We start from the raw sequence: 57,671 nt of genomic DNA on the forward strand, positions 1-57,671 counted from the left end.
GTGTCTGCACCAGGTTCGGCTTGATCGCATCCTTCAGCAGAGCGCACATCGCGCCCTCTGCCTTGAGCTGAGCAGCGGTGACAGGCTCTTCGTTGTAAGTATAGCCGATGATCATTTTGCCAAGGCGCTCTTTCATATCGCTGATGGAAGAGGACAGGCACAGAACCGCCATGATCTCGGAAGCGACGGTGATGTCGTAGCTGTCTTCACGGGTGACGCCGTTGGTGCGTGGGCCAAGGCCGTCCACAATGCTGCGCAGCTGACGGTCGTTCATATCGACAACGCGCTTCCAGGTGATGCGCTTGGGATCGATGCGCAGCTCGTTGCCCTGATAAATGTGGTTATCCAGCAGAGCGGCCAGCAGGTTGTTCGCCGCGCCGATCGCGTGGAAGTCGCCGGTAAAGTGCAGGTTGATGTCTTCCATCGGGACGACCTGAGCATATCCGCCGCCGGCCGCGCCGCCCTTTACGCCGAATACCGGGCCGAGGGAGGGTTCACGCAGGGCAACAATCGCCTTTTTGCCGATGTGGCGCAGGCCGTCGGTCAGGCCGACGCTGGTGGTGGTCTTTCCCTCACCCGCGGGGGTCGGATTGATCGCCGTGACCAGAATCAGTTTGCCATTCGGTTTGTCCGCCAAATCGCCCAGAAGCTTATAGTCTACCTTTGCTTTGTTGCGTCCGTACATCTCCAGGTATTTCTCGTCGATACCCGCGGTCTTTGCAATGTCTCGAATGTCTTTTGCTTCGTACTGCTGTGCAATTTCAATATCACTTTTCAATGACATACTGTTCACCTCTCGGAATGTTTTATTATCTCTTACGATCAGTGCCCTGTGGGTCATCGGTTGTAATACATTGCCTCAAATTCCTCACGAATGCCGGGAGAAACCCACTCGCTGGAGAACATGGGATGAGAGGTAGCAATTTTGTAGATTTCCTCTTTGATTTCCGCCAGCACCGCAGGGTTATTTTTGTTGTTTAAGGTGCGCCCGAGCAGATGGCCGATATGTTTCATCTCCTCTTCCTTGGCTCCCCGGGTCGTCATGGTGGGGCTGCCGATGCGCAGGCCGCTGCCAAGGCTCGGGGGAAGCGTATCGTAAGGGATCATGTTCTTGTTGGCGACGATTCCCACGCTGCTCAGCAAATCTTCCGCTTCCTGACCGTTGGCGATCACCGGGGTGACATCCAGCATCACCATGTGGGTATCGGTTCCGCCGGTGATGATGCGCATGCCTTCCTCCTGGCAGCCCTGTGCCAGAGCCTTGGCGTTCGCACAGACCTGATGGGCGTATGTCTTGAATTCGGGCTGAAGCAGCTCGAGGAACAGAACGCCGCGTGCAGCCAGCATATCGCCTTTGGGGCCGCCCTGCAGTCTGGGGAACACACCGCGGTCAAGTTTGGCTGCGAGTTCCTCCCTGCAAAGAATCACGCCGCATCCGCGCGGGCCGCGCAGTGTTTTCTGGGTGGACATCGTGACAACATCGGCATACGGCACCGGGCTGGGGATCGCGCCGCCTGCGATCAGACCACAGTCATGCGCGCAGTCGACCCAGAAATAGGCGCCGACCTCATCGCAAATCTCACGGAATGCTTTGTAATCGATCGCACGGGGATAAGAGGAAGCGCCGGTCACGATCAGCTTGGGTTTGTTTTCGAGGGCCATCTGGCGCACCTGATCCATATCGATCATTCCGGTTTCCTTATCCACACCATAGTGCAGAGCGTTGAAATTGCGGCCGCTGTAATGGAATTTCGCGCCATGGCTCAAATGTCCGCCGTTGTCCAGCGTCAGACCCAGGAAGGTATCGCCGGGATTCAGCAGGCCAGTTAAAACCGCCATGTTCGCAATGGTTGCGTTGCCGGACTGGATATTGGCATGTTCCGCGCCAAAGGCCTTTTTCACGCGTTCAATGGCCAGAATCTCTGCCTGATCGGAAAGCTGGCATCCGCCGACAAAGCGTTTGCCAGGGTAGCCTTCGGTATTCTTGTTTGTAAAGACGGAACCTTCCAGACAAGAGGCCAAGGGAGAAACCACATTTTCAGAGGCAATCAGACTGAGTGTTTCGAATTGACGCTTTTCCTCGCGATGGAGTAAGTCGGCCATTTCGGGGTCAAAAATGTCGAGAAGCTTCATTGCGTCCTGTTTGGTGGGAATAGACATAGAGAAAAACTCCTTTCAAAATAAAAAATATTGGATATTGGGAAATGATCGGTGAAAAAACAAAAAGGAAGATCACATCTGAATAAAAATTCAAATCTGATCTTCCTTAAATCGAGTACCCAAGGTTTTTGGTCACCCTTTAAAAAAGAGGCTATTCAATTTTTATATTTCCTAAAACAAAATTAAAGCTCTTTCATTGACATCTGGTAACGATTCTGCGCGTCACGCAAAGCAACAATTAACGCTTTTTGAGAAAGCGCCAAAAAGCGTTTCTGAATGGTCTCAATCATTTCATCCATATCTGTAATGATATTTTTGCCAATCAGAAGCTGACGGACAAACTCAATGGTTTCAGCCATCACCATATTACAGCTAAGACTGATGATAGTATCGCTATGCATGTCTATAATCAGACTCAAAGAAAACGTTCCGTACATCGCGTTGATCGCATCCGTTTTACCGATTTGCGCAACGCCGGTTACAAAGACGGAAGACTTCGGATAATACATCTGCTTTGTTTTCTCCTCATCTGTTTTGAAGGGCTTGCGAAAAGAGCACTTGTTCCTAAAATTCTAAGCAAGAATGAATCAGCGGCAAATTTTATTGTGCGCTTCACTTATCACAGTTCCAAGAGGATATCTTAGAACCAATAAGCTTAATTCGCGCTTATTCTAGCATGGCGAACTAAAAATGTCAATATGAATCAAAACCACAGCAAGAATTGTCAGTAATTAGATATTTAGCGAAGACATGTCAAAGCCTGCGCCCTGATTGAGCTATGAGGATACCGACTTCTTGCTGGGCTTATACCCTTTTCTTCGCATCAGGACAAATAAGTCAAGCTTGCGGTATGGACAAACTGAGTTAATATTTTTTCGGCAAAAGCGTAGATTGAAAGACGTACGTATTTGTCGTGAGTCGAATTTCTACGTGTATTCTATTTTTACCTGTTTCTCTATAATTTTCTGGATTTTCCAAAATAAAAAAACGCATTAAATAACCCCAAATGGCTATCTAATGCGTTTTTTCAATGGTCGAGGTGACAGGATTTGAACCTGCGACTTCTACGTCCCGAACGTAGCGCTCTACCAAGCTGAGCCACACCTCGAAAAAGCTAGCCTCGGTTTCCCGAGGCTATATGGCTGCGGAACTAGGATTTGAACCCAGACAAACAGAGTCAGAGTCTGTCGTGCTACCATTACACAATTCCGCATCAATATTTAATTGCCAGAAGCAACGTCATTTATTATAGCAAAATTCCAACGAATGTCAATAGGTTTCTAAAAAAATCTATTGAAAATTTGAATGTTTTTGAATTTTATCCAACAGAAAAAAGGAATTCTGTCGTTTCCGCGGCAAAGCGATACACCCCCAGATAAAACAAAACTGATTGCTGCCATATCCCGCCGGGTACGCTGTTAGCATACCCGGCAAAACCCGTGCTCATTCGGCGGAAGTTCCAATTTTACCGGGTGCGGACTTCCGGGTTTTACAGGATCAAAATCTGATTATCCTTCTTTGGGCGAGGTCAGCACGGCCTCCGCGCTCCGGATTCCGTCCACTGCCGCGGATACGATGCCGCCCGCGTAACCGGCGCCCTCCCCGCAGGGATACAGCCCGCCGAGAGTGACCGACTGGCCGTCGGCCCCGCGCGTCAGCCGCACCGGGGAAGAGCTGCGGGTTTCCACACCCGTCAGAACCGCGTCCGGATGGGCAAATCCACGCAGCCTGCGATCCATCAGCAAAATCCCCTGCCGCATCGATTCTACGGCGTAAGACGGCAGACAACCCGACAAATCCGCCGGGACCACGCCGGGCTGGTAGCTGGGGGCCGTACCGAACGAATCCGACGCTTTGCCTTTCAGAAAATCGCCGACGCGCTGGGCAGGGGCACGGTAATCCCCGCCGCCCAGATGAAACGCCGCCTCTTCCCACCTTCTCTGGAACCACATGCCCGCGAGCGGATGCGTGGTTTCAAAATCTGCGGAGGACACGCCGACGAGCAGGGCGGAGTTTGCATTCTTTTCGTCACGCGCCCAACGGCTCATTCCGTTCGTCACCAACCGCCCGGGCTCCGAGGCAGCTGCGACGACCTGACCGCCGGGGCACATGCAGAAGGTGTACACGCCCCGGCCGTTTTCCAGATGCACCGCAAGCTTGTAATCCGCCGCTCCCAGCGCGGGATGCTCCGCAAATGCGCCATACTGCGCACGGTTGATGGCCGCCTGCGGATGCTCAATGCGTGCGCCGATGGAAAAGGGTTTCTGCTCCATCGCCACGCCCTGCTCCAGCAGACCTTCAAAGGTATCGCGCGCGCTGTGGCCGATCGCCAGGATCACATGGTGTGTATCCAGCTGCTGGCGTTCCCCGTCGTGCTCTACGATGACGCCCGTCGCCCTGCCTTGCACCGATACGATCTCGACCAGCTTTGTTTCAAACCGGATTTCTCCGCCCAGCTCTATGATCTGTCCGCGGATCTTCTTTACGATCCCCGGCAGCAAATCGGTACCGACATGCGGTTTCGCGTCATACAGAATCTCTTCCGGCGCGCCGGCCTTGACCAGCTCCTCGAACACTTTGCCTGCACGGCCGTCTTTGGTGCCGGTGTTCAGCTTGCCGTCCGAAAAGGTTCCGGCGCCGCCCTCACCGAACTGCACATTCGTTTCGGGATTCAGAGCGCCGCCTTTCCAGAAAGCATCCACCTGCTGTGTGCGCTTGTCCGCATCCGCTCCGCGCTCGATCACAATGGGGCGCTGCCCTGCCTGCGCCAGAATCAGCGCGGCAAACATCCCTGCAGGCCCAAAGCCCACAACGACCGGCCGCTTCCCCAGCCTGCGGCAGGGCGGCAGTTCATAGCTGTACGGCTGAAAGCGGGAAATCTTCGCGCCGCCGCACCGGGACAAAACTGTTTCTTCCCCGCTTTCCAGCGTTACGCCGACGGTATATTGGAAGTGAACATCCTGCTTTTTTCGGGCGTCCACCGATTTTTTCAAAATGGTCAGGGAATCGATCTGCTGCTCCGGCAGGGAAAGCCGGGCCGCCGCCTGCCGCAAAAGTTCTCCCTCCCCCGCGGAAAGGGGCAGGGCGATCTCTGAAATTCGAATCATGCGTTTTCCTCCTTTGCCGCCATAGCGGCGCTTCTGCCGGCTGCCATGCCGCTGATCCACGCCCAGTGCAGATTAAAGCCGCCGCAGTCTCCATCCACATTCAGCTGCTCCCCAGCCAGATAAACGCCGGAGCTGATGCGTGATTCCATGGACGGAAGAAACAGTTCCGCAAGCGGTACTCCGCCCGCCGTCACCTGTGCATACTGCCAGGGCAGCGTGCCTGTGACTGGGAAGGCCCAGCCCTTAAGCACACCGGCCACCGTTTTCAACCACGGGCCGCCGAGACTGCCTGCCGGTTCTCCGGTTTTTTCGGAAAGGGCGGACGCCATCACCTGCTGGCCCACGCGCTTGGGCAGCACGCCAAACAGCAAGTCTCTTGCCGCAAGCTGCGGATAAATGGACGCCAGACAGCGCAGCAGCTCGCAGACCTCCTGAAAAGAGGATTCCGGCAAAAGGTCCACTGCAAGCTGCACATTTTTACAGGGTTTGCCCTGAACGGTTTTGGACGCGGCATACTCCGCCGCCAGCCGCGACAACTGGAATACACAGACACCGGATAAGCCGCGCTCCGTGAACTGGATTTCTCCTTCTTCCTGCCGCACTGCATGTCCGTCCGCCAGAAAGCGGACGGCGCCTGAACAGCGCACGCCCTTGAGCGCCCGGACCCTCGCCTGCGGCACTGTCACCTGCACCAGCGCGGGGAGCAGCGCAGTCTGACTGTGGCCGAGCTGGCGGGCCAGAGAAATTCCCTGATCCGAACTGATCTGCGGTGAGGCCTTGCCGCCCTGCGCCAGAATCAGCCGGCTCGCCAAAAGGGTTCTGCCATCCTCAAGGCTCAGCAAATATCCGCTTTTTTGCCGTTTTACCTGAACCACCGCAGCACCGCACAGCTCTTCCCCGCCCTGCTTTTGAAAGAACAGACGCAGCGCGTCCAACACAGCGGAGGCCTGCCCGTTTTGCGGGTATACCCGGCCCTGCTCCTCTTCCCGGCAGAAAAGGCCCATCGCTTCAAATTGCTGCAATACCTCTGCCGGTGAAATGGATTCAAACACCTCTCTGGCCAGCGGTGCATCGCCGTGATACACTGGCCAGGCCGCCGACAGATTGGTGATATTGCACCTGCCGTTCCCGGTAGCCAGCAGTTTTTTCCCCACACGCGGAGCTGCTTCCAACAGGGCTACCTTTCCGCCGCCAAGCAGCTTTGCCGCCTCACCGGCGGCCATCAGCCCTGCCGCGCCGCCGCCGACAACCGCAATCTCATATTTTGCTGTAATGTCCATACTGCCTCCCCATGTTATGGCCTGACAGCCCGCAGTCTATCCAATTCTGATAAAACGAGCTGTTCTCGATTTGCATTTTTTGCTTTTTCATTGCTTGTGTCGAAGTAAGGGACATGTTATAATAATTTCAATAACCTTACGCCGCATCCCAAAGCACAGCTTTGGGCGGCTGAGAGAGCATTGAAGCATGATCACATTGTACGGGAAATTGCTTTCATGGCCAAAAATGGCCTTGACTGCCATCATGCTATCAAATAAAAACAGATCCCATATACCGGAATCGCGCAGAGGTGAAAGCAGAATGTCGGAAATGGAGAATCCCCAGCAACTGATGCAATTTCTTCAGCAATTTGAAAAGATGTACAATCTGGTCCGTGTTGTTGACCCATTGGCAAAGCGGGTGATTTCCATCACCGGCTGCAGTGCAGAAATGATTGAGGATTCCATCTGCTACGAGTTCTGGGAAAAAAACAGCCACTGCGCCAACTGCGTTTCAATGCGTGCCGCCAACGAAAACGATACGTTCGTCAAGATTGAATACAACCAGGATAAAATTTTCATGGTGATGGCCACCCCGGTGATTCTGAGCGGCCGCACTTATATTGTGGAGATGCTGAAGGATGTTTCCGAAACCGGCATTGTGCCCGACCTGAAGGGCAAAAGCGTTGAAGAAATCAACCAGATTATTGAGAGTCTGAACCAGGCCGCCATTACCGACGAGCTTACCCAGGTGTATAACCGGCGCTTTATCAATGAAAAGCTGCCGATCGATTTATATGCCGTTGTTCTGAACGGCGGCGTTCTTTCCGCGATCCTGATCGACATTGATGATTTTAAACAGATCAACGATACCTACGGCCACAGCATGGGCGACAGCGTGCTGCAAAAGGTAGCGGGGATTTTGAAAAGCAATATCCAACGCAAAGGCGACTGGGTCGCGCGGTACGGCGGCGACGAATTTCTGGTGGTACTGCCGGATGCCGACCTGAAAAACGCCAGGAAAATCGCAGAGCGGATTCGGCAGCAGGTTGAGCAGGAAACATTTGAGCTTCGCGGCGGCACCGTTTCTACGACGATCAGCTGCGGCGTCTCCAGCGCCAACCCGGAGGACGGTTCCTCCGCCGTTGATTTTTTCGACCGCCTGGATCAAAAGCTGTACCAAGGCAAACACAACGGCAAAAATTTCATCTCGAGCTAAAGGTTCCTTTTATCATACTTTGCGGATTCTCCGGCCTTATTCATCGTACCGTTCGCTTCTTCCGCCGCCAAAGGCGAAAATGAAACCTCTATATTACAAATTTGGAAAAGGGCAGAAAGCTTTCCGGCTTTCTGCCCTTTCGGCATTACGGAATCATTCGCCGCGCATCCGCCGCAGCAAAGCGCCGGGTTTAACGGGATGCTTGGTTTTTGCCAGAACCCGCATGGTCGCATGGGGAGCCGCGTCGATTGGCGTCATTTCCGCGTCGTACAGCTCGTCGAGCGTAAGCAGATACGGCTGTGCGCCGGGTTCCAGCACATCCACCGTATCTCCCCGGAAGAAGCGGTTGCGCTGCGACAGAGTCGCCATGCCGTTCTCCCATCCCTCGCAGACCGCCGCGACCTCGTAATCGCGCACATAGCCGCCGTTCTGGTATACCTGCCCCGGCGTGCCGAAATAAAAGCCGGTGCTGTATTCGCGGTGGCTGATTTTGTTCAGTTCCTCGGGAATCCATTCCGGCAGCGGCTCGCCGGGATGCTGCTCGCAGAAATCGATCGCGCTGCGGTACGCGTTGACCGTGACCGCGACGTAATAGGCCGATTTGGCCCGGCCCTCGATTTTCAGGCTGCTGATCCCCGCCTTTTGAAGCTCTGGAATATGGCGGATCATACACATGTCGCGGGAATTGAGGATATAAGTCCCCCGGTCGTCCTCTTCAATGGGGAAATACTCGCCGGGTCGTTTTTCTTCCACAAGGTGGTACGACCAGCGACACGGCTGTGCGCAGTCGCCGCGGTTGGCATCCCGGCCGGTCAGGTAGTTCGACAGCAGACATCGGCCCGAAAAGGACACGCACATCGAGCCGTGCACAAATGCTTCCAGCTCCAGCTCAGGCGGCGTTTTTGCGCGGATCTGCGCGATCTCGTCCATGCTCAGCTCTCTGGCCAGCACCACGCGCGACGCGCCCATTTCATAAAAGACGCGCGCGGTCTCGTGGTTGACGACTCCCGCCTGGGTAGAAACGTGAAGCTCCACGTCCGGCGCGTATTTCTGCGCCAGCTTCATCACGCCGAGATCGGCGACGATCAATGCGTCCACCCCTACCTGCTGGGCATAGCGCAGCAAATCGGGCAGGCGGTCGAGCTCATCCACACGGGGCAGCGTGTTGCAGGTCATGTGAACCCGGGTACCCTTCCGGTGGGCGGCCTGAACGGCCGCCGCCAGCTCTTCCGGTGAGAAATTGGCCGGGCCGGCTCTCATTCCGAACTCCTTTGCTGCCAGATAAACCGCATCCGCCCCAAAGGCCAGAGCGGCCTCCAGCCGTTCAAAATCCCCCGCCGGAGCCAATAGTTCCATATTCACTGAGTCAGACCCGCCTTTTTCAAGTTTTTCTGATGCTGCTCCGCCGTCTTGGCATAATAGGCCTTGCCGTCCGCAGAGTGGCAGAAGTAATAATAATCTGTTTTCGCCGGATTCAGCGCCGCGTCAATCGCCGCACTGCCGGGATTTGCGATCGGCCCCGGGGGCAGCCCGACAATGTTATAGGTGTTGTACCGGCTGCTGTACGTATCCCGCTGCGCCTCGGGCACCTGCGCCTTCGTGCGGTAGGGATAGTAGATGGTGGAGTCGCACCCGAGCTGCTGCGTGCCGGTCGCCACGCCGTTTTTCAGGCGGTTGTGCAGAACGGAGGACACCTGATACATATCCTCTTCGTCTGCGGATTCCTCCTGAATGATGGAGGCAAGGTTCAGCACCTGATCGAGCGTCATTCCCTGCTCCTCCGCCTTCTCACGCACATCGGCGGTCAGCTTTTTACTCGTGTTGTTGATCATCTTGCCCAGGGCCTGCTTCGGGTCCTCGTCCTTATAGAATTCATAGGTGTCGGGGAACAGGTAGCCCTCCAGCAGATAATAGCGATCTTTGTCGTTGCCGATTGTCTTGATCAGGTCGTAGTTATTAAAGTCCTGAGAATTGGCATATTTTAAAATGTCTTGTGCGGAACAGACGCCGTTTTTCTCCATCAGAGCGGCGACCTCCTGCACGTTCAGGCCCTCCTGGAACAAGACCTTCACAATATCGGTACGGTTATTGTTCGTTTGAAGGTAATTGATGATCGCCTCGTAGTCCATATCTGTTGTCAGCTCGTATGTGCCGTGCAGATAGGAACCGTTTGCGCGCGTGATGGTGGAATACAGCTGGAAAAAGCCCGGCTGTTCGATCACGCCGCCGCGGTACAGCACCTTGGCGATTTCACCGACGCTTGCGCCTTTCGGAATCTCGACGGTCACTGAGGATTCCGGTTTCTGGTACGCGAGCATATCCGCCATTCCGGTTACCAGATACTGGCCGGTTCCAATCCCGAGGATAAGGATCATCGACATCCAGATCATGCGGAAAAAACGCCGGTTTCTGCGGCCCTTTTCGCGGCTTCTTTCCCGCAGGGCTTTCTCTTCGGCTTTTTGGGCGCGGCGCTCCGATTCCGCCATCGCCTTGCGCGTCTGGGGGCTGCTGTAGCTGTGCAGCACATCCGGCTCACCGGCAGCCGGCCTTGGCTCCTGCGAAACGGACTGATCCATATCGTCGTTGTCATTGATTTCGACCCTGAAATGCTGGGCCCGGTTCTGCCGCTGATCCTCCTGGCCGCGGTTTCGCCGCTGATTGTCGTCGTCGCGCATGACAGACCCCCTATCTTGCTTTCTTCGATGTCCTGCGGACATATTTTTCCGTTACCAACAGATCGACCGATCTGTCGTAATAGCCGTGCGGCAGATTCCACTGAACACAGAAGGAATAGCACACGCCCACCGTAAACCCGCCAAAGCGGGACAAAAAGCGGTCGTAATAGCCGCCGCCATATCCGAGCCGAAAACCCTGTACGTCAAAGCTGAAGCCGGGCACCAGGCAAAAGCCGCGGGACTCGTCTTCCACCCTTTCACAACGCTGCACAATCGGCTCCATCACGCCAAACGACGCGCGCTCCAGGTCCTGCCAGGAGCGAATGTAATAGAATTCCATGTCGCGGGTTCCCGGAATGCACCGGGGAACAGCCACCCGCTTCTGATTTGCCCAGGCCGCCTGCACAATGGCAAGGGTATCTACCTCCAGCTCTTTGCTGATATAGGTAAATACCGTATCGGCCTGACTGTATTCCCGCAAAGATAGCAGCCGGGACTGGATTTCAGAATCCAGCCTCAGCTTTTCTTCCTCCGACAGATCTTCTCTGAGCCTGCGATATTTGCCCCGCAGACCTGTCTTTACCTCTTTGATGTTCTTTACTGGCATTGCATCAAATTCCTCAGCTTTTCCGCGGCTTCTTTGTCCGCCAAAAGATCAGTGAGCTGCAGCGCAAACGCCATCGCAGCCATCGGGCCGCGGCCCGTAATGATTTTTCCGTCCACAGTGACAAGCTCACCGGTATATTCTGCGCCGGTAATTTCAGAAACAAATCCGTCGCTGACCGTGGCGCGCCGGCCCTTTAACAGCCCCATGTGCCCCAGAATCGACGGAGCCGCGCAGATGGCCGCCACATAAGCGCCGCGCTCATAGCAGTGCATCACCGTATCCTTTACCACCTGTGACTGCTCCAGATTTGGTGTTCCCGGCAGTCCGCCCGGCAGAACCACCATCTGAAGGCCATCCAGAGAGATTTCGCTTTCTTCCAGATCAGCGATGACAGGGATTTGATGGGCACCCATGATTTGCTTGCCGCCGACCCCCACTGTCTGAATCGGCACATTGGCACGCCGAAGCAGATCGACCGCCGTTAAAGCCTCAATCTCTTCAAATCCATTCGCCAAAAATACGTACGTCATTCCAGTCACATCCCCTTTTTCAGTTAATCCAGCGTCAGCCCCAAATAGGCCTTGCCGTTATGTTCCACCGGCCTGAGCGGCCGGAGCATACCAAACCGCCGAACCTCGCCCCTGTTCGGGAACAGCGCTCCGTTTTCCGGCAGGCGCAGGTGATAGCTTTGCGCCGGCATTTCGGCAAGCAACTGCCCGAGAAGCGCCGGGAACGCCGCTTCATTTGCCATCAGCTCGGTCACCTCGCAGGAGCCGTCCTCCAGCAGGCGGCTGAACGCATAGGCTGCATCCTCGCCCGACTGCACGGCAATCAGCTTGCCGCCGTACTGGTGGTTAAAGCCCTGCGCAAAGCAGAGCGCGCGCTCATCCCACAAAACGGAACCCCAAAGGGAAGAAAGCTGTTCTTCCCGGATTTGTTTCATCCTGGAATAGCCCAAAACCACCCGGCCGCACTGCGCCCCCGCGGAAAGCTGCGAAAGCTCTTCCGCCGAAACTGTGACAAAGCGGGTAAAAAAGGCCTCTTCGTAGCCATAATTCGCGTAGTAATCATACAGCACATCGCTCGACGGCAGCAGACACGAAAAGTGCTCGCCGCGTTTGACACCCAAATGCGCCGCGGCCCGCAGCAGCGCGCCCATGCAGCCCTGCTTACGGTATTCCGGCAGAGTGGCGGCGGCGTAAATATAGTGGCCGCGCACCTCGCCGCCCGGCTGCACCATGCGTGCCGGCAGCATATGCACCATTGCAGCCGCCCTGCCGTCTATTTCGTAGACCAAACAGGTACGCGGCTGAAAGGCATTATTGAAAAAATAGGCAACGGGCCGCTTGGGGTCCCCAAAGCAGATCTGCCATATCGTTTCGAGCTCCGGCTGCATGCCCCAGCGGGCCAGCCTGATGATTCTGCCGCTCATTATTCCGTTCCCTTCAGTACCGCACGGTACTTCTCCAGTATGATTACGGGGTGGTAAGACAGCTTTGCTTTGCGCAGTCCCTCCAGCCCCAGATCCTCTTCCCTGTTGATATATTGGTAGCCCGAGAGATTGCGGCGGGCAAACTCGTTGTTGATCGCTGCGTACAGACCGTCGTAACCGGCCAGCGCTTTTTCAAAATGGAGCAGGAATACCTGCGGATTGATTTCCTCGCCGATCGTGTAGGCCACCGGCTTACCATCAATGCGGATCAGACCGCCGGAAAGCTTCAGCTCTTCAAAGTTGGCAAACGCTTTTCGAAGCGCGCGCACCTCTTTATCCAGCCCGTTTTCCGGGTCGCATCCGTTCTGGCGGCACCACTCCCAGCTGACCTCGCGGCACGCATCGAGCGTATCGACCGTAACGTCCTCATATTCCCACTGATACTGGCGGTTGAATTTGGAAACGTGATTGCGCTTGCCGTGGTATTTTCTGCCCGCTAGCTCAATCAGATCGCTGCTGTTATAAATATAGTCCGCGCCGTCTCTGTCGATGCTGAATTCAAAACGGCCCGGCATCGCCTCTTCCATGCGGGCGACCTCTTTTTCAGTCATGCCCCACATCTGAAAGCGAAAGCCCTTTTCCGCCGCGTCGTCAATCAGCAGCTGCAGAGCGTCCCTGAGGCTCCCGGCGCTTGCAGGGTCTGCCACATAAGGGAAATTATAGGTGTGAAAATGCTCGCCCGAGGACAAAAGCACATACCCATCCTGACGGCAAATACGGGAATGATACGATTCATTCCAGATAAGCAGGGTGCCGAACGCGTTCTCGCTCCCCATTTTACCGCTGGCCGCCAAAATCGGCTGAAGCCATTTCCGATCCTCGATCGTTGCATATTCAAATTTTAACATAAATCGCTACATTCCTTTATGATTTCACTTTCCATGATTTCCGCATGGATTTGCTGTGCCGGTTTGATCTGCCCGTTTTCGGCGCATGGGATGACAAGCCATCCCAGCTTTTCCGCGCAGTATAATGCGCTTTGCCGGCAGGCAGCCAGAAAGGTGGTGTCCTGCTCGTGCAGATCCTTCTTCGCTTCGTCGCCCTCATACCGTTCCCGGAGCAGACGCTGAGAGATTTCCAGCGGCATGTCCAGATAAATCACGGCGTCCGGTGCGGGAAGCTCCAGTTTATTATACTCAAAATCGCAGACCCAATCCAGATAGGAATCCCACTCCGAATGGGGCAGCTTCGTCATTTGGTATACCATGTTAGAGGTGGTATACCGGTCGGCAACGATCAGGCTGCCGTTTTCGTAGTCACTGCGCCAGTGGCGCACATAGCTCGCAAAGCGGTCCACCGCGTAAAAGGAGCTGGCCGCAAAGGCGTTGACCTCCTGCGGGTGCGCGCCGAGCTCGCCGCCGAGATACATTTTCACCAGCGCGGAGGATTTCTCCTGATAATCCGGAAAAGAAACCCGCCGCAGCCGCACGCCGCTCTTTGTGAGCGCCTCACACAAAAGCGCCGTCTGCGTGGCCTTCCCGCTACCGTCAAGGCCCTCGATCACGACCAGCCGGCCGCTCACGGCTGCTCCTCCAGATTTTTGTAATACGCGCGTACCTCTGTCATCTTGCCGCAGCTCATCTTCCCTTCGGGACAGCCGCCGCGCACACACGGCGGGCCGCAGTGAGAGAACAGGTTCGGCGCGACGCCGCGCACCAGACGCAGCATCTGAATCGCGACCTCCTGAATTTCCCATTGGGCGCGGTTGCAGCAGCGGTGCGAAAAGAAATTGTACAGCGACCGGGCGTTCATGGTACAGATCATTTTGGTTTCACAGGCGTTCGGCAGCACAAAGCGCGCGTCCTCAATCGCCTTTTTCTGCGCCGCGCGGGCAGCTTCTTCCGGCTTTTTGCCCTCCGCGATCATTTGGGCCTGATGTTTTTCCTGCAGCAGGCGGGTCAGAGTTTCATACCGGCGCTGGGCTTCCTCCATCGATTCGATGAATTCCTGCCGTGCCTCGGGGATTGCCTCAATCTCGGGCGGGATCACGTAGCCGAACTGATGCTCCGCTACATATCTTTGGCTCTGCACGCTGTAAGAAGCAATGCGATGACGGGTCATCTGCGCCAGAAACGCGCGCGACACTCCTTCGATCGCAAATGTAAACGATGCGTGCTCAATCGGGCTTTCATGCCCGATCTCAGAGAGCATCTCGACAAAACGGGCGGTTTTTTCCTCTGTGAGGCCGTCCATAATATGTTCCACATCCGCAGCGGAATAGCAGAGCTTTGCGGCGGCTGCCACCGTCTGCTCCGGCTGCGGCGTATAAGCGATCAACGCTACCTTTGCCATTGTATTATGTTCCTCCGCTTCCGGCCGGACCGCCCAGAACGGACGGATCCGGCCCCTTGCTCAATAAAATCACCACATGGGCGCCGTACTCCAGCGAATCGCCCGCCTTGTGGTCCTGGTAACCGACGGCCTGCCCGGCCGGTACGGTATCGTCGAACACATCCCGCTTTGCAGGGGTCAGCCCTGCGGACGTAACCGCCAGAGAGGCGTCCTCCAGACTCATGCCCCGAATCTCGGGCAGGGAACGCATTTGAGCGCCCTGACTGACGACAACGACGATTTTTACGCCCTTCTGTGCCAGCTCGCCCGCCGTGGGGGACTGCCGGATGATCTTGCCCTCGGCCACTGTATCGCTGAACTCCTTATCAGAGACCAGAATGTCGTAGTCCTCGGTTCCGGCGCTTTCCGCTGCCAGAACATCATCAAGCTTCTGCCCCACCAGATCGGGAACCTGAACGCGCTCCGTGCCGGAAAGCTCCGCCGCGTCAAGGCCGTTCATCAGCATCCCGGAATCGGCAGATTCCACAGTCGCCTTCATGGCGGTGGAATCCGCAGCGCCGGCCGTGCCGCCAAAGCTTGGCGGGAACAGCCAGAAGATCCCGATACAAACAAAAACAGCCAAAGAAACCACACCGGAACCGATTGCCCAGGCAATGCCCGGGATGCCGCGTCGGGCGGGCTCCGGTTCCGGAGCAGACTCCGGCGGCAGGGGTTCCTCTATTTTTGCCGTAACAGTGGGCGCTGCCGAAAGCTCAGCCCGCAGGCGCTCAAAATGAGGGGTTCGTTTGGACGGCATCACCTGCAGAGCGTTGGCCAGGCCGGTGATCACATACGGGGGCAGACTTTTGAGCGTACTGGTCGGGATCATCAGCCGCGAATCCCCCTTGCGGCGCAAAGCATCCTGCGGCAGAGCGCCGGTCAGCGCAAAAAACAGACATGCGGCAAAGCCGTACACGTCCGTCGACTCATCCGGCACATAATTCATCACATATTGCTCGAGCGCGGCGCAGCCCGCCACCAAGTCCGGCGGCAGGTCGGTATCCATACGGCGCACGGCGTCCAGCTCAAAATCGGTCAGCTTCATGCGGCCATCCTGCAGAATCACCAGCGTGTCAGGCGAAATGCCAAGGTGATTTACGCCCTTGGAATGCAGTGTGGAAAGCGCGGACAGCACCGGCATGAACAGCGGGCGGGCGGCATTCCAGTCCAGGCTGCCGCCGCGGCGCTCCACAAAATAGCGCAGTGTGATGCATTCTTCCCACTCCGCTACCGTATAGGCCGTTCCGTTTTCTTCAAAAATATCGTAAATCTGTTCGATCGCAGAAAGCTGCCGCATATGTGCCAGCTCACGTGCATCATTTAAAAAGGAGGTTTTATATTCCTGAAACGTGACCTCGCTGCCGTCTACCACACGCACCATCTGGCCGTCCGGCAGGCGCTCGCTCATCGTCTGGGGAAAAAACTCACGAATCAACGTTTTGATATTCAGCACACTGTCGTAGCCGATATAAGAGATTCCCTCTCCGTTACTCTTGCGGGCCAAGCCGATCATATATCGATTTTGCAGCATGGTTTTGAACGGCAGCGCGTCCGGCCGCTGCGGCTCATCCGTCGGACACCCGCAATGAGGGCATGGCTCGCCCACGGGCCGCTCCGACATACAGTTCATGCATAGCTCAAAGTCAGTCATACTGGTTCCTCCATAATGCTATTATGGACACACAAAGCAGGCGTTATCCCGCCGGTTGGCGCCACAGCCCTCTCCGGCGGATAACGCCGGGCATTCCGGATCAGCCCGGCTGTTTTTCGGGCGGAACGCACACCACCCGATTCTTTATATTTAAGAAGTATACCACAGTCTACCGGCAAAACGCAATACCTCGCGTCTGACTCTCATTTTGGGGCTCCGGTTTTGCGACATTTTTCGCAGAATTTTAAAGGGAAGCGAATTGATATTCTATGCCCTGTTTGCTATAATAACCTCACGGCGTAAGCCGAAGCAAAGCTTCGGGCGCCTGAGAGAACATTGAAGCATGATAACACCGCTCAAGGTACCGCTTTTGAGGAAAGAAAATACCCTTACCGTTGTTATCATGCTATAATCATACAATCATAAAAAGTGCGGATTTCTTTCCCGTCTTCAGCGGAGAAGAAATCCATCCTATTATTTGAGTATACTATTTCATATTGCAGAGGAGGGACTGTGGGATGAACCGTAAAAAGGGAGGCAAAGTGGCCGCTGTCATTGACATCAGCTCGAGCATGCTGAAAATGAAAATTGCTCAGCTGCAAAAGGACAAAATCGTCACGCTGGATCGTCTGGAATACCCCGTCAAAATTGGCTCTGAGGTGTTTCACGGCGGGAAAATCAGCTTTGAAAGCCTTTGGAATATTTCCTCCACCCTGCACGGATACAGCGACGTGATGAAGGAATACGGCGCCGAGCAGCAGCGCGTGGTGGCCACCACGGCCCTGCGCGAGGCGAAGAACCGGGATTACATCACCGACCAGCTGAAAATTCAGAACGGGATCACCGTACAGGTTTTGGAGGACGACCAGGAAAAAACGCTGATCTACTCCGAGGTTTTGAACTCGATACAGGCCATGCCGAACTTTCCGGCCGGCAACACCCTGATTTCGTTCATCGGCACCGGCAGCATCGGGCTTTCCATTTTCGACGGAACGAATATGATCTTCTCGCAGAACATCTCCATCGGGCCGATGAAGCTGTACAACATGCTTGGCAGCATTCAGGAAAACAGCGGCGATTTCGATACGGTGGTAGAGGAATACCTGAATCTGATCGTGAAGCACATCCCCATTCCCGGACGCCTGAAGAGCATCCGCAACCTGGTGCTGGCAGGCAGCGAGATCGAGCTGATTGCGCGCATTTGCAGCGTTACACCCGAGCAGGGACATTACATCATTCAGTCGGAGCTGATCGGCCGCCTGCTGCAGGAGGTTCGCGTCATGACGCCGGACTCTCTCGCCGCCAAGTACGACATCACCGACGCCAGCGCACAGGTGCTGTACCCGGTGCTGGTAATTTACATGCAGCTTTTGCAGCTGACACACGCCGACCGGGTGATCTGCCCGAAGGTAGAGCTGTGGGACGCTCTTTTGCGCCAGATGCTGGTACCGAAAAGCAAAAAAGATTACGAAACCCACGTCGTAAACAGCGCGATTTCGTGCGCGCAGTGGATCGCCGACCGCTACCGCTGCAACCGCTCGCATTCGGACGCGGTGCGCCGTTTTTCGTGCCGGATTTTTGACAAGACAAAGAAAATCCACGGCATGGATTACAAGAGCAGGCTGATTCTGGAGCTGGCCTGCATCCTGCACGACGCGGGGTATTACATCAATTCCAAAGAGCACCTGAACAGCACGTTCGATCTCGTCAAGAACATCGACATTTATGGCCTGACCGACCGCGAGGTGCTGATGATCGCGTTTTTGTCCAGCTACGACGAATACTGCGTGCCCAGCGACGACGACCCGGAATTCAACCGCCTTGACAAACAGACCCGCCTAATGATTTCAAAGCTCGTGGCGATTTTCCGCCTTTCGAACGCGCTGGATAAATCGCAGACGCAGAAGCTGGAGGATATTACGATCAAGCTGGAAAAAGACCGGCTTGTGATTACGGGCAGCAGCGACGGGAACCTGACGCTGGAAAAATGGGCGTTCGATCTGTGCGCGCCGTTTTTCCAGGAGGTATTCGGGATTCATCCCGTACTGAAAATCAAAACGCTGATGCTTTGAGAGAGGGGGAAACACTATGGGTGAGAACAAACAGCTCCCCTTTATCAACCGGGAACTGAGCTGGATGGATTTTAACTGGCGCGTTTTGGAGGAGGCCTTTGAAAAGGAAAATCCCGTCATGGAGCGACTGCGGTTTTTAGGGATCACCTCTTCCAATCTGGATGAGTTTTTTATGGTGCGCGTAGCGGGCGTCAAGGCCCAGGTGCACTCGGGCTATAAAATCCCCGATCTTTCCGGCCTGACGCCGGATGAGCTGATGGTTCGCCTGACGCGCAAAATCCGTTCGTTTACTGAGCAGCAGTATACGTCTTTGCACCGCTCGATTCTGCCGGCCCTGCGGAAGGAGAACGTCTTTTTCTGCGCGCCGAGCGACCTGAGTGAGGAACAACAGAATTTTCTTTCGGATTATTTTGACAAGATCCTGTACCCGGTACTGACGCCGCTCGCGGTAGACCGCAGCCGCCCGTTCCCCATGCTCACAAACAAGAGCCTGAATCTGGCGGTTCGCCTGAAGGGCGAGGAGGAATCCCTGTTTGCGGTGGTACAGGTGCCGTCGATCCTCTCCCGTTTTTTGCTGGTACCCGACCCGGAACGAAAGATTTATGTGCTGCTCGAGAATATTATCTCCTATAAAATCAACAATCTGTTCGGCATGCACCACATCGAAGCCTGCTCGCCCTTTCGATTGACGAGAAACTCTGACCTGGAAATCGACGAGGACGCCGAGGACCTTCTGACCGAGGTGCAGAAATCCATTAAAAAGCGCAAGCGCGGGCGGCCCGTGCGGCTGGAGCTTCTGCAGAACTGCGACGCCGAAATCAAGGATTTTCTTGTGGAGATGCTCGACCTGAAGCCGAACGACCTGTTCGAGGTGCCCGGGCCCATCGACCTGACATACCTGACGAAATTTGCGTCCCTGCCGGGGTACGACGCTTTGTGCTTTGACCCGATCAAGCCCGTTTATCCCCCCGCAGCTTTCTGGGGCTATGACGATATTTTTGAGGCCATCCGGGAAAAAGACCGGATGGTGCACCACCCGTACGAAAGCTTTCAGTGCGTGGTCGATTTTGTCAGCCGCGCGGCCGATGACGCGGATGTGCTGGCCATCAAGCAGACCCTGTACCGCGTCAGCGGCCATTCCCCTATCATCGCGGCGCTGATCCGCGCGGCGGAGAACGGCAAGCAGGTAACGGTGCTGGTAGAGCTGAAAGCCCGCTTTGACGAGGAAAACAACATCAACTGGGCCAAAAAGCTGGAACAGGCCGGCTGCCACGTCATCTATGGCCTTGCGGGCCTGAAAACCCACTGCAAAATTCTGTTGGTGGTGCGGCGCGAGGAGGATGGCATCCGCCGGTACGTACACATGGGAACCGGAAATTACAACGACTCCACCGCCAAAATCTATACTGACATCGGCGTGTTCACCTGCCGCGAGCCGTACGGCATCGACGCTTCGTCGCTGTTCAACGTGCTCACCGGCTATTCCCGCCCGCCGGAATACCGCAAATTTGTGGTGGCGCCGCAGGGAATGCGCAGCGTTTTTGAGCGCATGATCCGCCGCGAAACAGAAAATGCCAAAAAGGGCCTTCCCAGCGGCATCACCGTAAAGGTAAATGCTCTGATTGACCCGCAGATGATCGAACTGCTGTACGAAGCATCGCAGGCCGGCGTGCCGATCCACCTGATCGTGCGCGGCATGTGCAGTCTCATTCCCCGGCTGCCGGGGCTGAGCGAAACCATCACCGTGCAGAGTATTGTGGGCCAGCTTTTAGAGCACAGCCGCATTTACGCCTTTCAAAACGGGGGCGACCCCAAAATCTATATGGGCAGCGCCGACTGGATGCCCCGTAACCTGGACCGCCGGGTAGAGCTCGTGTTCCCCATTGAAGGCGAAGAGCTGAAGCGCCGCGCGTTTGAAATTCTGGAAATTCTGCGCAGCGACAATGTCAACACACGCATGATGCAGCCGGATACGACTTACCTGCACGTCAGCCGGCGCGGCAAGGCCGCCGTCAATTGCCAGTCTTTGTTCTCCACCATGGCGAGAAAGAGCCTGACGGAACTGAAAAAATCGGAGGAAAGCAAGCTGATGGAGCCGATCCGCGATGCGGATAAGGCGAAGCGGCTCAAATAACGGAAAGGGGCCCACAACGATGAGAGTTGGAATTCTGACCAGCGGAGGCGACTGCCAGGGGCTAAACGCCGCGATTCGCGCCGTAGGAAAAGCACTTTACGAAAAATTTGAGGACGACGTTGCCATATTTGGAATCCGCGACGGATACCGCGGCCTGATGGAGGGCGATTACTGGGAGATGTCCCCCCGCGACTTTTCCGGTATTTTAACGCTGGGGGGCACGATTCTGGGCACCTCGCGCCAGCCGTTTAAAGAGATTCGCGGCCCCGAGGGCAGCCAGAGCGAAAAGGTTGAGCAGATGAAGAAAAACTATAAGAAGCTCAGGCTCGACTGCATTGTGATTCTGGGCGGCAACGGCACCCACAAAACCGCGAACCTGCTCAGCGGGGAGGGGCTAAATGTCATCACACTGCCCAAAACCATCGACAACGACCTGTGGAACACCGAAATGACCTTCGGCTTTTCCAGCGCGGTGGAGATTGCTTCGATGGTCATCGACTCCATCCACAGCACCGCCACGTCGCACGGGCGGGTGTTCATTGTGGAGCTGATGGGACACAAGGTGGGCTGGCTGACGCTGCACGCGGGCATCGCGGGCGGCGCAGACGCGATTCTTCTGCCCGAAATCCCCTATAACATCGATTCCATCTGCCGCGCGCTGCAGCAGAGAAAGCGTTCCGGCAAGCAGTTTTCGATTCTAGCCGTGGCGGAGGGAGCCATTTCGGACAAAGAAGCGGCCCTTTCCAAAAAAGAACTGAAAGCACAGCGGGCCAAAATGACGGAGCCCTCCCTTTCCTACCGTTTGGCCAAAGAGATCAGCGAGCGCACCGGCAACGAGGTGCGCGTGACGATTCCCGGTCATTTTCAGCGCGGCGGCAGCCCCTGTCCTTATGACCGCGTGCTGGCGACCCGCCTTGGCACTGCTGCGGCTCAGATGATTCAGGACCGCCATTTCGGCTGCATGATGGCCCTGCAGAACCAAAAGATCGTCCCCGTTCCGCTGGGAGAGGTGGCAGGCAAGCTCAAGGCTGTTCCGCTGGACTGCGAGATGATCCAGTCCGCGCGGGACATCGGCATCAGCTTTGGCGACTGAGCCTCGACGACATCAGATACAAAAAGAATCATCCCCAATATAAAAATGAAAAAGGCCGGATTTTCAGTGTTGAAAATCCGGCCTTTTCCTTGTCGTCAGGATATGGATACTACTTTAGAAAAGTTTAAAATGCAGTTTCAGTTCCTACCCTTGAAAGTCAGTTAGTGTCCATCCTTTTCGGCAGCGAACTCACGACCATTCCCATAAGGATAAACACCGACCCCAGATACCCGAAAGTAGACAACTGCTCACCTAACATCAGATAGGCAGACAAAGCGGTAAAAACAGGCTCTGTGCAAAAAGCGATCGATGCAAAAACAGGAGAGATATGCTTTAATGCAATGTTTTGCAGAAGATAAGCGATAAACGTACACCCCGCTGCCAAATAAAGGATGGAAAGCCACCCGGAGGCAGATACATGATAAAGGGATTGAAAATCCTCCAGCATAACTGAAAAGGAGAGTGAAATCAGGGCAGTCACTCCTGATTGGACTGTTGATAAAACGACAGGTTCGATTGTGCGGACAAGCTTTGCGCTGAATGTAAGTGTTACGGCTAAACAAAACGAACTGATCAGCGCCATAAGTTCACCAACCCCAAAAGCATTCTCTCCACTAATGCCACAAATGAGATACAAACCCGTAAGCACCAGCAGCACAGCGCCTGCTATTTTCTTTTCAGGCTGCGTTTTATGAACCAAGATGGCCAAAATGGGGGTAAACACCACAGACAAAGCCATCAACAGCCCGGCCGTGGTCACAGGCGCAAATTGCAGAGACAGCGTTGATAAAATAAAAGATGCGGCTGTCATAACGCTGATTGGGATACATTTTTTCAGTTCAGTGCTGTATTTTGTCAGTATTGGAAAGAAAAACAGAACAAACAAACCAAACGATAAAAAGAAGCGGATCGTCAGACAATAAAATGGCGAGATCGATTGCAGGCCAATTTTAGTAACGGTATTTCCAACGCCCCAGAGGACGCATTCCAAAACAATAAAAGCATGATAGGCCAGCTTTTTATTCATATTATAATTCACTCCAAACATAAAAAAGTCATTGGCTGCTCACCAATGACAGAAATCCGTTTACTGCCATGTGGGCATAACGACCCACGGCTATTCCCTTTCAGGGATAGCCGTTAGCAGTAACGATGGAGTTTATTATTTAAAATATGAATTACGGCTAAATTCACAGTGGCCACTCCTTTGCCTTGATTGTAACAGACAAAGAAGCGGCACACAAGTAGAACCGGAATTTTATTTACAATAAATTTCTGTATTCCGAAATATCCCGAAATGTCAAAAGGCTCATAGCGCGAAGTTTGCTCTTGGCCTTATAAAATTAATTCACTCCGCACGGGAAAAGTTTGCCGTCATTCCCCGTCCTTCGGCGCGGAATCTTCCTGAGAAACCGCGGGCTGCTCCAAAGGAGCCTGTGGCTGGAACTGCTCCTGCGGCGCGGTCTGCAGCGCCGGAATTTCGTCTGTCGGCTCCACTCTGGGGCGGACGGAGGGGGTCTTGATGTGAAATACGATCTGAATGACAAACAGCGCCAGCGAAACAAGGCAGACCATCCAGAGATAGCTTGACCAGTGATAGATGTCAGGGGCATTGTTGTCCGCCAGAACCCCCTGGAACATCAGGCCCATCGCCAGCGACACGCCGCACAGCAGGCTGATGAGAAGGTCCAGTCTGCCGCGCTTCGGGTACAGGGGTCTATGCTTGCTCCTCAAATAAAAATACACGCTGCGGGCCGCGTTCAGCAAAATAATCGCCAGCGCCAACAGATATGCGCTGAAATTCCAAAGGTAATGATTCATGATATCCTGCAAGGGACTCACCGCCATAAACTTCTCCCCCTCTGCTTATTTTCCTTATTTTACCCATTTTCCCTGCATTTTGCAAGTAATTCCTGCGGGATTTGCGCAGATGCAGAGTAAGAGGGGACTGCATCCTTGGTAAGGATGCAGTCCCCTCTTACTCATCTTTGTCTTAATTCAATAAACTGCTCGCTATCGGACCCGCACCGGGGACATCGAAAATCCTGGGGAAGCTCACTGCCGATAAAAATATATCCGCAGATTCTGCATCGAAATCTCTTCTGGTTTTCCGAGAGCATGTCGTTCTGTCCGTTTTCCTGCATTGGATCTTCCCCTTTCTTATGTAGATATCAAAACCTGTGCGGGGCAGTCGGCCCCGTCGGGGGTTTTCACTCTGCTGCTTCCACCGTCACAAGCTCTTTGAGCTTTTCAAATGTTTTTTCACCGATTCCGTCCACCTGCATCAGCTCCTCCGTGCTCTGGAAGGCCCCGACGGATTCGCGGTAAGCGATGATCTTCTGCGCTGTTGCCGGACCAATTCCGGGCAGCGTTTCCAGCTCTTCGGCATCTGCCGTATTCAGATTGACCAGCGCGGTCTGCTCCACCGGCTCCGGCTCGTAGCCCTCCGGCTGAGAAGCGTCGTCCGGTGCGGAGAAACCCGCCGCCTGCGCCGCAGAAGAAAGGTCTGTTTTCACCACGGCCGTCAGCGTTACCTGCGGCACAAACAGCACGTTATACCCGATCATCAAGGCGCAGAGAATGATCGCGACGGCAAGCAACCAGCGAACCTGACGGGCATCCTGATCCATTCTTCCACCGCCACCCCTTATTCCGCGCGTTCCAGGTATTCAATCAGGTCGGCTACCGCGCCGTCTCGGCAGTCGCCTACGACGAGATCAGCCATCTGCCGAATGTCCTGCGGCGCATTGGAGGGCACTGCTGCAAAACCGGCGGCGTGCAGCATCTCCACATCGTTATAATAGTCGCCGATCACCACCAGATTCTCACGAGGCAAGCCGGTCTGCCGCAGAATCTCTAACAGGCCGCTGCCTTTGTCGACTCCTTCGGGCAGCATTTCCAGAAAGCACTTCTCGCTCTGCACAAAACGGACTCCGGGGTGCGCAAAGGACTCGGTAAAGGCCTGTATTTTCAGCTTGGTTTCGGGGTCGGCGGCAAACAACGCCTTGCACCAGTGGTCGGTAATTTCGCCTGCGTCTATCTCTACACAGGGCAGGTTCTCATTCCCCAGATGCGCCCTGACATACTGATTCGCGCGCAAAACAAACTGCCTGCGCTGCGCGAATACCTCACAGCCTATCTCCGGAAAGTGTTCTGTGAGAAGGCGGGCATAGTCCCTCGCTTGCGGCGGCAGAAAGAACGCCTTGGCAATCTCATCCTGCTCATAATCGTATAAAATAGAGCCGTTCAGCATCACACAAAGCCCCTTGGGCTGCACCTGGCGGCAATAGCGCTCTCCGGAATTCACGGAGCGCCCGGTCGCCACGGCAAAGCGGCCGCCCTGCTCCTGAAACCGCCGGATCGCATCGATATTGCGCTGCGGTATCCTATGGTTTGCACCAATCAGGGTACCGTCAAGATCAGACACCAAGAATATATCCTGAAGCTTCAAAAGAGAACCTCCTTATACTATCACCAGCGACGAAAAGTAAAAAAACAGGCATTGCCCCCATATCTTTAGCAGGGGAGCGCCGCTACAATTCCAAATTTTTATGGAAGATCAGTACGGCTGACTGCGCAGACGTGCCAGAAAATCGGTAAAATACGGCGGAAGCGGACTTGTCAGCTCAATATACCGGCCGTCGCGCGGGTGACAAAAGCCGATGACACTCGCGTGCAGGCACTGGCCGTTCAGCGAGGGAATCACTTTTTTCGGCCCGTATACCGGGTCGCCCGCAACGGGGTGGCCCAAATACGCCATATGCACCCGAATCTGATGGGTTCGGCCCGTTTCAAGCCGCAGACGCACATAGGAAAAGCCGGGCAGTTCCTCCAGCACCTGATAGTGCGTGACTGCGCGGCGGCTGTTTTTCTGCGTGACCGTCATCTTCTTGCGGTCGGTCGGGTGCCGGCCGATGGGTGCATCCACCGTGCCGCTTTGCTCGCGAAGATGGCCGTATACCACGGCCTCGTATTCACGGGTAAAGGAATGCTCTTTAATCTGCGCGGCAAGGCTCTGGTGGGCAAAATCATTCTTCGCGACGATCAAAAGGCCGCTGGTATCTTTATCAATACGGTGCACAATGCCGGGGCGGATGACCCCATTGATTCCGGACAGGGAATCGCCGCAATGGTACAGCAGCGCGTTGACAAGCGTTTTGTCGCGGTTGCCCGGCGCGGGATGAACCACCATGCCCTTCGGCTTATTGACTACCAGCAGGTCGTCATCTTCATAGACGATATCGAGCGGGATGTTTTCCGGTTTCGCCTGCTCCATAGGGGCAGGGTCCGGCAGCAGCACCTCGATCGTCTGGCCCTCGGCCACCCGGTCGTTCTTAGAAAGCGGACGCCCGCCGCACAGCACCGCGCCCGCAAGCATCAGCTTCTGCACGCCGGAGCGCGTCTGGCCCTCCAGCAGCTCGCTCACTGCCAGGTCCGCCCGGGCATCCTGATGCTCCGCCCCGATTACCAGCAGCTTTTTCTGCACCTTAACCACCCATTCTGTGATTTCTGTTCTGATTGTAGTGCGCGTATTTGGCATAACGCCCCGGCTGCTTGGGCCGGCCCCTGTCGTCTGCAAAGAACAGCAGGTAGATCACCAGCAGCGCACAGCCGACCGTGACGCAGATGTCCGCAAAGTTGAATACCGGCGGGAAGAACTGAAAGTGAATATAATCCACCACATACTGATAGCGCAGCCGATCGATCATGTTTCCGATCCCGCCGGCCAGAATCAGCGTGAGCGCCGTACGGGTCAGGGCGGTGTGGCCGCGGTAAAAAATCAGCGCCGCCGCGATCAAAAGGCAAACCACAGCGGTAACGGCAATAAACAGCCATTGGTAGTTCGCCAGTATGCCGAACGCCGCGCCGCGGTTTTCCACATAGGTAAGCTGAAAAAAGCCCGGGATCAGCTCAAGCCGGCCCAGCGGTTTCAGCTGCTCCACCACCGCGGCTTTCAGAACCTGATCTACGGCAATCCCCGCCGCTGCCGCGACGAAGGACAAAAACACTGCAATATAAGGCAAAAGAAACTCCCTCTCTTTCAGGAAAAAAGGGCGGATCGCTCCGTCCCTCTTCCATCTATGAAATACTCCGGACCCGGATTTCGGGTGATGTACTTATTCTTCTCCGGATTCATCCACTTCATCAAATTTTAAAACATCATAACGCAGGTCGTGATTCGGCGACTCTGTATCGAACACCGCGGCGTCGACGGAAAAGTCGTCCTTCTCCGGTTCCGGGGTGTACTCCGGCTCCGGCTCTGCGGGCACGGGAGGCTCCTCGGGCATATAGTGGCTCTGCTGCTCCGGCTCCTCCTGCTCTTTCTCCGGCTCGGCTGCGGCATGGCTGCCTTCCTGCGCAAACTCTTCCTTGCGGCTGGGGATCGCATCGATCAGCGTCAGATGCTCTTTGTAAATCGCAAGCAGCTTGGTGCGGAATTCGATGACCTTTTTCTTCAGCTCATCCAGCTCGCGCTGCTGTTCAACCACATCCGCCTTGGCGGTGCCGAGAATGCGCTCGGCCTTCAAATTCGCGTCCTTCAGGATGATTTCTGCCTTATGGCGCGCCTCCCTGACAGAAGATTCGCCCAGCTTCTGCGCGCTGACCAGAGCGGTTTTGATCTCGCTTTCTTCCTGACGGTAATCCTCAATCTTTTCCGCCAGAACGGAGAGTTTTCTCTCCAGCTCTTTCTTTTCGTTTGCCAGTGTTTCGTACACTTCGGCCTGCTCCATCGTTTTTTTCAGCAGTTGGTCGTAGGAATCCTTCACCTGATCGATAAAGGCATCTACATCTTCGGTACGATAACCGGAAAAATTCGATTTGCGGAAGCTGACATTGATAATATCGTTGAGAGTAAGCACGACAAAAACCTCCTGTTATCTGTATTTTCTTCCACTCAAGTTCACACGGCCCCGTTTGGTTTCGGGCCCGATCTGATCCAGAATAAACCGGCCCTTACCGCGCACGGAGAGACGGTCGCCGTCTTTGACCGCCGCGGAAACCGACATAATTTGCACGCCGCCCAGCAGTACGCCGCCCGATTCCACCAGGCGCGCCGCTTTCTCGCGGCTGATGCGCAGTGCCGCAGCGACGACACAATCCAGCCTGGGCGAAGCGATCACCGTACTGAACGGCTCAAAGCCAAGGCCGCCCGGCAAAGGCTCGGTAAAGCCGGGGGTAAGCCGCACCCCCACCCGGCCGATCTTTTCCACCTGCGTCTGTACATAGCCGGCCATTTCTTCGCGCAGGAATAAAACGCCCCGGCTCGGCTCGATCAGAAGATCGCCCACCGTGTCGCGGGTAATGCCAAGCGCCATCAGCGAACCGAGAAAATCCCGGTGTGTGAGCTTGTCACAATCGCGGAAGGAGGCCGTAACGGCACAAATGGGGAACAACTCCGGCTCCGGCTCAAGGTAATCGGGGAACGCGCCGAACATCACGCGCTCCGCCCCTTCAAAGCCGCCCCAGAATAAATAGTGGAAAAAGCCCTCCCGGCGCAGAACACCCTGTGCCGAGAAGGCTTCCGCTTCTGACAGAAAGCCCACAAAAACCGGCTGAGACCGCCGGGAACATAGGCGGACCGCATCCAGGAGCCTTGCCTCCAGTATGGCGTTATCCCCAGGGGAATTCTGCTTCATCAGAAATAAACGCCATTGTTTTCCAGCTCGTCGAGCACGTCGTCGCCGGTCAGCTCTACATTATACGGGGTGATGATAAAGGTGCTTGCCGCAACACGCTTGATTTTGCCCCCGTTTGCGTAAGCCACGCCGCTGAGAAAATCGATGATGCGGCGGCTGATGTCTTTATTGGTGTTTTCAAGGTTGAGCACCACGGTGTGCATTTTTAGCAGTTCGTCTGCCACGGCACGGGTTTCCTCGCCAAAACGCTCGGGCTTGAAGAGAACCACCTGCAGCTGCGTGGTGGCGTGAATATTCACGACCTTATTGCTGCCGCCAGTGCTGCCGCCGCGTCTTGCCGTTTCACGCTCGCGGATCGTATCCGCGTGATTGTCCGGGCCAGAGATGATCTCGTCTGCGCGATCATCTACATATTCCTCATCCTCATACTCATCTTCAGGGGCGCCCAACATATCTTTAAATTTTTGAACCAATCCGGCCATTCTGATGCCTCCCTATTTTCGTTCTAAAGGATTTGATATTTCCTAGGTCCGAAGAGAGACGAGCCCACCCGAACCATATTTGCTCCGCAAAGGATTGCCTGAGCATAGTCTGACGACATGCCCATGGATAAGTAATCCATGAGAATATTATCCATTCTTTTCGCCTTGATGTCAACATAATATTCGCGCATGCGCGAAAAATATGGCATCGCGTCCTCCGGGCGATCGCAGACAGGCGGGATTGCCATGAGGCCCCGCACCGAAATGCCGGGCATGCAGGAAACTTTTTCCAGCAGCTCCGACAGCTTCTCCGGCAGAACGCCGGACTTATTTTCTTCGTGCCCGATATTCACTTCGATCAGCACATTGGTCGTGGTTTTGTTCTGCAAAGAAAGGCGCGAAATCTCTTTTGCGAGCTTTTCGTTGTCCACAGACTGAATCAAGCTGACCTGGCCGATCAGGAACTTGACCTTGTTGGTCTGCAAATGCCCGATAAACTGGCGGTCGCAGGGGGAAAGCAGCGGCAGCTTGTCGCACAGCTCCTGCACGCGGTTTTCGCCGATATGCGAAACTCCCAGCTCGATCGCGCGGTTGATCACCGGAACGGGGACCGTTTTGGTCGCTGCCAAAAGCGTAATCTCTTCGGGGCTTCTGCCGGACTTGACGGCGGCCTCTTCGATCTTCGCCCGAACAACCTTCAGGTTTTCTTCCAGGTCACGCATCCGCTCCGCGTATTCCTGTTCGGTTTCATTTAACGACTTTTCCGTCATAAAGATCCGTCCCTTCTATAATCACCTCATCGTATAAACGGATAGGGGATTTTGTCATGAGTTCTTTCCACTCCGGGTCGGTGTCGCTCAGCTCTTTGCAGATGACATAGCTGCCGCTGCTCATCAGCGGGATGATCTGCACGAATTCGATGGTATTGCCGTGCATGACATAAACACCCTGCACTTCTTTTTCCACCTTCTTCTTGGTGCCGTCCTCCTGCGTGAACTCCTTCGTCAGCTTTTCAAAATGGATGCTCTTCTGGCTGACCATGATCCCGGAGTAGGTTCCCGCCTGTACCTGCACTGTGGCGTCGCGCACGGACGCGATGCCGGTATCCATATAAGAGCACTGCAGGATCACGGCAGCGTCTCCCTGATGGTTCGGCTGATTCACGGCGGCCACAGTCGCGGGGACCGACTTGCCCACCGCAAACGGAAAGTTGATGTTGACGCGGTTGCCCTCCTTGAGCTTGAGCGCGTCATCCTGGCTGACTACGGCGGCGAAGTACCAGTCAAACTCCTCGCACACCTTGCCGATCACATCGCTGCCAAGGGCCTGCGGCTTTTTTTTCGCTTTCAGGTCAGCCACCGAAAGCTCCAGTACGGAAGCGTAATTGTACTGGGATTCGTACCCGTCCGCCGCACTGACGAAATAGCCCGAAACCGGTGATTTGATCTGCCCCATTTTCGTGCCGCCGGAGGTGGGGATCGCACCGAGCTGGCCTTGCAGCTGCGCGATTCTGGCGCTGAAATCCTTGGACGCGCCGGTGACCACCTGCTGCTCGTTCATCAGGTACAGCAGGGAGTCGCGCTGCGACGACAGAGTGTTGTAATCACGGCCCTGCAGCGAGGTCAGAATTTCTTTGAGGCCCTGATTGATCTGCTTTGTCAGCGAGCCGGGGTTTGCGGCATACGTATCGCCGGGCTTGCTCAGGCTTTGCAGGCGGGCGATCTCCGCCGAAAGGTGTGCTGCCTGCTGCTGCTGCGTGGCGTCTTTGGCGCTGTCGTATACCTCTGCCACAACGCCGTCCTTGGCGATTTTGCCGCCCTCGCCGAGCGGGTACGTGAGAACGCCCTGCACGCTTTGTTTGATCAGCTGTTCTTTGCGGATCACCGTGCCGGTCATCTGGATCGTATCCTCTGCGTTGGCATACACAGCGGTTTCAGCCTTGACCCCGCTGTAGCTGGCGTTATAAATCTGATTGCCGATATAAAAAAGGAGCAGCAGGCCGATCAGGCCCGAAACCAGGCGCTTTAAAACCGGATTATTCATACAGCTCCCCCCTTATGATCTCTTCTGCGGCACCGCGGAGCGCGTCCCACTGTGCGTAATCATCCACGAACAGCCAGCGCGCCTGCTCCTCCCGGCGGAACCAGGTAAGCTGGCGCTTGGCGTAGCGGCGGGTTTCGCGCTTGATAGTATCCTGCGCTTCAGGGAGTGAAACCTCACCGCGAAAATACGGCAGCAGCTCTTTATAGCCGATCGCCTGCATTGCCGTGGCGCCGCTGGGCATTTCGAGAAGCTCCTTCGCCTCTTCCACCAGCCCGCGGCGAAACATTTCATCCACCCGCTGGTTGATTCTTTCATACAGGCGCTCCCGGTCGCGGAAGCCGAGGCATAAGAAGCACACCCGGTACGGCGAAGGCACAAGGCGCGAACGGCGCAGGTGCTCTGTCATCGTTACGCCTGTGACGCGGTACAGCTCGATCGCACGGATCAGCCGCGGCAGATTGCGCGGCTCGATACGATCCGCAGACTCCGGGTCAAAGGAGCGAAGCTCCTGCATCAGGCCCTCGGTTCCCTCCTGCGCTGCCCGCTGTGTCAGCTCGGCGCGCAGGGCGGGGTCGTTGTCCGCTTCGGTAAACGCGGTGTTCGTAATGAGCGAGCGAATATACAGCCCGGTTCCCCCCGCCAGCACCGGCAGGTGACCCCGGCTGTGGATGTCCACGATCGTTTCCTTGGCCAGGGCAACATAATCCGCCACGGAAAAGGATTGCCCCGGCTCCACAAAACCCATCAGGTGGTGAGGCACCCCCAGCGTTTCTTCGAGAGTGGGCTTTGCGGTTCCGATTTCCATCCCCCGGTAAATCTGCATGGAATCGGCGGAAACCACCTCTCCGCCGTGGCGCAGGGCCAGCTCCGCCGCAAGGCGGGTCTTGCCGCTGGCTGTTGGCCCGCCGATGACAAGCAGCGGTATTTTCTCCTGCGGCATAAGCCTTCCTCCTTTCCAAAGCAATAAAATTTGATCAGGGTATCAAACGTAGACCGTTGAAAGCTGCAAGGCGGCAAGCATTTTTGAATTTACTTTCTTTCCCCCAACCTTGGAGGAAAAAGAAGGCTTTGACTATGCGCCCCAAATCATACAGGGCAAGGCACACAGCAGGCAAAATTATTCTTAAATTCACTTTATTTTCGGCGGCCCGCTTCATGCCCGGCCGAACTGGCGCTCTAATTCTTTGCGGGTCAGCACGATCGAGATCGGCCGCCCATGCGGGCAATACCGAAGCTGCGGGTTTTCATCGAGCTGCCGCACCAGGGCGATCAGTTCCTCCGGTGAACGATCGTCGTGCGCCTTCATCGCCGCGCGGCAGGCGATATTATGGTACAGCCAGTCGAGGTGCTCAGTCGTCACATCGGTGCGCGACTGCGCTAAGTAACCCGCGATCTCCATCACGGCCTCCGGTACGTCCTCCCCGGTCAGGGACAAGGGCGCGCTGCGCACCAGCACGGTGCCGCCGCCGAAATCGTCTATTTCAAAGCCGGCTGTTTCACATAGATCCAGCGAAGCCAGCACCGCCGCGTATTCGTTCTTTTCCAGCAGCACTGGTACGGGGGCCAGCAGCATTTGCGAAAAGGCCGTGCCGCTCTGCTCTTTGAGCCGCTCGTACAGCAGCCGTTCGTGCGCCGCGTGGCGGTCGATCAGCACCAGCTCCTCGCCGTCCGCGCCGTCGCGTTCGAGCAGGATATATGTGCCGAACGCGTGGCCGATATAGCGGAAATCCGCTGGAGCCTGCGCGTCAGGCGACGGCGCTTCCATCTGCCCCATAGAGGGCTGTTCCGCGAAAGGATTCCCCACTTCCGACTGCTGTGCCGGACTGCTGACCGGCACAGCGCTGACAGGAGCGGCCTCCCCGCTGGGGGAAACCTCCCATTCCTCCGGTTCGGCAGCTCTTTGCGGGACTGTGCCGGGCTGAACCGGAGCACTCACATTCGACTGTACCGGCAAAGCGGGTCGTGTGTCCGGCCATCGCTCTGTCAGAGGACGGGCAGACTCCGGGGAGCCTATTTTGTGATACGCGGGTGTTGTCGGCACGGCAATCTCCACCGGGTCGTCCACAGCGCTGTCATGTAGGGCCGGGGCAGCAGGCTTTGCAGCGCCAAACACGCCGGGCATCGCAATCTGCTGGGGTTTTGTATCCGGCACATCGAACGGCAAAGGCGGTGTCTGCGGCTTCGCAGCCGGCGGTTCCGCCGCACCGGGCAGCGTGATTTTATTCGGGGAATCCCCCTTTGAGAGCGCGGTCTTGACCCCGTAATACACGGCGTCGAACACCGGGCGCTCGTTGATGAAGCGAACCTCGAGCTTGCCGGGGTGAACGTTCACGTCCACCGCCTGCACGGGAATCTCCAGATGCAGCACACAGGCCGGGAATTTGCCGACCATCAGCGAGCCCTTGAACGCCTGCTCCAGCGCCACCTGCGCGGTGCGGCTACGGATCGTGCGCCCGTTGATGAAAAACTGCTGCATGCTGCGGTTCGGGCGCGCGTGCGAGGGCTTGCTCACAAAACCAGTGACCCGCACCCCCTGCAATTCATACTCCACCGGAATCAGCCCTGCGGTGAATTCCCGGCCGAACACCGCAAACACCGCGGATTTCAGCTGCCCGTCGCCTGGGGCGCGCAGGGTCTCTTTTCCGTCGCGCACAAAGCGTACGGCAAGCTCCGGGTGCGACAGGGCGATTTTATCCATCACGGCGGCGACCGCGTTTGCCTCTACCGTGTCTTTCTTCAGGAATTTCATGCGGGCGGGAGTGTTGAAGAAAATGTCGCGCACGGTAATGACGGTGCCGCGCGCGCAGCCCGCATCCTCCAGCGCCTGTTCCTCGCCGCCTTCGATCACATAATGCGTTCCGGCCAGCTCCTCTTCGGTGCGGGTAAGCAGGTCGACCCTTGCCACCGCCGCAACGGAGGCCAATGCCTCGCCGCGAAAGCCGAGCGTGCCGATGGATTCGAGATCCTCCGCGTGCAGCACCTTGCTGGTGGCGTGGCGCAGAAACGCCGTGGGGACATCCTCCCGCGCGATGCCGCTGCCGTTGTCAGCGACGCGCATCAGCAGCGCGCCGCCATTTTGAATCTCTACCGAAATGCTCGTCGCACCGGCGTCGATCGAGTTTTCTACCAGCTCTTTGATGACGGAGGCCGGGCGCTCCACCACCTCGCCGGCGGCGATCAGCTCCGCAACGTGTTTATCGAGCAGATTAATTTTCCCCATTCACTTGCCTCCCTGCTTCCTGTTGGTCAATTGCTTTTCCATCCCATATGATGCAAGTACAGCGGTATCTTCCCCCGCCTATGACGGGGGAAGATACCCACCACGATTCCATATGATATAGCTCTAATTCTGCGCCAGCTTACTCAGTTCAAACAGCGTATTCATACATTCGATGGGCGTCAGCGTATTGACATCCATCTGCCGCAGACGCTGGAGCACTTCGGATTCCTGCGGCGGCACAAGAGAAAGCTGCGCCGTTTCCTCTTCGCGCGGTTTTCTGCCGGAGCCCTTCGGCGTGACCGGCCTGCCGCTTTCCAGCTCACGCAGCACCTGCTTGGCCCGGTTCACTACGGAGTTCGGCACGCCGGCGAGCTTTGCGACCTCGATGCCGAAGCTGTCGTCCGCCCCGCCGCGCACGATGCGCCGCAGGAAGGTGATATCGTCGCCGCGTTTTTTCACGGCAATATTAAAATTCTTCACGCCGGAAACCAACTCCTCCAACACAGTGAGCTCATGGTAGTGCGTTGCGAACAGCGCCTTTGCGCCGAGGGAACGCTTGTCCGTCACATGCTCGAGCACCGCGCGGGCAATGCTCATGCCGTCGAACGTGGAGGTGCCGCGCCCGATCTCATCAAGGATCAACAGGCTGCGGCTCGTGGCGTTTTTCAAAATATCCGCGACCTCGGTCATCTCTACCATAAAGGTGGACTGCCCGGAGGCCATGTCGTCCGACGCGCCGACGCGGGTGAAGATCGCATCTACCACGCCGATTTCCGCCGACTGCGCGGGCACAAAGCAGCCGATCTGCGCCATGAGCACGATCAGCGCGATCTGGCGCATATAGGTGGATTTACCGGCCATGTTCGGGCCGGTGATGATCGCGACGCGGTTTTCTTCCTGATCGAGCTCCACGTCGTTCGGCACAAAGGGCACGCCGTCGAGCATCTGCTCCACCACGGGGTGGCGGCTCTCTTTCAGAATGATTTTTCCGCTGAGGTTCACCTCGGGGCGCTGGTAGCTGTTCGCCACAGACACCGCCGCGAACGAGGTGAGAACATCGAGCTGCGCCACGGCCGAGGCCGTAGCCTGCACCCGTTCGAGCTGTGACGCCGCCTCGGCCCGCACCTGCTCAAAGAGCTGCGTTTCGAGCTGCACGGATTTTTCATGCGCGCCCAGAATGCGGCCCTCCAGCTGTTTCAGATCGGGCGTGATGAAGCGCTCGCAGTTCGTCAGAGTCTGCTTTCTTATGTACTCGTCAGGCACCTTGTCGCGGTAAGAGTTTGAAACCTCGATATAATAACCGAATACCCGGTTGTAACCTACTTTGAGTTTTGGAATTCCCGTTTTCTCTCGCTCCCGCGTTTCGAGCTGCGCGATGATTTCTTTGCCGCTGCCCATATCGGTTCTCAGCTCGTCGAGCTCCTCGTGGTAGCCGGGGCGGATCATGCCGCCCTCGCGGATGGAAAACGGGGGCTCGTCGACGATGGCGCTTTCAATTAAGGCCGCCACATCCTCGAGCGGGTCGATCTTTTCCCTGATTTCCCTGAGCAGAGCCGAGGAAACGCCGCCCAGCAATTGTTTTAATTCCGGCAGGCGCGAAAGCGCCGCGCACAGAGAGCGCAGCTCGCGCGCGTTGGCCGAGCCGTACACGATGCGCGTCATCAGCCGCTCCAGATCGTGTACGCCGGAGAGCTGTTCGGCAACGGCGTCGCGGAACATGCTGTCCATCGAGAGCTCCTCCACCGCATTCTGGCGGCGAAGAATCTGCGCGGGATTCAGAAGCGGGCGTTCAATCCACACCCGGATGAGCCGTTTGCCCATCGCGGTTTTGGTCTTGTCCAGCACCCAGAGCAGCGAACCGCGCTTACTTTTGCCGCGCATGGTTTCCAGCAGCTCCAGATTGCGCCGGGCCGATAAATCCAGACCCATAAACTGTGAGCCGGAATACATCTCGATGGTATCCATGCGCTCCAGGCCCGTACGCTGGGTCTTTTTGAGGTACAGCAGCAGGCATCCGACCGCCTGTGCCGTTAAGGGATACGCGGAAACGCCGGAGGAATCGAGCCGCTCGGGCGAAAACTGCGCCTTGAGCAGCTGTTCGGCGCCCGTCGTTTCCTCCTGCGGCAGGCACTCCAGCGCCGCGCTGAGTTTTTCCTTGATAAATTTGCCCAGACCCGTCATTTGCAGGGTCTGGGGATTGATGAGAATCTCACGGGGAGAAAAGCGGGCCAGTTCGTTTCTCACTTGGGATTCCAGCTCCTGCAAGGAATCCGCCAGGAGCTCCGTGGCCCGCAGTTCACCCGTGGAAATATCCGCAAAACAGACGCCCGCGGCATGTTCCCCCGCGAACACCGAGCAGATAAAGTTGTTCTTTGATTCGTCGAGCATGCTGCTCTCCATGACCGTGCCGGGCGTGATCACGCGGATGACCGCGCGTTTGACCAGCCCCTTGGCCAGCGCCGGGTCTTCCATCTGCTCGCAGATCGCTACCTTGTAGCCCTTGGCCACCAGGCGCGCGATGTAGCTTTCGGCACTGTGGAACGGTACGCCGCACATGGGCGCGCGCTCCTCCTGCCCGCAGTCGCGGCCCGTCAGGGTCAGCTCCAGCTCGCGGGAAGCGAGCTTCGCATCCTCAAAAAACATCTCGTAAAAATCGCCCAGCCGGAAAAACAGCAGGGTATCCGGATTCTGTTCCTTGATTTCAAAATATTGCTTCATCATGGGCGAAAGATCCGCCATTTCTCCATCCCCCGTCTGTTTGCTTTGTTCTGATGATCAATGGCAGCCAGAGCAGCCGGAGCATCCGCCCGCACCGCAGCCGCCGGCCTGGTAATCCGCCAGATCGGGGTCTTCGCCGTCAGCAGAAGCGTTGATGATCGCGCTGACGCGCTGGAGCATCATGTCCATATCTTCCTTCGCAAGGTTAAAGTCCATCATGGCCGGGTGGTTCATCACACTGTCATAGGCTTCACGCAGTTCCTCGTTGAGCTGCTGCATCTTGTCCTCGTCACGGTCGGCTTTGCCGCCTTCCTGGCTGATCGCGATTCTCTTGAGGTTGAAATCCGCGATCATCTTCTGCAGTTCCTCGTTTTCTTCGCTCTCTTTGCGGGCCTTCTGAAAATCGAGGTATCTTTCGTCCTTCTGAATCTCTTTGCCGAGCTGGCGAGCCATCTCAATAACGTCCATGGTTACTGCCTCCTAATTTATTTCATTAAAATTTTATCTGCGCGCCGCCGGGTGGCGGCTGTATCCAAACCGAAACCGCTTTTCCCGGGTACACTGTCATTAGCATGCCCGCAAAAAAGCGCCATCGCTGAATCGTCAGGCCAATTCTCCGTTTAAAATCCAGTTTCGGGCGGCCGTAACCCTAACCTGACAGAACTCACCGATCTTCTCGTCGCCGCCGCCGAATTCCACGATGATGTTGCCGCCGGAGCGCCCGGCCAAAAGACCGGTCTTGGAGCTTCTTTCCTCCGCCAGCACCCGCTGCACCGTACCGACCATCTCGGCGCAGCGCTTTGCCGCAATCTCTTCCTGCACGGCGAGCAGCTCGCGGAACCAGCGGGATTTCTCCTCATACGGAACCGGGTCCGGCAGCTCTGCCGCGCGGGTACCGATGCGGGGTGAATAGATGAACGTAAACAAAGAGGTAAACTCCACCTCTTCGATCAAACTGACGGTTTCACAAAACTCCTCGTAGGTTTCACCGGGAAAGCCCACAATAATATCGGACGTCAGCGATAAATCCGGGATTTTTTCTTTCGCGTAGGCAACCAGACCAAGGTATTTTTCCCGCGTATAGCTGCGGTTCATCGCCTTTAGAATCCGGTTGCTGCCGGATTGGAACGGCAGGTGCAGATGGTGCGAGATATGCCGGCTCCGTGCGATGGTGTCGATCAGCTCGTGCGTCGCGTCCTTCGGGTGCGACGTCATAAAGCGCAGCTGAAAATCCCCATCGATCGCGTCAAGCTGCCGCAGCAGCTCCGCAAAGCTAATTGCGGGAGTCAGCTCTTTGCCGTAGGAGTTGACGTTCTGCCCCAAGAGGGTAATATCCCGGTAGCCTGCACTTACTAAAGAGCGTACCTCTTCGAAAATCGCCTCAGGCCTGCGGCTGCGCTCACGCCCGCGCACATAGGGCACGATGCAGTACGAGCAGAAGTTGTTGCAGCCATACATCACGGTCACCCACGCCTTGAACGAGCCGTCGCGCCGGATGGGAAGACCCTCCACAATCGTTTTATCCTCACTGTCGTCGCCGCGCTCAAACACGCGCCGCCCGTCGGTGAGCGTGCGGAACATCAGCTCCGGCAGCTTGTGAATCACATGGGTGCCGAACACCAGATTCACAAACGGAAAGCTCTTTTTCATACGCTCGGCCACGTGCTCCTGTTCCATCATGCAGCCGCACACGGCCACGATCAGGGATGGATTGCGGCGCTTGACGTTTTTGAGCGCGCCCACGTTGCCGAACACGCGGTCCTCCGCGTGCTCGCGGATCGCGCAGGTGTTAAACAGAATCAGATCCGCCTCATCCTCGTCCTCAGTGAAAGAGAAGCCCATCTGCTCTAACTGTCCTTTGATTTTTTCCCCGTCCGCCACGTTCTGCTGGCAGCCGTAGGTGCGCACGCACGCCATCGGCACTGCGCCCCGGGCGCGGATGGACATAATCTGCGCCACTTCTTCAATATGCTCTTCTCGGGTGAATTCCCGCGTAGTCTGTTCCAGCTTCTCTGTCAAAAAGTGCGACCTCCTATGCTACGGTATCAGTGTATTATATCATATTTTCCCTTTTCCGGCAAGTAAAACACCATGGGAAGCGGCGCTGTTTTCCCATCCACAAAGAGCGGTTTTCCCCGCATGCAAAGACCGGAAGAATCAGCAGGGCCGCCCGGATCGGCGGGGAAAACTCCCCGCATCAAAACCCAGACGGCCCATTCTGTTTTTTGATCGTCCCCGTCACCGCGGGTGGTACATCCACGGAAGCATCCGCCACAGCCGGATGCGGCCCCGCAGCGCCCTACCGGTTTTCTTCCCCTGCACCAGCAGGCGGTCGTATCCCTCTACCCGCAGGTACCCGCGCACGGTATTGTAACCGAGGCCCTCGCGCAGAAGCACATCTACGCAGTCCATCACCGTTTCGGGCAGCTTTCGCTCCTCAAAGCTTTCACACAGCTCCCGATTGTCCGGGCAGCGGTTTTCGATCACGGCCTGAACCCGCAGCATTGCCTCAATCGCCTGAAAAATCTCGCGGCCCGCCGGGGCGGACTTTGCCCGCCACAGCTCCAGCTCGCGGCGGCGTTTGAGCGCTACCGGCGCTCTTGCAACCTTTGCGCCGGAAAGCAGACAGCAGTAAATGAACTCCTCGCTGTAGCCGTGGCTGCAGTTTTCCTGAAAATACAGCTTCTGCGCTTGCAGAAAGCTTTTGCGCAGCAGCAGCGCGGCAATATCGATACGCAGGCGGCCCTGCGCCATCTGCTGCACATACCAGGGGCCGTCGCCGCCCGCCGGTTTGCCCTTTAACTGCTCCGCGTTCGCATCCAGGCCGCCGAACACCAAATCCGCCTGCGCCGCCCGCGCCGCTTCCAGATAGGAGGAAAGATACCCGCCGTACAGCCGGCGGGCGAACACGAAGGAAAGGTACTCCCCCGCCGCCTTCTGCATGCCGGTGTTCAGCGCAGCGGAAACGCTTCCTTTTCCATTTTGAATCACAAAGCCCTGCAGTCTTTCTTCTTTGATATACTGCACCGCACGCAGCACCGTCTGATCCTCAGAGCCCATATCGACAATGATCCACTCTGCCGCAGCGGCGCCCACCTGCTCTTTGATAGAACGCAGGATTCCAGGCAATTCTATTTCAATATCCCGCACGGGCAGGATCAGGGAAAGCTCGGGTGCCTGCATCTGCACACACACTCCTGACATTTCATTTGCTATTTAAACGGCGAAACGCCTTTGTTTCGGCAACATATTTCCGATGTTCAGTATACCATATTTTGACCGGGAATAAAGATGTAAAAGTAACAGAAGCTTCCCATCTGCGTAAAATCTTTTGTTTCTTTTTCCGGTTTGTCTCCCGGGCCCACAAACGGATTTCCCAATAAACGCCGGGATGACAGGGAAGTCTTTGTTGTGCTATAATACGGAAGAAGAACTTCGGGCTGCATTCCATCCTCATCAAAGCACATCCTTTGGGCGATGGGAAGAGCCTTGTGGCAATCGTAAGAGAGCTGTAAGAAAACTGCCTCAAATTTGTCAGTTTTTTATACTAAGATAAAAAAAGGAACCTATGTCCCTTGAACATCCGGTCAAGTTCCTGTAACAATTGTTTGGAGGAAAATCGGAGATGGAAAAACAATGCATTCTGGTCGTGGACGACGACAAGGAAATCGTTCGGGCCATTTCGATTTATCTGGAAAAAGAGGGCTACGACGTACTGTGCGCATACGATGGTGTACAAGCTGTGGATTTTGCCATGAGCCGGAACATCCATCTGATCCTGATCGATGTGATGATGCCGCGGCAGAACGGTTTGGCCGCGATTTTGAAAATCCGCGAAACCCGCAATCTGCCGATCATTGTGCTTTCCGCCAAATCGGAGGACAGCGACAAGATTCTGGGCCTTTCTATGGGCGCGGACGATTACATTACAAAGCCTTTTAATCCACAGGAGCTGGTAGCGCGGGTAAAATCGCAGCTGCGGCGCTACACCACCCTGGGGGATATCAACTCGACGGCGCAGAACCTGATTACGATCGGCCGCCTGACCTTTGACACGGATAACCACACGCTCACAGCCGACGGCGAGCCGGTGCGGCTGACCGCCACCGAAACAAAGATCGTGGAGCTGCTGATGAAAAACGCCGGCCGGATTTTTCCGGCGGAAGAAATCTATCGGCGCGTTTGGAACGAGCCGGCTTTTTCGGCTGAAAACACCGTGATGGTACACATCCGCCGCATTCGCGAGAAAATTGAGATCAACCCGAAGGAACCCGAATATTTGAAGGTGGTGTGGGGGATTGGATACAAAATCGACAAACCATAAAAGAGCGAACCTGCTCAGCTGGATGTGCTTTGTTCTGAGCGTGAGCATTCTGTTCACGGCGGCCGCAGCCGCTCTGCAGACGTTTTTTTCCGGCGGGAGCGCGGTAGCGCAGGCCAAGCAGTCTTTGCAGACCGCTCTGGACGACAACCCGCAGGAAACCGTCGCGTTCCGCGAGGACGTCAGTCAGATCGTCTACGCCGCTTTGACTGACCTGGCGGACAGGGAGCAGCGGGGAAGCTTTTCCAAAACCTACCCGAATTTAAAATGGGAAACCTCGAACATTCTGCTGTTCGCTCAGGAGGATTCGCGCGACACACTGAGCAACACCGGCTCCACCGACCCGGAAAGCGCACGCAATACCCGGCTGCTGCAAAGCTACCTAATGGGCGCGCCTGAGGGCTACAATTACATGCTGCTGTTTGACGGCGACAGTCTGGTCATTGAGCGGGACGGAGTGCGCGTATACGACACCGACGCAATGATCGATTCAGACGGCTACCGCACTTATTTTTCCAAATTGGCCGATAAAGACGGGGAGTTCTGGGAGGAGTACTCCGATCTCTCCGATCTTTCGCTGGTAATGGTCGTTGCGCCGAATCTGCGCACCGACCGTGATTCCGCCGTACTTTCAGACGCGGCCAGTGAGCTGTTTTCGCTGCAGATGCTCTGGTTCGGCGGCGCGGCGGCGCTGGTGCTGGCCCTTCTGATGTTCGTTTTCTACCTGTTTTCCCGCGACAGAAAGGCAGAGGTGGACCGTCAGCTTGCGCAGATCAGCGGGGAAGTCTGGTTTGAAATCAAGCTGCTGTTTCTCGGCTGGGTCACATGGTTCTGTGCGCAGCCGTTTCTGGAAAAGGAGAGCGTCAAGGAAACGCTCTTCCCCCTGCTGCTGCTGTTCTGGACGCTGCTGTTCCTCCTCAACGATATTCGCTATAATCCCCATGTTTACCAGCACAACAGCTACCGCAGCACGAAAAGCTGGTACCTGACGCACCAGATGAAAAAGCGCTTCCAACAGCGCATGATGAGCAGTTTTGCCCTGTTTGCCGCGGCGGAGGGCGTTTTGTTCTGGATTTTCCGGGTGATCCCCTCTTCCCTCGGCGCATGGATTACAGCCGCGGCGGCAGCGGTTATTCTGCTGCTGTACATTCGGTATTTTGCCGGAATTCTCACCGACTTTGCAAGGCTGACCGACCAGATTTCGGAAATGAAAGCCGGCGCCGATACCCCGCCGCTCACATTCCGCGCGGAATCGGCCCTGGCCCCTGCAGCCGAAGACCTGAACAGCATTCAGTCCGGCATCAGCCACGCGGTGGAGGATCAGGTGCGGGCGGAGCGCATGAAGATAGAGCTGATCACCAACGTTTCACACGACATCAAAACACCGCTGACCTCGATCATCAACTACATCGGCTTGCTGCGGCAGGAGCGCGATCTGCCCGAGCACGTGCAGGACTATATTGAGATTCTGGCCGGAAAGGCCGACCGCCTAAAGAAAATGGTGCAGGATATTTTTGAGGTATCAAAAGCCAGCACCGGAAACATTGAACTGCACCCCGAGCCGCTGATTCTGCAGAAGCTGATTCAACAGACACTGGCCGATATGGAAGAGTCCGTCGCGGCCGCGCATCTGGCGCTCCGCCTCGATTTGCCGCAGGAGCCGGTTTATGTTCTGACCGACGGCAACCGGATGTACCGCGTTTTCCAGAACCTGATCCGCAACGCGCTGCAGTACTCGCTGGAGGGCTCGCGCGTGTTCATTCAGCTCACGGTGCAGGACGGCACCGCTCTCACGCAGATCAAAAACACCTCTCGCTTTGCCCTGGATAATCTGCCCGATGTGACCGAGCGCTTTGTGCGGGGCGATGAATCCCGCAGCACCGACGGCTCCGGCCTGGGGCTTTCGATCGCCAAAAGCTTTACCGAAGCCTGCGGCGGAAACTTCTCCATCAGCACGGACGCCGATCTCTTCAGCGCTGTCGTTTCGTTCCCGGTGATTCCCGAGCCGCAGCCGGAAGAACAGGAAGCCTCGCTGCAAAACGAGGATCAAACTTATTCTGAAGAGCAGGAAGCGCAGCCCGGGGAGCTTTGGCAGAAAACGCAGGAAACGGAAAATCCGGAGACTGTCAAATCGGATGAACCGATTTGACAGCAGACAGAAGGCTGTGCTATACTAAACCGGAAATAACAGGGGAGCCCGTGTTTCGGGCTGAGAAAAAGGAACCGACCTTTGACCCTTGACCTGATTTGGATTATGCCAACGTAGGGAGTTATGCTGACACCACAACATGTGATTCGGGCGGCGCCTTACCTGGCGCCGCCCGTTTTGATTCGCCGCGAACCGGACGATCCCATCCAAAGCAGGCGCCCCGGCAGAGGGGGAGCGCCCTGTACCGGTAACACAAGACAATGAAATAGCGAGGGAGCCCGTGTTTCGGGTTGAGAGGAAGCTTTTGAGCTTCGACCGCCAATATTGGGTTGGCGCCGTACCGGCTTGCTGTTTCTTTGTCTTTTTTTGCGCCCTGACGGGCCGGCTTACTGCTCCGATCAACAATATGGTTTCATCCAATCCACTTTGAAATGGCCTGATATAAGTACAATGATTTCTTCCCCTGCCTACGGCGGGGAAGAAATCATCCGCTTTTCAAGTGGCACAACTCTATTTGTTGAGGAGAATGATGTTATGAAAGAAAGTCCGCGTTTTTTAAAGCTTGTCATGCTTGCAATGATGGTAGCGATCGGGGTAGTGATCTCCCCCATTCTGCGCATTGAGGGGATGTGCCCTATGGCGCACCTGATCAATATTGTGTGCGCTGTTTTTCTGGGGCCGGGTTACGCTTTTGCGTGCGCCTTTACCATCGGGATTCTGCGCATGACGCTCATGGGCATTCCCCCGCTGGCACTCACCGGCGCTATTTTCGGGGCCGCTCTTTCGGGGATTTTGTACCGCCTTTCGGGCGGCAAGCTGATTTTTGCCGTGATCGGTGAAATCATCGGCACCGGCATCATCGGCGCGCTGGTTTCTTACCCGGTGATGACGCTGCTGGTCGGCAAGCAGGGCATCGGCTGGGCCTTTTACATCCCGTTGTTCCTGGGGGGAACGCTGATCGGCGGCAGCATTGCGTTCCTGTTTTTGAGCGCTCTGGCCAAGACGGGAATGCTCACTTCCATTCAAAAGCAATTGGGGGCGAAGGTGTATGACAAATCCCATAAAAGCAACATTCACAATGTCTGAGCTGCTGCAGATTCGGCACCGTGTGCAGCGTGAGAAGCCGCTGATCCACTGCATCACGAACCCGATCTCGATGAGAGACTGTGCCAACACCCTGCTGGCGGTTTCGGCCCGGCCGATCATGGCGGAATACCCGCCGGAGGCCGCGCAGATCACCGCACAGGCGCGGGCGCTCGCCGTCAATTTGGGGAACATCAGCGCTTCGCGTATGGAGGCCATGATGATTTCGGGCAGAACGGCTCTGGAAAAAAGCATCCCCTGCGTCATCGACGCGGTGGGCGTTGCCTGCAGCAGCCCCCGGCTTTCCTTTGCCCGCGATTTCATCCGGGAGTGCCGTCCCTGTGTGGTCAAGGGCAACAGCTCGGAGCTGCGGGCGCTGGCGGGTCTACCCAGCCACGCCCAGGGCGTCGATGCGGGGGAACAGGACCGCGTGACCGAAGACTCATTGGACGAACACATCGCCATGCTGGCGCAGCTTGCGCTTGATACCGGCGCGGTGATCGCCTGCACCGGCGCGATCGACCTGGTGACCGATGGCCGCAGGGCTTATATACTTAGAAACGGCTGCGAAACAATGTCGCTGCTTACCGGCACCGGCTGCATGCTTGGCGCTCTCACTGCCGGCTTTTTGGCCGGCGGAGAACCGCTGAATGCCGCGCTGCTGGCGGTCTCTTATTTTGGAGTGTGCGGCGAGCTGGCACAAGAGGAGTATCAGGGCCCGTCGAGCTTTTTTCTGCGCCTGATGGATCTGCTGCATCTGCTCACCGACCGGCAGCTCGAAGAAACCGTAAACTGCACTGTTTACAGCGGGAGGATGGAACATGCTTGACCTGACACTTTATTTGGTAACCGACAGCACCGGTCTGGAAGAACCGATATTCCTCGAGAAGATAGAGCAGGCCTGCCGGGGCGGAATTACCCTGCTTCAACTGCGGGAGAAAGAGAAATCCGGACGGGAGTATTTCGAGCTGGCGCGAAAGGTCAAAAGCATCAGTGACCGGTATCATATTCCCCTGATCATCGACGACCGGGCGGATGTTGCCACCGCGGTAGACGCAGCAGGAGTACACGTGGGGCAAAGCGACCTACCCGTTTTTGCTGCCCGCACTCTGCTTGGCCCGGGCAAAATCGTGGGGGCTACCGCTAAAACGGTGGAGCAGGCGCAAAAGGCCGCCCGGGAGGGTGCGGACTACCTTGGCGTCGGCGCGATTTACCCGACCACCACAAAGGTAAAAACGGTTTTGACCTCGGTTTCCACTTTAGGCGAGATTTGCCGCAGCGTTTCCATTCCCGTGGCGGCGATCGGCGGCCTGAATGAAGGGAACTGCGATATTCTGCGGGGCGTTCCGATCGCGGGCATCTCCGTCGTTTCCGCTGTGATGAAGGCAGCCGACCCCTGCCGGGCGGCGGCAGAGCTGAGAGCAAAGGTAACAGAGCTTTTGGCCTCCCAAAGCTGACGCCGATTTTTTCCCATCTGTCTATATCAGCACAAAATATACATTCAGTAATAAACAGGCGCGTTTTCCTTTTGGAAAGCGCGCCTGTTTATTACGATGCGTAATGATGATTTGTTATTCTTTGCTCCGCAGCGCCATCGCCACCCAGCCTTTTTCCTCGCGGCGCTGAAGAATCTCGAACTCCTTCTCCACGGCTGAAAGCACGTCCTGCTCGCGCGTATCGATGATCCCGCTGACGAGATACACCGCGCCGGGCTTTAAGAACTGCCGGATGTCACTGGTCAACAGGATGATCACATCCGCCACAATGTTCGCGGCGACCACATCGAACGTGCCATGCACCTTATCCGTCAGGTTGCCGTGAATCCCGGTAAAACGGTCAGACAAACCATTGATGCGCGCGTTTTCCACCGCGGTGCGAACGCCCGCCTCGTCAATATCCACACCGACTGCGCGCTGTGCGCCGAGCAACAGCGCAGCGATGGACAGAATCCCGCTGCCGCAGCCGACGTCGAGCATCTCGCAGCCCGGCGTTACATAGTCCTCCAGCAGCTCCATGCACAGGCGGGTCGTTTCGTGCGTACCGGTTCCGAACGCCACACCCGGTTCCAGATGCAGCACGGCGCGGTCGCCCGCATCGTATTCTTCTTCCCATGTGGGGCGGATCAACAGGCGATTGCCTACCGGCATCGGCTTAAAATATTTTTTCCAGTTGTTGATCCAGTCCTCCTCCAGGCAGGCACTGGTATCAATGGTAAAGGGAATCCCCTCTGCGCGGTAGCGTTCGCTCAAAAACGCGACCGCCTCCGACGGATTTTCTTTCGGGTCGATATACACATGCACCAGCGCCTTGGTGCGGTCTTTTTTCAGCAGGTCTTCATCGATCAAATCAATGTGGGCGATCTCCCAGGCTTCCTGCTCCAGATTCGAGTAATCCTCAATATAAATACCGTAGGGCACCACCATCTGGGCAATGTCCCCCGCCAAATCCACCGATTCGGCCGGCACGGTGATTGTCACTTCTGTCCATTCCATCTTCTTTTGGCTCCCCTTTCTGTTCTGCTCCTTATTGTACACGATTGCGCAGAAATTGTATAGTAACGCCGCTTTAAAAAAGCGATTCGTTCCTTCCCAGGCCAAGGTCGAGAGAAGAAGCTGCGTTTTGATTGGTACCGCAGTCATTCTGAAAGTAAATTGCCTATACATATTTTTCCCTTGCGGACGAATACATTTGACCATACACCCATGGAATGATTTGGAACAGGAATGGTGCTTTGCCTTATGAATAAACGCATTTTTCTCATCAATACATTGATCCTGACCGCCGGATCGCTTTTTATGCGGATGCTGAACATCGGCTACCGCGTATTTATCTCGGATCACATCGGCGCGGCCGGGCTGGGCCTTTACCAGCTGATTTTCTCCGTCTTCATCCTGGCGATCACCATTTCCACCTCGGGAATCAGTCTGGCCGTTACCCGGCTGGTGGCCGAAGCCATGGCCAAAGACGACCCGGGTTACGCCAAGGGCGCGGTGCGAAAGGGAATCGCCTGTTCGCTCACCCTGAGCCTCATCGCCATGACGGTGCTGTACCTCCTCGCCCAGCCGATCGCAGACGTGCTGCTGAATGAGCCCTCCGCCGCCCGACCGCTGCAAATGCTCGCGCCGGGGCTCCCCTTTATGGCGATTTCGGCCAGCCTGCGCGGCTATTTTATCGCGATGCGCAAGGCCCTGCGTCCTGCCACGGCAGAAATACTGGAGCAGCTCGCAACCATCGGCATCGCGGTGGGGCTGTTTGCCCTGCTGGCCCCGCAGACGCTGGAGGGTGCGTGCCTGGTTCTGATGCTTGGTTCCACCGCCGGAGAAATGGTATCCTGCCTTTATAACGGGATTCTGTACCTGTGGGATGTGCGCCGCCTGCACGGCCACCGTGCGCGCGGGAAAGGGGCGCTGTGGGGCATTCTGCGCATTGCCCTGCCCTCGATGACCGGCTACACCGCTAGGAATATTTTAAGCGCTGTGGAAAACCTGCTGATCCCCACAGGCCTGCGCAAGAACGGCTCAAACGCGGTTAGCGCCATGGCGCAGTACGGCGTGATTCAGGGAATGGTGATGCCGGTGCTGTATTTTCCGGCGGCGCTGCTCTCTGCGCTGGCGGCGCTTTTGGTACCCGAAATGGCGGAGGCAAACGCCGCGGGGAAAAGCCGCGCCATCGCGCGCGCCACCGGGCGCGCGATGCAGATGACCCTGCTGTTTTCCTTTTTGATCATGGGGATTTTTCTCGGCTTTTCCCGGGACATTGGTCTGACTTTTTACAAAAACGAGCAGACGGGCATTCTGCTGCGCATTCTCGCGCCGCTGGTTCCCCTGATGTACCTGGACGGCATTGTGGACAGCATCCTGAAGGGACTCGACCAGCAGATGAGCTCGCTCAAATACAATCTTTCCGATTCCGCACTGCGCGTGGTGCTGATCTATTCGCTGATTCCCGTCTGGGGCCTGAAGGGTTATATCGTAGTCGTGTTTTTCAGCACGATTTTCAACGCCAGCCTAAGCATCCACCGCCTGATCAAGGTGGCGCGGGTGCCGATTCAGATGGTCGACTGGGTGGTAAAGCCCCTTTTGTGCATGGCGCTTTCTGTTTCGCTCGTTATCCTTTTGCTGCGATTTTCTCCTTTTTCTTTCTTTCTGCCGTACCAGTGCGTGATTCTGCAGGTATGCGTGACTCCGCCGCTCTACGCCGGTTTTCTGTTTCTGTGCGGCAGCCTTGGTCGCGAGGACATCCGCTGGATTCACTCCTTAACCGGTCACCGCCCGACAGCAGGCCCGGCAAGAGCAAATGCAGATTGACAAATTCTGCGCAACTCCCTAAACTGAAAGACAGAAACTTTGTTTCTGTGCATGTTGAAGAACATGCGGATCGTCAAATCCCGCGCAGGACAAAGCGGCAAGCGCTGCAAAAGGGGAAGCATTCTTTGGGATGTGACCCAAATTTGCGGCGCGGCTGCCCTGCGGGCACACAGAAGCACAGCAGGGAATATCAGCGGTTTTGCGGCTGTGCGGCGCTATGACGGTCTAAGAAACTTCATTTTTTCATTTCAGCAGAAAGAGGATTTTCTATGCAGACCTTTGTCAAACTGATATTATTTTTCTCCGTATACAGCATGATCGGCTGGCTGTGCGAGAGTATTTATTGTTCCATGCCCCAAAAGCGCTGGATCAACCGCGGCTTTTTAAATGGCCCGTTCTGCCCGGTATACGGTTTTGGCGCGCTGTTGATTCTGGCGGTGCTTTCTCCGCTGCTGGGAGTTTTCGAGTTCCCATTGGAGCTGATTGTGCTGTTTTTCACCGCGACACTGCTGACCTCCGTTTTGGAGTATGTGACCAGTGTCCTGTTAGAGAAGCTGTTCCACACCTCGTGGTGGGATTACTCGAACCATAAATATCAGATTCACGGGCGCGTCTGCCTGATGAATTCGCTGCTGTTCGGGGTGATGTCCACCTTGGTGCTGGAGGTGCTGCACCCGCTGATCAGCTCGCTGCTGACCGCCATTCCGCGCATCGTATCCTTCCCGCTGGCAGGCGGGCTGTTCGTCTACTTTATTCTGGACGGCACCGTTACCACCATCGGTATCCTGCGCATGAACGGCAAGCTGGCGCAGTTGCAGACGATACTGGATGAAATCCGCGAACGCACCGCCGCCGTGGCAGAAACCAACCTGGCCGGGCTGGAGCATTCCTTGGACGAGCTGCGCGACAAAGCGGATGAGCTCAAATCGGAAACATTGCTCAGCCTGCGGCAGGCACTGGAAGAACTACGCCTGAAAACGGACGACGTCAAAACAGAAAGCATTGAGCGCCTGCGCAACTCGATTCTGGATTTTGTCAACGACGAGAATCGGATTCGCCTGCGCATGCTGCAAGACAAGCAGGAATACCTGGAATCGCAGACGCACCCCATGCACCGCAGAATTATGGAGGCATTCCCCCACATGCGTTCGATTCAAAGCCCGGAATCTTTCCAGCGCTTTCGCCAGGCCGCCGCTGCGGCCCGCAAGCGGGTGCGCGGCTCCGGCAGCGAATCCGAGAGCGAATCTGAAGACAAAAAAGAATAAATACAAATTTTTTCAAAAAAGGATTGACATTCCTCCCATCAGACAGTATACTAAAAGCACAATAACATATTAAGTATATATGTTTAATTTATTAGCTGAAGGGAGCTGTCCGCTATGAAACTATATTCCTCTGATTTCTGCCAATTGGTTCGTTGTCGAATGTGCGGCTGTTCCCATATTGACAACGATAAATCATAAAATAGAAGAGGAGAATTTGAATGAGCAATCAGACAAAGCATCAATGGAAATTTGAAACACTTCAACTGCACGTCGGCCAGGAGCAGCCCGACCCCGCTTCTGATGCGAGAGCCGTACCGATTTATCAGACTACCTCTTACGTATTCAGAAACAGCAAGCACGCGGCGGATCGGTTTGGGCTGGCAGACGCCGGAAACATTTACGGCCGGCTGACAAACAGCACCCAGGATGTATTTGAAAAGAGAATTGCCGCTCTGGAAGGCGGTATCGCCGCTTTGGCGGTTGCGTCCGGCGCAGCGGCCGTCACGTACTCCATCCTGAACCTGGCGCAGTCCGGTGACCATATTGTTTCTGCCAAAACGATTTACGGCGGTACTTATAACCTGTTTGCACATACTCTGCCGCAGTACGGCATTACCACCACCTTTGTGGACCCGGACGAAGAGGGCGCCTTTGAAGCCGCCATTCAGGAGAACACCAAGGCGATCTTTATCGAGAGCCTCGGCAACCCCAACTCGAACATTATCGATGTGGAGCTTGTGGCCGGGATCGCCCATAAGCACGGTATCCCGCTGCTGATCGACAGCACCTTTACCCCGCCCAGCCTGTTCCGCCCCATTGAATACGGCGCGGACATTGTGATCCACTCCGCCACCAAGTTCATCGGCGGACACGGCACGACGCTCGGCGGCGTGATCGTTGATTCCGGCAAATTCGACTGGGCTGCTTCCGGCAAATTCCCGGGCCTGACCGAACCCACCCCGAGCTACCACGGCCTGAGCTTTTCCCGCGACGTGGGTGCGGCGGCATTTGTCACAAGAATCCGCGCGATTCTGCTGCGCGATACCGGCAGCGCGATTTCCCCGTTCAACGCTTTCCTGCTTTTGCAGGGGCTGGAGACTCTCTCCTTGCGCGTAGAACGCCATGTGGAAAACTCGCTGAAGGTGCTCGATTTTCTGAAAAACCATCCCAAGGTGGAGCATATCAATCATCCCGCTCTGCCCGACAGCCCCTATCATGCGCTGTATGAGAGTTACTTCCCGAACGGCGCCGGTTCCATCTTCACCTTCGAGGTGAAGGGCGGCTCGGAAGAAGCCACAAAATTCATCGATAATCTGCAGCTGTTCTCCCTGCTGGCGAACGTAGCAGACGTAAAATCGCTGGTCATTCATCCCGCCTCCACCACACACTCGCAGCTGAATGCGGAAGAACTGCTGGATCAGGGAATCAAGCCCAATACGATCCGTCTTTCCATCGGCACCGAGCACATTGACGATATCATTTACGATTTGCAGCAGGCATTCGATACGATCTGAACTCCAACTTATTTCTTTTAAACCAGCTTTTTCCGGACACTTTTTCTATATTCCTCCAATTTTGTAAAATAGTCAGAACCGGCGTTCCCTGCCATTGGGGAACGCCGGTTCTGTTTTGCTTTAACATGCAGAAAAGCGCGGGCCGCTGAACCGGCCCGCGCTTTTGATCGCGATATTGTCTTTGAATTCAGGCTTCGGCTCAAAAGGGAAACTCAGCTATCTTTTCCCCCGCCTTCGGTAAGGAATAGACGGCAACCGCGATTCCTCATTTTTATCAAAGATCCGATTATTTATAATACAAGCCCGCCAGCTTCATGTCCTTTGTAAAGGAAATGGTATAGATAAAGGCCTTTTTCTCATATTGGGCTCTGGCTACGGCCACGGCGTAATCCTCTTTGGTGTTTTTGTCTGAGGCGCCGGCAATATTGACCTCTTTGATCTCCTGAAACGCGCCGCCTTCACCGATCGCCTTGTACACCGCGGCAAGCGCATCGTCGGTCAGGGCCGACTTCATTGTGTCGTCACTGATTTCCCGCAGGGCGTCGCTGTCCTTTGCGTTGACCGCGTCGATCACCTTTGTCGTTGCCTCCTGAACCTTATCCTGATCAAAATCGTCAGAGAGTTTTTTCTGCCCGCCGCTGCATGCAGTGAGCAGTGCCAAACACAGCACGAGCACGGTTCCAAAGACAAACATCTTTTTAAGCTTCTGCGTTTTCTTCTTCATTCTCTGTTCCTCCTTGCAAATAAAGCTTCCGGGACAAAACGGCATAGGCCCCGGCGCACAACACCATTCCGGCAAAGATCAGTTCGACATAGGCCACCTGCATTCCGCCGCGCGCAAGCAGCGGCAGAACGGAATCCACCAGTCCGTGCAGAACAATCGCCGCGGCCAGATAACGGAACCGATGTCCCGTCTGAAAGCCGTTCCAAACGATCACCGTCAGGATCAGATGCAGCAGCATTGCGAGCACACGCTCAATCAGGGCCATGTGCAAAACGCTGAAAGTGTATCCCTGCATCAACAGGGGAATCAAAATCTGCCCGGCCTCTATCCCGCCGTGGCCAAGGCCGAACAGCAGCGGCTGCGCGATGGTGCATTTTTCCGGGCGAAGCAGAAAGCACTTGAACAGAAAGCGAAAGCCCTCTTCGAACACACCGGCGGAAAAGCCGATGAGCACCACAGCCAAAACAGGGTGCAGCGTGCTGAACATGGTAAACCACATGCTGTGATTCAGCAGCCCCAGCAGCGGGATACGCAGCAGCGGCTGTGAAACGGAAAAGCAGGCGGCTCCCAGCACAAACCACAGCAAATATTGGATAACCCTATGACTGCGACTTGTTTTTGGCGAATCCGGCATTGTCTTCCCACCTTTCTGCTCATAAAAAAACGCCGATCGCACTCTGGCTGCCGACAAGCCCCGCAAAAGCGGGACGCCGACACCAGCGCCGATCAGCGAAAAAAACGTCTGGTATCTCTCGTGAATCCCGGCGAAACACAACAGGGCGGCGGAACCCTCCGCCGAAAAGCCGGACACTTCTATCTATTGTGAAACTCCTCCCGAATCCAATCCACTGCCGGGTTTCTCCGAAAGATCATCCTCGTTTTTTATTTGCAAAAATTTTCGACATAGCTGTCCAGCGCAGTCTCGATGATCCGTACAGCTTCCTCACGGCCGCTGACTTCTTTAACGGCGGTTTCTTTATTCTCGAGTTCCTTGTAAACCCGGAAGAAATGAGACATCTCGTCAAAGATATGGGTAGGCAGCTCACTGATATCCTGATACTGATTGTAGGTAGGGTCATTGAAGGGGATTGCAATGATCTTTTCGTCGTTGCGGCCGCCGTCGAGCATCGAGATGACACCGATGGGGAAGCAGCGCACCAGGGTGTGGGGCTCCAGCGGTTCGGAGCAAAGCACCAGAACATCCAGCGGGTCACGGTCATCGCCGTAGGTTCTGGGAATAAAGCCATAGTTGGCCGGGTAGTGAGTCGAAGTATACAGAATACGGTCCAGAATAATCAGGCCGGTTTCTTTGTCAAGCTCATACTTTTTCTTGCTGCCCTTGGAAATTTCGATCACCGCGATAAAATCGGACGGGTTGATCCTTTTGGGAGACATGTCATGCCAAATATTCATTTTTGAAACTCCTGTTCACAGTATATGCAGCGATAAAGCTGCGATTTTTCATTGCAAAGCCGAAAAATATGATCAACGCCCTCCTCCGCGTTACTGATGCAGCGCGGATTTTTGCAGCGGATCACATTCGTCACCTGCTTTGGAAGCTCCAAGCTTCTTTTTTCAACGATTTTCCCCATATCAATCACATTGATGGTAATATTATGGTCTATTACCCCCAGAATGTCAAGGTTCAAATCTGCTTTTCCCTCAATCTTAATAATGTCTTTTTTTCCGAATTTGCTGCTTTTGGCGTTTTTGATGATCGCCACGCTGCAGTCGAGGGAATCGAGCCCGAGCAGATGATAGATTTTCATTGCGGAGCCCGCGTGAATGTGGTCGATGACGATTCCGTGTTCCAGACTGTCGATGTTCAGCATGCCGCCACCTCCAAAAGCTTCAGGATCAATGCCATTCGGACATAAACGCCGTTCTGCGCCTGTTCAAAATAGGCGGCTCTGGGGTCGCTGTCGACCTCCGCCGTGATTTCGTTGACGCGCGGCAGCGGGTGCAGCACCGCAAGGTCGCTTTTGGCCGCGCGGAGCTTGTCCGCGGTTAAAATGCAGCTGTCTTTCAGACGGACATAATCCTCTTCGTTGAAAAAGCGTTCCTTCTGAATGCGGGTCATATACAGAATGTCGAGCTCGGGCATGGCCTCCTCAAGCGTTTCCACTTCCCGGTACGGCGCGTTGTGCGCCAGCAGAACATCCTGCATGATGTAATCCGGCACGCGCAGCTCCTCGGGCGAAATCAGCACAAAGCGGATGTCGCCGAAGCGCACCAGGGATTTCATGAGCGAATGCACCGTGCGCCCGAATTTCAAATCCCCGCACAGACCGATGGTCATTTGATCCAGGCGCCCCCTTTTGCGGCGGATCGTCATTAAATCCGTCAGCGTCTGGGTGGGGTGCTGGTGTCCGCCGTCGCCCGCGTTGATCACCGGAATGCCGGAATAATGCGACGCCACCAGCGGCGCGCCCTCTTTGGGGTGACGCATGGCACAAATATCCGCATAGCACGAAACCGCGCGGATGGTATCCGCTACACTTTCCCCTTTGCTCACCGAGCTGCTCTCCGCAGAGGCGAAGCCCAACACGCTGCCGCCAAGACGCAGCATCGCCGATTCAAAGCTCAGGCGCGTACGCGTGCTGGGCTCGTAAAACAGCGTGGCCAAAATCTTGCCGCGGCAGGCCTTTGCATAGGGCGACGAATCCAGCGCGATTTGATCTGCCAGCTCGAGCAGCTCCAGCGTTTCCTCCACCGTAAAGTCCAACGGGTCTATCAGGTGCTTCATTCCGGTCTTCCTTTCTTTTCCCGCGCGCTCAAAAGAAGCACACCTTGAAAATCCCTGATCTTTCAAAGTGTGCCTGTTCTGTGCTATTGTTTGTCCGTTTTTCTTTCAACAGTATAGCGGAAAAAGTGACAGCTGTCCATACCCTGCCCGGGAAATACGCTAAAATTTTTCGGGCTGGTCCTTGCGCACGCGCTCCATGGCGCGGCCCAAATCCTCCAGCAAAACGGTAATCTGCTGGATTTTCTCTTCCCCAAACAGCTCCGCCACCGCGTTCACGCGTTCCAAAAAGCGGTTGATCGCATCGGAAAAGATTTTTTCCCCCGCCGGGGTAAGCGCCACATACACCACGCGGCGGTCGTCTGTGGCGGCCGTGCGGGTGACAAGCCCTTTTTTCTGCAGGGATTTCAGCATCTGAGACACCGCCGGCATCGACATTCCCAGCCGCGCGCTCAATTTGGACACCTTCACGCCGGGCTGCTCTCCCCGGCATTCCCCTTCCTGCAGACAGCAATGGATCTTGTGCATCATCATAAATTCGCCCTGCGGCACTCCCGGAATCTCAGGAATCAGATCCCTGGCTCTTTTCAGATAATGCAGAACCCCGAACAGCTCGTCCGTTCGATCCTTCGCAGACATAAAAGCCCTCCCCACCAGTTTGTGAACCCTTCATACCAATTTTCATAAAAGCAGTGAATCATGCCGGTTCTCCACCCTTCTTCGGCGGGGAGAGAACTGTTTTTCCCTTTTACTGCAGATTCAAATTAGTTAAGTATATGAAATAGTATAAATCGTTTTTTGCTTTTGTCAAGGAAGTGCCCAGGTTTTTCCAGTGTGAAAAGCGGCGGGAAATGAAATTTTTCAGTAATTTGTTTAGAATTCAGCCTTTTGGCTGCGCAGGAATAGATCAGAAAGCACTTTGTCTGCGGCCTGCCCGCCGTGGATTACCGCTTCCACCGCCTGGCAGATCGGCAGCTCCACGCCGTACTGTTCCCCCAGGCGAAGCATTGCCCGGGTGGTGGCGACGCCCTCCGCCAGCTCGCCGTAGTGCTCCCCTTTTACAAAGCGCTCACCGAAAGCTCGGTTGTGGCTGTACGGCGAAAAGACTGTCGCCTGATAATCGCCGAGGTGTGCCAGCCCGTAAGCGGAAATCTCGTTGCCGCCCATCGCCTTGATCAGCCGCGCAATCTCGCGGGTACCGCGCGACATCAGCGCGCCCTTGAGCGCCGTTTTATTCAGGCCGTCCAGCATACCGGCGGCAATTCCGATCACGTTTTTAGAGGCGGCCCCCACCTCGTTGCCGAGCAGGTCTTCCCCATAGTAAAAGCGGATCAGGCTGCCGGAAAACTGCTCCACCAGAAATTGTTTCGTTTCCTTGGCGCTGCTGTCGATCACCATGCAGTTGGGGATTCCGGCGGTGAAATCCTGCACATGGCCCGGCCCCACCCAAATCGCCAGACCGGTTTCGGGCGGGAGAAATTCCTCCGCCACCTCGGTCAGCCGTTTGCCGGTGGAGGCCTCAATGCCCTTCATGCACAGCACGACGGTTTTCCCCGCCATCGAAAGCTGCGACAGTTGCTGCATCAGCCCGCGCAGGCTTTGGGAAGGAATCGAGATCACCACGATCTCTGCGCCCTCCAGCGCCTGCTTTAGATCATCACAAAACAGGACGGCGTCGGAAAAAGTGACAAGCCCGTTGGTACGGGTCTGCCGCAGTTTGGAAAACTGCTCGCTGGTCGGCCTGCCGTAGATGGTAACATCCTTTTCCAGCCCCGAAAGGTACCATGCGATAAAGCTGCCCCAACGTCCGCTGCCGATGACTGTTATTTTCATTCGTGTTTGCTCCTTTTCCCATTCCCAAATCTCTGGCCCGCCGCCCTGCCGGGCAGCTCGAACCATAACTTTATTTATCATAGGGCCTTTGCGTTGTGTTGTCAATCAAAGCCTTCGCCGTCAAAACGCCGCGCAGCCACAAAATTGTATGATCATTTTGCTTGTGGCGTCCGCCGCATGTTCTTTGAATAAGCTGAGGCTTGCTGTAAAGCCTGTGTGCAAAGTGCTCCCGAAAGCATTTTCTCCAAAACAACGCCGCTCATTCCGGTCAAATGGGACGATACCCGCCCTGCGGCAGCCGCGCAATCAGCAAAATCCCGCTCAGGGTATCGGTACGTACCGCGTTTTCTATTTCTGCCGCAATGCCGGGAAGCGCGGCGGCCAAATATTCCGCCGTGCGCTGGCGCAGCGAAAGAGCGAAGCTCATCTTCTCAAACGCCGCCTGCAGCAGCGGCAGAAGCTCTGATTTTCCCCGGCCGTTCAGCTTTTCTTTTAAATCAGCCAAATCCCCCGCCGAAAGGCGTAACGAATAGAAATTTTTCCCGCACAGCACGCACCCAAGCGCCGCCGTCAGCACCGGCCCGCACAGATTCAGCGGGAGTTCCCGGTAATCCACCGGCAGCCCGCACAGCAGCGTATGGATTGCCATCGGCGAAAAGCAGGTGCAAAACTGGTTTTCACAGTCCACACGCTCTGTATATTCCCGGATAAACTCGATCCCGGCCAGATCGGTCACCGGGTGCAGCAGCGGGTAATCCGCCGTAATGTGAATCTGCTGCGCACCGAACTGCGGCCGGTACACCTGAAAAAATCCGTTAATGCCGTCCTCCA

The 57,671-nt window shown here is 55.8% G+C and carries 53 protein-coding genes, 2 tRNA genes and 1 riboswitch (1 of these 56 running past the window's edge); of the genes, 12 read left to right on the forward strand and 43 right to left on the reverse strand.

Annotated elements, in window-relative coordinates; all coding sequences use genetic code 11:
* The 7 genes from TY09_RS08425 to TY09_RS08455 form a co-directional block, all read right to left on the reverse strand.
* A partial coding sequence (locus TY09_RS08425; protein WP_042433070.1) for a formate--tetrahydrofolate ligase occupies positions 1-784 on the reverse strand: 784 nt, incomplete at its 3' end.
* 53 nt (positions 785-837) lie between these two features.
* On the reverse strand, positions 838-2,160 hold the full coding sequence (locus TY09_RS08430) for a serine hydroxymethyltransferase (RefSeq protein ID WP_187119597.1): 1,323 nt from the start codon (positions 2,158-2,160) through the stop codon (positions 838-840).
* A gap of 182 nt (positions 2,161-2,342) precedes the next feature.
* On the reverse strand, positions 2,343-2,669 hold the full coding sequence (locus TY09_RS08435; protein WP_042433073.1) for a DUF3870 domain-containing protein: 327 nt from the start codon (positions 2,667-2,669) through the stop codon (positions 2,343-2,345).
* Between the two features lie 522 nt (positions 2,670-3,191).
* Positions 3,192-3,268, reverse strand: a tRNA-Pro gene (locus TY09_RS08440).
* A gap of 31 nt (positions 3,269-3,299) precedes the next feature.
* Positions 3,300-3,373, reverse strand: a tRNA-Gln gene (locus TY09_RS08445).
* A gap of 295 nt (positions 3,374-3,668) precedes the next feature.
* Positions 3,669-5,267, reverse strand: a complete 1,599-nt coding sequence (locus TY09_RS08450; protein ID WP_042433076.1) for an NAD(P)/FAD-dependent oxidoreductase — start codon at positions 5,265-5,267, stop codon at positions 3,669-3,671.
* Entirely contained in the window at positions 5,264-6,547 is a 1,284-nt protein-coding gene (locus TY09_RS08455) for an aminoacetone oxidase family FAD-binding enzyme (RefSeq protein WP_042433079.1), read from the reverse strand. Before TY09_RS08455 ends, TY09_RS08450 begins: the two co-directional genes overlap by 4 nt.
* Positions 6,548-6,848: 301 nt before the next feature.
* Between TY09_RS08455 and TY09_RS08460 the strand changes: the two genes are divergently transcribed.
* The gene (locus tag TY09_RS08460) at positions 6,849-7,745 is read left to right on the forward strand and encodes a GGDEF domain-containing protein (RefSeq protein WP_074432622.1); all 897 of its coding nucleotides are present in this window, start codon (positions 6,849-6,851) and stop codon (positions 7,743-7,745) included.
* 153 nt (positions 7,746-7,898) lie between these two features.
* Here the strand turns inward: TY09_RS08460 and TY09_RS08465 are convergent, their stop codons facing one another.
* From TY09_RS08465 to TY09_RS08505, 9 genes are read right to left on the reverse strand one after another with little or no spacing between them, the layout of a single operon-like run.
* The gene (locus TY09_RS08465) at positions 7,899-9,107 is read right to left on the reverse strand and encodes a peptidase U32 family protein (RefSeq protein ID WP_081759629.1); all 1,209 of its coding nucleotides are present in this window, start codon (positions 9,105-9,107) and stop codon (positions 7,899-7,901) included.
* On the reverse strand, positions 9,104-10,420 hold the full coding sequence (gene mltG / locus TY09_RS08470) for an endolytic transglycosylase MltG (protein WP_042433081.1): 1,317 nt from the start codon (positions 10,418-10,420) through the stop codon (positions 9,104-9,106). The genes TY09_RS08465 and mltG overlap by 4 nt, the downstream gene beginning before the upstream one ends.
* 10 nt (positions 10,421-10,430) lie before the next feature.
* Complete coding sequence (locus TY09_RS08475; RefSeq protein ID WP_009061211.1) at positions 10,431-11,027, reverse strand: 5-formyltetrahydrofolate cyclo-ligase; 597 nt, start codon at positions 11,025-11,027, stop codon at positions 10,431-10,433.
* A complete protein-coding gene (locus tag TY09_RS08480; RefSeq protein WP_042433083.1) occupies positions 11,018-11,557 on the reverse strand; it encodes a DJ-1 family glyoxalase III in 540 nt (179 codons plus the stop codon). The genes TY09_RS08475 and TY09_RS08480 overlap by 10 nt, the downstream gene beginning before the upstream one ends.
* 23 nt (positions 11,558-11,580) lie before the next feature.
* A complete protein-coding gene (locus tag TY09_RS08485) occupies positions 11,581-12,459 on the reverse strand; it encodes a GNAT family N-acetyltransferase (protein WP_042433086.1) in 879 nt (292 codons plus the stop codon).
* Entirely contained in the window at positions 12,459-13,367 is a 909-nt protein-coding gene (locus tag TY09_RS08490) for a DUF2156 domain-containing protein (protein WP_042433090.1), read from the reverse strand. The genes TY09_RS08485 and TY09_RS08490 overlap by 1 nt, the downstream gene beginning before the upstream one ends.
* Complete coding sequence (locus TY09_RS08495; protein ID WP_042433093.1) at positions 13,361-14,041, reverse strand: dTMP kinase; 681 nt, start codon at positions 14,039-14,041, stop codon at positions 13,361-13,363. Before TY09_RS08495 ends, TY09_RS08490 begins: the two co-directional genes overlap by 7 nt.
* Positions 14,038-14,811, reverse strand: a complete 774-nt coding sequence (gene thyX / locus TY09_RS08500) for an FAD-dependent thymidylate synthase (RefSeq protein ID WP_009061311.1) — start codon at positions 14,809-14,811, stop codon at positions 14,038-14,040. Before thyX ends, TY09_RS08495 begins: the two co-directional genes overlap by 4 nt.
* A gap of 4 nt (positions 14,812-14,815) precedes the next feature.
* Positions 14,816-16,501, reverse strand: coding sequence for a PASTA domain-containing protein (locus tag TY09_RS08505; RefSeq protein ID WP_042433096.1), 1,686 nt, complete (start codon positions 16,499-16,501; stop codon positions 14,816-14,818).
* A gap of 518 nt (positions 16,502-17,019) precedes the next feature.
* Here TY09_RS08505 and TY09_RS08510 point away from each other — a divergent pair.
* From TY09_RS08510 to TY09_RS08520, 3 genes are read left to right on the forward strand one after another with little or no spacing between them, the layout of a single operon-like run.
* A complete protein-coding gene (locus tag TY09_RS08510) occupies positions 17,020-18,573 on the forward strand; it encodes a Ppx/GppA phosphatase family protein (protein WP_009061194.1) in 1,554 nt (517 codons plus the stop codon).
* 16 nt (positions 18,574-18,589) lie between these two features.
* The gene (locus TY09_RS08515) at positions 18,590-20,707 is read left to right on the forward strand and encodes an RNA degradosome polyphosphate kinase (RefSeq protein WP_042433099.1); all 2,118 of its coding nucleotides are present in this window, start codon (positions 18,590-18,592) and stop codon (positions 20,705-20,707) included.
* A gap of 19 nt (positions 20,708-20,726) precedes the next feature.
* Entirely contained in the window at positions 20,727-21,800 is a 1,074-nt protein-coding gene (locus tag TY09_RS08520; protein WP_042433102.1) for a 6-phosphofructokinase, read from the forward strand.
* A 157-nt stretch (positions 21,801-21,957) separates the two neighbouring features.
* On the opposite strand, the gene TY09_RS08525 is transcribed toward TY09_RS08520, so the two are convergent.
* The 18 genes from TY09_RS08525 to TY09_RS08605 all read right to left on the reverse strand — a co-directional run bounded on the left by TY09_RS08525 (position 21,958) and on the right by TY09_RS08605 (position 40,084).
* A complete protein-coding gene (locus tag TY09_RS08525) occupies positions 21,958-22,827 on the reverse strand; it encodes a DMT family transporter (RefSeq protein WP_042433105.1) in 870 nt (289 codons plus the stop codon).
* Positions 22,828-23,174: 347 nt separating this feature from the next.
* On the reverse strand, positions 23,175-23,648 hold the full coding sequence (locus TY09_RS08530; protein WP_042433108.1) for a hypothetical protein: 474 nt from the start codon (positions 23,646-23,648) through the stop codon (positions 23,175-23,177).
* Positions 23,649-23,782: 134 nt separating this feature from the next.
* Positions 23,783-23,944 (reverse strand): rubredoxin-like domain-containing protein, encoded by a 162-nt coding sequence (locus tag TY09_RS19020; RefSeq protein ID WP_009061242.1) that lies wholly within the window; start codon positions 23,942-23,944, stop codon positions 23,783-23,785.
* A 66-nt stretch (positions 23,945-24,010) separates the two neighbouring features.
* Positions 24,011-24,430 carry a ComEA family DNA-binding protein gene (locus TY09_RS08535; RefSeq protein ID WP_042433111.1) on the reverse strand — a complete coding sequence of 140 codons (420 nt, stop codon included), beginning with the start codon at positions 24,428-24,430 and terminating at the stop codon, positions 24,011-24,013.
* Between the two features lie 17 nt (positions 24,431-24,447).
* Complete coding sequence (locus TY09_RS08540; RefSeq protein WP_042433114.1) at positions 24,448-25,251, reverse strand: HAD-IIB family hydrolase; 804 nt, start codon at positions 25,249-25,251, stop codon at positions 24,448-24,450.
* Positions 25,252-25,359: 108 nt separating this feature from the next.
* Entirely contained in the window at positions 25,360-26,286 is a 927-nt protein-coding gene (locus TY09_RS08545; RefSeq protein ID WP_042433117.1) for an RluA family pseudouridine synthase, read from the reverse strand.
* Between the two features lies 1 nt (position 26,287).
* Positions 26,288-26,824: a signal peptidase II gene (gene lspA / locus TY09_RS08550; protein ID WP_052335577.1), complete on the reverse strand. Its 537-nt coding sequence runs from the start codon at positions 26,822-26,824 to the stop codon at positions 26,288-26,290.
* A gap of 93 nt (positions 26,825-26,917) precedes the next feature.
* Entirely contained in the window at positions 26,918-27,661 is a 744-nt protein-coding gene (locus TY09_RS08555) for a DivIVA domain-containing protein (protein WP_009061244.1), read from the reverse strand.
* Positions 27,662-27,676: 15 nt separating this feature from the next.
* Positions 27,677-28,438: a YlmH family RNA-binding protein gene (locus TY09_RS08560; protein ID WP_042433119.1), complete on the reverse strand. Its 762-nt coding sequence runs from the start codon at positions 28,436-28,438 to the stop codon at positions 27,677-27,679.
* Entirely contained in the window at positions 28,438-28,920 is a 483-nt protein-coding gene (locus TY09_RS08565) for a cell division protein SepF (protein WP_009061284.1), read from the reverse strand. The genes TY09_RS08560 and TY09_RS08565 overlap by 1 nt, the downstream gene beginning before the upstream one ends.
* 23 nt (positions 28,921-28,943) lie before the next feature.
* Entirely contained in the window at positions 28,944-29,690 is a 747-nt protein-coding gene (locus TY09_RS08570) for a YggS family pyridoxal phosphate-dependent enzyme (RefSeq protein WP_009061305.1), read from the reverse strand.
* Positions 29,668-30,963, reverse strand: coding sequence for an HlyD family efflux transporter periplasmic adaptor subunit (locus TY09_RS08575; protein WP_042433121.1), 1,296 nt, complete (start codon positions 30,961-30,963; stop codon positions 29,668-29,670). Before TY09_RS08575 ends, TY09_RS08570 begins: the two co-directional genes overlap by 23 nt.
* Positions 30,956-31,903, reverse strand: a complete 948-nt coding sequence (miaA, locus tag TY09_RS08580; protein ID WP_042433125.1) for a tRNA (adenosine(37)-N6)-dimethylallyltransferase MiaA — start codon at positions 31,901-31,903, stop codon at positions 30,956-30,958. The genes TY09_RS08575 and miaA overlap by 8 nt, the downstream gene beginning before the upstream one ends.
* A gap of 213 nt (positions 31,904-32,116) precedes the next feature.
* The gene (mutL, locus tag TY09_RS08585; protein ID WP_042433128.1) at positions 32,117-34,183 is read right to left on the reverse strand and encodes a DNA mismatch repair endonuclease MutL; all 2,067 of its coding nucleotides are present in this window, start codon (positions 34,181-34,183) and stop codon (positions 32,117-32,119) included.
* A gap of 123 nt (positions 34,184-34,306) precedes the next feature.
* Complete coding sequence (mutS, locus tag TY09_RS08590) at positions 34,307-36,922, reverse strand: DNA mismatch repair protein MutS (RefSeq protein ID WP_042433131.1); 2,616 nt, start codon at positions 36,920-36,922, stop codon at positions 34,307-34,309.
* Positions 36,923-36,958: 36 nt separating this feature from the next.
* The gene (locus TY09_RS08595) at positions 36,959-37,369 is read right to left on the reverse strand and encodes a YlbF/YmcA family competence regulator (RefSeq protein ID WP_009061303.1); all 411 of its coding nucleotides are present in this window, start codon (positions 37,367-37,369) and stop codon (positions 36,959-36,961) included.
* Between the two features lie 135 nt (positions 37,370-37,504).
* Positions 37,505-38,920, reverse strand: coding sequence for a tRNA (N6-isopentenyl adenosine(37)-C2)-methylthiotransferase MiaB (gene miaB / locus TY09_RS08600; protein WP_042433134.1), 1,416 nt, complete (start codon positions 38,918-38,920; stop codon positions 37,505-37,507).
* Positions 38,921-39,139: 219 nt separating this feature from the next.
* Positions 39,140-40,084: a glycosyltransferase gene (locus TY09_RS08605; RefSeq protein WP_042433137.1), complete on the reverse strand. Its 945-nt coding sequence runs from the start codon at positions 40,082-40,084 to the stop codon at positions 39,140-39,142.
* 442 nt (positions 40,085-40,526) lie between these two features.
* Here TY09_RS08605 and TY09_RS08615 point away from each other — a divergent pair, with 442 nt between their 5' ends.
* The 5 genes from TY09_RS08615 (at position 40,527) to thiE (ending at position 45,911) form a co-directional block, all read left to right on the forward strand.
* Positions 40,527-41,225 carry a response regulator transcription factor gene (locus tag TY09_RS08615; RefSeq protein WP_009061193.1) on the forward strand — a complete coding sequence of 233 codons (699 nt, stop codon included), beginning with the start codon at positions 40,527-40,529 and terminating at the stop codon, positions 41,223-41,225.
* Positions 41,200-43,371 (forward strand): sensor histidine kinase, encoded by a 2,172-nt coding sequence (locus TY09_RS08620; RefSeq protein WP_042433144.1) that lies wholly within the window; start codon positions 41,200-41,202, stop codon positions 43,369-43,371. Before TY09_RS08615 ends, TY09_RS08620 begins: the two co-directional genes overlap by 26 nt.
* Positions 43,372-43,401: 30 nt before the next feature.
* Positions 43,402-43,508: riboswitch (TPP riboswitch) on the forward strand.
* Between the two features lie 397 nt (positions 43,509-43,905).
* The gene (gene thiW / locus TY09_RS08625) at positions 43,906-44,457 is read left to right on the forward strand and encodes an energy coupling factor transporter S component ThiW (RefSeq protein ID WP_042433147.1); all 552 of its coding nucleotides are present in this window, start codon (positions 43,906-43,908) and stop codon (positions 44,455-44,457) included.
* Positions 44,420-45,283, forward strand: coding sequence for a hydroxyethylthiazole kinase (thiM, locus tag TY09_RS08630; RefSeq protein ID WP_242841464.1), 864 nt, complete (start codon positions 44,420-44,422; stop codon positions 45,281-45,283). Before thiW ends, thiM begins: the two co-directional genes overlap by 38 nt.
* Positions 45,276-45,911 (forward strand): thiamine phosphate synthase, encoded by a 636-nt coding sequence (gene thiE, locus TY09_RS08635; protein ID WP_042433150.1) that lies wholly within the window; start codon positions 45,276-45,278, stop codon positions 45,909-45,911. The genes thiM and thiE overlap by 8 nt, the downstream gene beginning before the upstream one ends.
* A gap of 114 nt (positions 45,912-46,025) precedes the next feature.
* On the opposite strand, the gene prmA is transcribed toward thiE, so the two are convergent.
* Entirely contained in the window at positions 46,026-46,946 is a 921-nt protein-coding gene (prmA, locus tag TY09_RS08640; RefSeq protein ID WP_035317004.1) for a 50S ribosomal protein L11 methyltransferase, read from the reverse strand.
* Positions 46,947-47,192: 246 nt separating this feature from the next.
* Here prmA and TY09_RS08645 point away from each other — a divergent pair, with 246 nt between their 5' ends.
* The 3 genes from TY09_RS08645 (at position 47,193) to TY09_RS08660 (ending at position 51,540) form a co-directional block, all read left to right on the forward strand.
* The gene (locus tag TY09_RS08645) at positions 47,193-48,761 is read left to right on the forward strand and encodes an oligosaccharide flippase family protein (RefSeq protein ID WP_242841465.1); all 1,569 of its coding nucleotides are present in this window, start codon (positions 47,193-47,195) and stop codon (positions 48,759-48,761) included.
* Between the two features lie 269 nt (positions 48,762-49,030).
* Positions 49,031-50,026 (forward strand): putative ABC transporter permease, encoded by a 996-nt coding sequence (locus tag TY09_RS08655; protein WP_042433159.1) that lies wholly within the window; start codon positions 49,031-49,033, stop codon positions 50,024-50,026.
* Between the two features lie 218 nt (positions 50,027-50,244).
* Positions 50,245-51,540 (forward strand): O-acetylhomoserine aminocarboxypropyltransferase/cysteine synthase family protein, encoded by a 1,296-nt coding sequence (locus tag TY09_RS08660; RefSeq protein WP_042433162.1) that lies wholly within the window; start codon positions 50,245-50,247, stop codon positions 51,538-51,540.
* A gap of 286 nt (positions 51,541-51,826) precedes the next feature.
* Here TY09_RS08660 and TY09_RS08665 read toward each other — a convergent pair whose 3' ends face one another.
* The 8 genes from TY09_RS08665 to TY09_RS08700 form a co-directional block, all read right to left on the reverse strand.
* Complete coding sequence (locus TY09_RS08665) at positions 51,827-52,264, reverse strand: DUF3887 domain-containing protein (RefSeq protein ID WP_042433165.1); 438 nt, start codon at positions 52,262-52,264, stop codon at positions 51,827-51,829.
* A complete protein-coding gene (locus TY09_RS08670; protein WP_042433201.1) occupies positions 52,239-52,898 on the reverse strand; it encodes a YhfC family glutamic-type intramembrane protease in 660 nt (219 codons plus the stop codon). Before TY09_RS08670 ends, TY09_RS08665 begins: the two co-directional genes overlap by 26 nt.
* 248 nt (positions 52,899-53,146) lie before the next feature.
* Positions 53,147-53,677, reverse strand: coding sequence for an inorganic diphosphatase (locus tag TY09_RS08675; protein ID WP_009064398.1), 531 nt, complete (start codon positions 53,675-53,677; stop codon positions 53,147-53,149).
* The gene (locus tag TY09_RS08680; protein WP_009064418.1) at positions 53,674-54,096 is read right to left on the reverse strand and encodes an aspartate carbamoyltransferase regulatory subunit; all 423 of its coding nucleotides are present in this window, start codon (positions 54,094-54,096) and stop codon (positions 53,674-53,676) included. Before TY09_RS08680 ends, TY09_RS08675 begins: the two co-directional genes overlap by 4 nt.
* Positions 54,090-55,010 carry an aspartate carbamoyltransferase gene (gene pyrB, locus TY09_RS08685; RefSeq protein WP_035317001.1) on the reverse strand — a complete coding sequence of 307 codons (921 nt, stop codon included), beginning with the start codon at positions 55,008-55,010 and terminating at the stop codon, positions 54,090-54,092. Before pyrB ends, TY09_RS08680 begins: the two co-directional genes overlap by 7 nt.
* A gap of 159 nt (positions 55,011-55,169) precedes the next feature.
* Positions 55,170-55,646 carry a MarR family winged helix-turn-helix transcriptional regulator gene (locus TY09_RS08690; protein WP_009064433.1) on the reverse strand — a complete coding sequence of 159 codons (477 nt, stop codon included), beginning with the start codon at positions 55,644-55,646 and terminating at the stop codon, positions 55,170-55,172.
* A 234-nt stretch (positions 55,647-55,880) separates the two neighbouring features.
* Positions 55,881-56,840, reverse strand: coding sequence for an NAD(P)H-dependent glycerol-3-phosphate dehydrogenase (locus TY09_RS08695; protein WP_042433169.1), 960 nt, complete (start codon positions 56,838-56,840; stop codon positions 55,881-55,883).
* Between the two features lie 268 nt (positions 56,841-57,108).
* Positions 57,109-57,671, reverse strand: partial view of a DUF6179 domain-containing protein gene (locus TY09_RS08700; RefSeq protein ID WP_042433171.1) — the 3' portion only. Its footprint extends 430 nt past the window's final position; 563 of the gene's 993 nt are visible here — the last part of the coding sequence; its start codon lies off the right edge, out of view — the gene reads right to left on this strand; the stop codon is at positions 57,109-57,111.

The sequence above is a fragment of the Faecalispora jeddahensis genome, from assembly GCF_000577335.1.
Classification (GTDB): Bacteria; Bacillota; Clostridia; order Oscillospirales; family Acutalibacteraceae; genus Faecalispora; species Faecalispora jeddahensis.

Coding starts and splice junctions, on each gene's coding strand:
- TY09_RS08605 (WP_042433137.1), bottom strand. CDS start 40,084: ATGCAGGCACCCGAGCTTTCCCTGATCCTGCCCGTGCGGGATATTGAA.
- TY09_RS08460 (WP_074432622.1), top strand. CDS start 6,849: ATGTCGGAAATGGAGAATCCCCAGCAACTGATGCAATTTCTTCAGCAA.
- TY09_RS08615 (WP_009061193.1), top strand. CDS start 40,527: ATGGAAAAACAATGCATTCTGGTCGTGGACGACGACAAGGAAATCGTT.
- TY09_RS08675 (WP_009064398.1), bottom strand. CDS start 53,677: ATGAATATTTGGCATGACATGTCTCCCAAAAGGATCAACCCGTCCGAT.
- TY09_RS19020 (WP_009061242.1), bottom strand. CDS start 23,944: ATGCAGGAAAACGGACAGAACGACATGCTCTCGGAAAACCAGAAGAGA.
- TY09_RS08535 (WP_042433111.1), bottom strand. CDS start 24,430: ATGGATCAGGATGCCCGTCAGGTTCGCTGGTTGCTTGCCGTCGCGATC.
- TY09_RS08475 (WP_009061211.1), bottom strand. CDS start 11,027: ATGCCAGTAAAGAACATCAAAGAGGTAAAGACAGGTCTGCGGGGCAAA.
- TY09_RS08645 (WP_242841465.1), top strand. CDS start 47,193: ATGAATAAACGCATTTTTCTCATCAATACATTGATCCTGACCGCCGGA.
- mltG (WP_042433081.1), bottom strand. CDS start 10,420: ATGCGCGACGACGACAATCAGCGGCGAAACCGCGGCCAGGAGGATCAG.
- TY09_RS08450 (WP_042433076.1), bottom strand. CDS start 5,267: ATGATTCGAATTTCAGAGATCGCCCTGCCCCTTTCCGCGGGGGAGGGA.
- pyrB (WP_035317001.1), bottom strand. CDS start 55,010: ATGAAGCACCTGATAGACCCGTTGGACTTTACGGTGGAGGAAACGCTG.
- TY09_RS08455 (WP_042433079.1), bottom strand. CDS start 6,547: ATGGACATTACAGCAAAATATGAGATTGCGGTTGTCGGCGGCGGCGCG.
- TY09_RS08480 (WP_042433083.1), bottom strand. CDS start 11,557: ATGACGTACGTATTTTTGGCGAATGGATTTGAAGAGATTGAGGCTTTA.
- TY09_RS08430 (WP_187119597.1), bottom strand. CDS start 2,160: ATGTCTATTCCCACCAAACAGGACGCAATGAAGCTTCTCGACATTTTT.
- mutL (WP_042433128.1), bottom strand. CDS start 34,183: ATGGGGAAAATTAATCTGCTCGATAAACACGTTGCGGAGCTGATCGCC.
- TY09_RS08520 (WP_042433102.1), top strand. CDS start 20,727: ATGAGAGTTGGAATTCTGACCAGCGGAGGCGACTGCCAGGGGCTAAAC.
- TY09_RS08655 (WP_042433159.1), top strand. CDS start 49,031: ATGCAGACCTTTGTCAAACTGATATTATTTTTCTCCGTATACAGCATG.
- thiW (WP_042433147.1), top strand. CDS start 43,906: ATGAAAGAAAGTCCGCGTTTTTTAAAGCTTGTCATGCTTGCAATGATG.
- TY09_RS08680 (WP_009064418.1), bottom strand. CDS start 54,096: ATGCTGAACATCGACAGTCTGGAACACGGAATCGTCATCGACCACATT.
- miaA (WP_042433125.1), bottom strand. CDS start 31,903: ATGCCGCAGGAGAAAATACCGCTGCTTGTCATCGGCGGGCCAACAGCC.
- TY09_RS08510 (WP_009061194.1), top strand. CDS start 17,020: ATGAACCGTAAAAAGGGAGGCAAAGTGGCCGCTGTCATTGACATCAGC.
- thiM (WP_242841464.1), top strand. CDS start 44,420: ATGACAAATCCCATAAAAGCAACATTCACAATGTCTGAGCTGCTGCAG.
- TY09_RS08435 (WP_042433073.1), bottom strand. CDS start 2,669: ATGTATTATCCGAAGTCTTCCGTCTTTGTAACCGGCGTTGCGCAAATC.
- TY09_RS08515 (WP_042433099.1), top strand. CDS start 18,590: ATGGGTGAGAACAAACAGCTCCCCTTTATCAACCGGGAACTGAGCTGG.
- thiE (WP_042433150.1), top strand. CDS start 45,276: ATGCTTGACCTGACACTTTATTTGGTAACCGACAGCACCGGTCTGGAA.
- TY09_RS08525 (WP_042433105.1), bottom strand. CDS start 22,827: ATGAATAAAAAGCTGGCCTATCATGCTTTTATTGTTTTGGAATGCGTC.
- thyX (WP_009061311.1), bottom strand. CDS start 14,811: ATGGCAAAGGTAGCGTTGATCGCTTATACGCCGCAGCCGGAGCAGACG.
- TY09_RS08660 (WP_042433162.1), top strand. CDS start 50,245: ATGAGCAATCAGACAAAGCATCAATGGAAATTTGAAACACTTCAACTG.
- prmA (WP_035317004.1), bottom strand. CDS start 46,946: ATGGAATGGACAGAAGTGACAATCACCGTGCCGGCCGAATCGGTGGAT.
- TY09_RS08575 (WP_042433121.1), bottom strand. CDS start 30,963: ATGAATAATCCGGTTTTAAAGCGCCTGGTTTCGGGCCTGATCGGCCTG.
- TY09_RS08665 (WP_042433165.1), bottom strand. CDS start 52,264: ATGAAGAAGAAAACGCAGAAGCTTAAAAAGATGTTTGTCTTTGGAACC.
- TY09_RS08695 (WP_042433169.1), bottom strand. CDS start 56,840: ATGAAAATAACAGTCATCGGCAGCGGACGTTGGGGCAGCTTTATCGCA.
- TY09_RS08690 (WP_009064433.1), bottom strand. CDS start 55,646: ATGTCTGCGAAGGATCGAACGGACGAGCTGTTCGGGGTTCTGCATTAT.
- mutS (WP_042433131.1), bottom strand. CDS start 36,922: ATGGCGGATCTTTCGCCCATGATGAAGCAATATTTTGAAATCAAGGAA.
- TY09_RS08570 (WP_009061305.1), bottom strand. CDS start 29,690: ATGACGGAAAAGTCGTTAAATGAAACCGAACAGGAATACGCGGAGCGG.
- TY09_RS08485 (WP_042433086.1), bottom strand. CDS start 12,459: ATGAGCGGCAGAATCATCAGGCTGGCCCGCTGGGGCATGCAGCCGGAG.
- TY09_RS08565 (WP_009061284.1), bottom strand. CDS start 28,920: ATGGCCGGATTGGTTCAAAAATTTAAAGATATGTTGGGCGCCCCTGAA.
- TY09_RS08560 (WP_042433119.1), bottom strand. CDS start 28,438: ATGAAGCAGAATTCCCCTGGGGATAACGCCATACTGGAGGCAAGGCTC.
- TY09_RS08490 (WP_042433090.1), bottom strand. CDS start 13,367: ATGTTAAAATTTGAATATGCAACGATCGAGGATCGGAAATGGCTTCAG.
- TY09_RS08505 (WP_042433096.1), bottom strand. CDS start 16,501: ATGACTGACTTTGAGCTATGCATGAACTGTATGTCGGAGCGGCCCGTG.
- TY09_RS08530 (WP_042433108.1), bottom strand. CDS start 23,648: ATGGCGGTGAGTCCCTTGCAGGATATCATGAATCATTACCTTTGGAAT.
- TY09_RS08670 (WP_042433201.1), bottom strand. CDS start 52,898: ATGCCGGATTCGCCAAAAACAAGTCGCAGTCATAGGGTTATCCAATAT.
- TY09_RS08595 (WP_009061303.1), bottom strand. CDS start 37,369: ATGGACGTTATTGAGATGGCTCGCCAGCTCGGCAAAGAGATTCAGAAG.